This window comes from Pseudomonas guariconensis (assembly GCF_015680235.1).
Classification (GTDB): Bacteria; Pseudomonadota; Gammaproteobacteria; order Pseudomonadales; family Pseudomonadaceae; genus Aquipseudomonas; species Aquipseudomonas guariconensis_A.
Map to the genome: position 1 here is coordinate 1 of NZ_JADLJL010000001.1, position 57440 is coordinate 57440.

At 62.6% G+C, this 57440-nt stretch carries 51 protein-coding genes and 2 pseudogenes (1 of these 53 running past the window's edge); 34 read left to right on the forward strand and 19 right to left on the reverse strand.

The features are described 5' to 3' along the window. From IRZ56_RS00005 to IRZ56_RS00050, 13 genes and pseudogenes are all read left to right on the forward strand, one after another. Positions 1-1125: pseudogene (locus tag IRZ56_RS00005) on the forward strand (hypothetical protein); the annotation flags it as partial. A 344-nt stretch (positions 1126-1469) separates the two neighbouring features. Beyond that, positions 1470-1673 (forward strand): DUF6708 domain-containing protein, encoded by a 204-nt coding sequence (locus IRZ56_RS23270; protein ID WP_328310522.1) that lies wholly within the window; start codon positions 1470-1472, stop codon positions 1671-1673. Further along, positions 1585-1953, forward strand: coding sequence for a DUF6708 domain-containing protein (locus tag IRZ56_RS23035; protein ID WP_328310200.1), 369 nt, complete (start codon positions 1585-1587; stop codon positions 1951-1953). Before IRZ56_RS23270 ends, IRZ56_RS23035 begins: the two co-directional genes overlap by 89 nt. Before the next feature lie 38 nt (positions 1954-1991). Continuing rightward, entirely contained in the window at positions 1992-2207 is a 216-nt protein-coding gene (locus IRZ56_RS00010; RefSeq protein ID WP_230390291.1) for a PAAR domain-containing protein, read from the forward strand. A 228-nt stretch (positions 2208-2435) separates the two neighbouring features. After that, positions 2436-2615, forward strand: coding sequence for a hypothetical protein (locus IRZ56_RS00015; protein ID WP_196143019.1), 180 nt, complete (start codon positions 2436-2438; stop codon positions 2613-2615). Beyond that, entirely contained in the window at positions 2612-3382 is a 771-nt protein-coding gene (locus IRZ56_RS23040) for a DUF6708 domain-containing protein (RefSeq protein WP_230390292.1), read from the forward strand. The genes IRZ56_RS00015 and IRZ56_RS23040 overlap by 4 nt, the downstream gene beginning before the upstream one ends. A 125-nt stretch (positions 3383-3507) precedes the next feature. Next, complete coding sequence (locus tag IRZ56_RS00025; protein WP_196143352.1) at positions 3508-3765, forward strand: PAAR domain-containing protein; 258 nt, start codon at positions 3508-3510, stop codon at positions 3763-3765. Further along, on the forward strand, positions 3762-5018 hold the full coding sequence (locus IRZ56_RS00030) for an oxidoreductase (protein ID WP_196143020.1): 1257 nt from the start codon (positions 3762-3764) through the stop codon (positions 5016-5018). The genes IRZ56_RS00025 and IRZ56_RS00030 overlap by 4 nt, the downstream gene beginning before the upstream one ends. Beyond that, a complete protein-coding gene (locus tag IRZ56_RS23275) occupies positions 5015-5836 on the forward strand; it encodes a DUF6708 domain-containing protein (protein WP_328310221.1) in 822 nt (273 codons plus the stop codon). Before IRZ56_RS00030 ends, IRZ56_RS23275 begins: the two co-directional genes overlap by 4 nt. Positions 5837-6180: 344 nt before the next feature. Next, a pseudogene (locus IRZ56_RS23350) lies at positions 6181-6675 on the forward strand (DUF6708 domain-containing protein); the annotation flags it as partial. A 237-nt stretch (positions 6676-6912) separates the two neighbouring features. Next, positions 6913-7932, forward strand: a complete 1020-nt coding sequence (locus tag IRZ56_RS00040; RefSeq protein ID WP_196143021.1) for a branched-chain amino acid aminotransferase — start codon at positions 6913-6915, stop codon at positions 7930-7932. A gap of 335 nt (positions 7933-8267) precedes the next feature. After that, entirely contained in the window at positions 8268-8948 is a 681-nt protein-coding gene (locus IRZ56_RS00045) for a response regulator transcription factor (RefSeq protein ID WP_196143022.1), read from the forward strand. Then, positions 8926-10317: a sensor histidine kinase gene (locus IRZ56_RS00050; protein ID WP_196143023.1), complete on the forward strand. Its 1392-nt coding sequence runs from the start codon at positions 8926-8928 to the stop codon at positions 10315-10317. Before IRZ56_RS00045 ends, IRZ56_RS00050 begins: the two co-directional genes overlap by 23 nt. Before the next feature lie 132 nt (positions 10318-10449). On the opposite strand, the gene cysS is transcribed toward IRZ56_RS00050, so the two are convergent. Then, positions 10450-11832 (reverse strand): cysteine--tRNA ligase, encoded by a 1383-nt coding sequence (cysS, locus tag IRZ56_RS00055; protein ID WP_196143024.1) that lies wholly within the window; start codon positions 11830-11832, stop codon positions 10450-10452. Positions 11833-11841: 9 nt separating this feature from the next. Continuing rightward, positions 11842-13545 carry a glutamine--tRNA ligase/YqeY domain fusion protein gene (locus IRZ56_RS00060; RefSeq protein ID WP_196143025.1) on the reverse strand — a complete coding sequence of 568 codons (1704 nt, stop codon included), beginning with the start codon at positions 13543-13545 and terminating at the stop codon, positions 11842-11844. Between the two features lie 248 nt (positions 13546-13793). On the opposite strand from IRZ56_RS00060, the gene IRZ56_RS00065 reads away from it, so the two are divergent. Next, complete coding sequence (locus IRZ56_RS00065) at positions 13794-14294, forward strand: peptidylprolyl isomerase (RefSeq protein WP_196143026.1); 501 nt, start codon at positions 13794-13796, stop codon at positions 14292-14294. Continuing rightward, positions 14291-15013: a UDP-2,3-diacylglucosamine diphosphatase gene (locus IRZ56_RS00070; RefSeq protein WP_196143027.1), complete on the forward strand. Its 723-nt coding sequence runs from the start codon at positions 14291-14293 to the stop codon at positions 15011-15013. Before IRZ56_RS00065 ends, IRZ56_RS00070 begins: the two co-directional genes overlap by 4 nt. A 59-nt stretch (positions 15014-15072) precedes the next feature. Here IRZ56_RS00070 and IRZ56_RS00075 read toward each other — a convergent pair whose 3' ends face one another. Then, on the reverse strand, positions 15073-17367 hold the full coding sequence (locus IRZ56_RS00075; RefSeq protein WP_230390303.1) for an acylase: 2295 nt from the start codon (positions 17365-17367) through the stop codon (positions 15073-15075). Positions 17368-17585: 218 nt separating this feature from the next. Here IRZ56_RS00075 and IRZ56_RS00080 point away from each other — a divergent pair, with 218 nt between their 5' ends. Further along, complete coding sequence (locus IRZ56_RS00080) at positions 17586-17960, forward strand: fe2+ zn2+ uptake regulation protein (protein WP_196143029.1); 375 nt, start codon at positions 17586-17588, stop codon at positions 17958-17960. A 36-nt stretch (positions 17961-17996) separates the two neighbouring features. Here IRZ56_RS00080 and IRZ56_RS00085 read toward each other — a convergent pair whose 3' ends face one another. Beyond that, positions 17997-18191 (reverse strand): hypothetical protein, encoded by a 195-nt coding sequence (locus IRZ56_RS00085; RefSeq protein WP_196143030.1) that lies wholly within the window; start codon positions 18189-18191, stop codon positions 17997-17999. 147 nt (positions 18192-18338) lie between these two features. Here IRZ56_RS00085 and IRZ56_RS00090 point away from each other — a divergent pair, with 147 nt between their 5' ends. The 4 genes from IRZ56_RS00090 (at position 18339) to IRZ56_RS00105 (ending at position 20769) form a co-directional block, all read left to right on the forward strand. Further along, positions 18339-18800 (forward strand): hypothetical protein, encoded by a 462-nt coding sequence (locus tag IRZ56_RS00090; RefSeq protein WP_196143031.1) that lies wholly within the window; start codon positions 18339-18341, stop codon positions 18798-18800. Positions 18801-19082: 282 nt separating this feature from the next. After that, positions 19083-19463, forward strand: coding sequence for a Mor transcription activator family protein (locus tag IRZ56_RS00095; RefSeq protein WP_196143032.1), 381 nt, complete (start codon positions 19083-19085; stop codon positions 19461-19463). Positions 19464-19503: 40 nt separating this feature from the next. Further along, positions 19504-20124: a DUF2589 domain-containing protein gene (locus IRZ56_RS00100; protein WP_196143033.1), complete on the forward strand. Its 621-nt coding sequence runs from the start codon at positions 19504-19506 to the stop codon at positions 20122-20124. A gap of 105 nt (positions 20125-20229) precedes the next feature. Then, positions 20230-20769, forward strand: coding sequence for a DUF2589 domain-containing protein (locus IRZ56_RS00105; RefSeq protein ID WP_196143354.1), 540 nt, complete (start codon positions 20230-20232; stop codon positions 20767-20769). A gap of 7 nt (positions 20770-20776) precedes the next feature. Here IRZ56_RS00105 and IRZ56_RS00110 read toward each other — a convergent pair whose 3' ends face one another. From IRZ56_RS00110 to IRZ56_RS00120, 3 genes are read right to left on the reverse strand one after another with little or no spacing between them, the layout of a single operon-like run. Then, positions 20777-24445, reverse strand: coding sequence for a translocation/assembly module TamB domain-containing protein (locus IRZ56_RS00110; protein WP_419183241.1), 3669 nt, complete (start codon positions 24443-24445; stop codon positions 20777-20779). Then, positions 24442-26184 carry an autotransporter assembly complex protein TamA gene (locus IRZ56_RS00115; RefSeq protein WP_196143035.1) on the reverse strand — a complete coding sequence of 581 codons (1743 nt, stop codon included), beginning with the start codon at positions 26182-26184 and terminating at the stop codon, positions 24442-24444. Before IRZ56_RS00115 ends, IRZ56_RS00110 begins: the two co-directional genes overlap by 4 nt. 52 nt (positions 26185-26236) lie before the next feature. Continuing rightward, positions 26237-26887, reverse strand: a complete 651-nt coding sequence (locus tag IRZ56_RS00120) for a GNAT family N-acetyltransferase (RefSeq protein WP_196143036.1) — start codon at positions 26885-26887, stop codon at positions 26237-26239. A 156-nt stretch (positions 26888-27043) separates the two neighbouring features. Here IRZ56_RS00120 and xthA point away from each other — a divergent pair, with 156 nt between their 5' ends. Then, positions 27044-27856, forward strand: coding sequence for an exodeoxyribonuclease III (gene xthA / locus IRZ56_RS00125; protein ID WP_196143037.1), 813 nt, complete (start codon positions 27044-27046; stop codon positions 27854-27856). 103 nt (positions 27857-27959) lie between these two features. Here xthA and IRZ56_RS00130 read toward each other — a convergent pair whose 3' ends face one another. From IRZ56_RS00130 to IRZ56_RS00150, 5 genes are read right to left on the reverse strand one after another with little or no spacing between them, the layout of a single operon-like run. Next, on the reverse strand, positions 27960-28337 hold the full coding sequence (locus IRZ56_RS00130; RefSeq protein WP_196143038.1) for a response regulator: 378 nt from the start codon (positions 28335-28337) through the stop codon (positions 27960-27962). A gap of 44 nt (positions 28338-28381) precedes the next feature. After that, positions 28382-29608, reverse strand: coding sequence for a hybrid sensor histidine kinase/response regulator (locus IRZ56_RS00135; RefSeq protein ID WP_196143039.1), 1227 nt, complete (start codon positions 29606-29608; stop codon positions 28382-28384). Then, a complete protein-coding gene (locus tag IRZ56_RS00140; RefSeq protein ID WP_196143040.1) occupies positions 29602-30177 on the reverse strand; it encodes a chemotaxis protein CheB in 576 nt (191 codons plus the stop codon). The genes IRZ56_RS00135 and IRZ56_RS00140 overlap by 7 nt, the downstream gene beginning before the upstream one ends. Continuing rightward, a complete protein-coding gene (locus IRZ56_RS00145) occupies positions 30174-30995 on the reverse strand; it encodes a CheR family methyltransferase (RefSeq protein ID WP_196143041.1) in 822 nt (273 codons plus the stop codon). Before IRZ56_RS00145 ends, IRZ56_RS00140 begins: the two co-directional genes overlap by 4 nt. Beyond that, the gene (locus IRZ56_RS00150; protein WP_196143042.1) at positions 30992-34441 is read right to left on the reverse strand and encodes a response regulator; all 3450 of its coding nucleotides are present in this window, start codon (positions 34439-34441) and stop codon (positions 30992-30994) included. Before IRZ56_RS00150 ends, IRZ56_RS00145 begins: the two co-directional genes overlap by 4 nt. A gap of 227 nt (positions 34442-34668) precedes the next feature. Here IRZ56_RS00150 and IRZ56_RS00155 point away from each other — a divergent pair, with 227 nt between their 5' ends. The 9 genes from IRZ56_RS00155 to IRZ56_RS00195 all read left to right on the forward strand — a co-directional run bounded on the left by IRZ56_RS00155 (position 34669) and on the right by IRZ56_RS00195 (position 44584). Beyond that, the gene (locus tag IRZ56_RS00155) at positions 34669-35019 is read left to right on the forward strand and encodes a response regulator (RefSeq protein WP_196143355.1); all 351 of its coding nucleotides are present in this window, start codon (positions 34669-34671) and stop codon (positions 35017-35019) included. 180 nt (positions 35020-35199) lie between these two features. After that, positions 35200-36366, forward strand: coding sequence for a DUF1624 domain-containing protein (locus IRZ56_RS00160; protein ID WP_196143043.1), 1167 nt, complete (start codon positions 35200-35202; stop codon positions 36364-36366). A 20-nt stretch (positions 36367-36386) separates the two neighbouring features. Next, on the forward strand, positions 36387-37757 hold the full coding sequence (locus IRZ56_RS00165) for an OprD family porin (protein WP_196143044.1): 1371 nt from the start codon (positions 36387-36389) through the stop codon (positions 37755-37757). Between the two features lie 45 nt (positions 37758-37802). Beyond that, on the forward strand, positions 37803-38282 hold the full coding sequence (locus tag IRZ56_RS00170) for a hypothetical protein (protein ID WP_196143045.1): 480 nt from the start codon (positions 37803-37805) through the stop codon (positions 38280-38282). A gap of 87 nt (positions 38283-38369) precedes the next feature. Continuing rightward, entirely contained in the window at positions 38370-39950 is a 1581-nt protein-coding gene (locus tag IRZ56_RS00175; protein ID WP_196143046.1) for a sensor domain-containing diguanylate cyclase, read from the forward strand. A 90-nt stretch (positions 39951-40040) separates the two neighbouring features. Further along, entirely contained in the window at positions 40041-40385 is a 345-nt protein-coding gene (locus tag IRZ56_RS00180; RefSeq protein ID WP_196143047.1) for a hypothetical protein, read from the forward strand. Between the two features lie 96 nt (positions 40386-40481). Further along, a complete protein-coding gene (locus tag IRZ56_RS00185) occupies positions 40482-40889 on the forward strand; it encodes a DUF2946 family protein (protein WP_196143048.1) in 408 nt (135 codons plus the stop codon). A 56-nt stretch (positions 40890-40945) separates the two neighbouring features. Further along, positions 40946-43096 (forward strand): TonB-dependent receptor, encoded by a 2151-nt coding sequence (locus IRZ56_RS00190; protein ID WP_196143049.1) that lies wholly within the window; start codon positions 40946-40948, stop codon positions 43094-43096. Between the two features lie 165 nt (positions 43097-43261). Further along, a complete protein-coding gene (locus tag IRZ56_RS00195) occupies positions 43262-44584 on the forward strand; it encodes an MFS transporter (RefSeq protein ID WP_196143050.1) in 1323 nt (440 codons plus the stop codon). 219 nt (positions 44585-44803) lie between these two features. Here IRZ56_RS00195 and IRZ56_RS00200 read toward each other — a convergent pair whose 3' ends face one another. From IRZ56_RS00200 to IRZ56_RS00220, 5 genes are all read right to left on the reverse strand, one after another. Next, positions 44804-47950 (reverse strand): efflux RND transporter permease subunit, encoded by a 3147-nt coding sequence (locus IRZ56_RS00200; protein ID WP_196143051.1) that lies wholly within the window; start codon positions 47948-47950, stop codon positions 44804-44806. A 15-nt stretch (positions 47951-47965) separates the two neighbouring features. Next, on the reverse strand, positions 47966-49174 hold the full coding sequence (locus IRZ56_RS00205; protein WP_196143052.1) for an efflux RND transporter periplasmic adaptor subunit: 1209 nt from the start codon (positions 49172-49174) through the stop codon (positions 47966-47968). Positions 49175-49295: 121 nt separating this feature from the next. Continuing rightward, positions 49296-50471: a TolC family protein gene (locus IRZ56_RS00210; protein WP_196143053.1), complete on the reverse strand. Its 1176-nt coding sequence runs from the start codon at positions 50469-50471 to the stop codon at positions 49296-49298. Between the two features lie 297 nt (positions 50472-50768). After that, positions 50769-51299 (reverse strand): thioredoxin family protein, encoded by a 531-nt coding sequence (locus tag IRZ56_RS00215; protein WP_196143054.1) that lies wholly within the window; start codon positions 51297-51299, stop codon positions 50769-50771. Then, complete coding sequence (locus tag IRZ56_RS00220) at positions 51289-51561, reverse strand: DUF2790 domain-containing protein (protein ID WP_196143055.1); 273 nt, start codon at positions 51559-51561, stop codon at positions 51289-51291. Before IRZ56_RS00220 ends, IRZ56_RS00215 begins: the two co-directional genes overlap by 11 nt. 210 nt (positions 51562-51771) lie before the next feature. Here IRZ56_RS00220 and IRZ56_RS00225 point away from each other — a divergent pair, with 210 nt between their 5' ends. From IRZ56_RS00225 to IRZ56_RS00235, 3 genes are all read left to right on the forward strand, one after another. Beyond that, positions 51772-52512, forward strand: coding sequence for a response regulator (locus IRZ56_RS00225; protein ID WP_196143056.1), 741 nt, complete (start codon positions 51772-51774; stop codon positions 52510-52512). Next, positions 52509-53795: an ATP-binding protein gene (locus tag IRZ56_RS00230; protein WP_196143057.1), complete on the forward strand. Its 1287-nt coding sequence runs from the start codon at positions 52509-52511 to the stop codon at positions 53793-53795. The genes IRZ56_RS00225 and IRZ56_RS00230 overlap by 4 nt, the downstream gene beginning before the upstream one ends. Positions 53796-53952: 157 nt before the next feature. Further along, a complete protein-coding gene (locus IRZ56_RS00235; RefSeq protein ID WP_196143058.1) occupies positions 53953-54462 on the forward strand; it encodes a DoxX family protein in 510 nt (169 codons plus the stop codon). Here the strand turns inward: IRZ56_RS00235 and pssA are convergent. Then, complete coding sequence (gene pssA / locus IRZ56_RS00240) at positions 54446-55774, reverse strand: CDP-diacylglycerol--serine O-phosphatidyltransferase (protein WP_230390293.1); 1329 nt, start codon at positions 55772-55774, stop codon at positions 54446-54448. The genes IRZ56_RS00235 and pssA overlap by 17 nt on opposite strands. Positions 55775-55942: 168 nt before the next feature. Here pssA and IRZ56_RS00245 point away from each other — a divergent pair, with 168 nt between their 5' ends. After that, positions 55943-56941 (forward strand): GlxA family transcriptional regulator, encoded by a 999-nt coding sequence (locus IRZ56_RS00245; RefSeq protein WP_196143060.1) that lies wholly within the window; start codon positions 55943-55945, stop codon positions 56939-56941. A gap of 159 nt (positions 56942-57100) precedes the next feature. On the opposite strand, the gene IRZ56_RS00250 is transcribed toward IRZ56_RS00245, so the two are convergent. After that, positions 57101-57440: the 3' portion of an MFS transporter gene (locus tag IRZ56_RS00250; RefSeq protein ID WP_196143061.1), read on the reverse strand. 989 nt of this gene lie beyond the right edge of the window; 340 of the gene's 1329 nt are visible here — the last part of the coding sequence; its start codon lies beyond the right edge, outside the window; its stop codon occupies positions 57101-57103.

Sequence of the window (57440 nt, forward strand, 5' to 3'; positions counted from 1 at the left end):
CTCTATCTGCTCAGCGACAGCCTGGACAAGAACCTGGCGAAAGCGGAAACGGAGATTGGTGCCAAGTCGAAGGAAGCGTTGTTGGCATTGCACGGGACGCAATTGGCGTTGCTGGGCGGGGGCATGGAAGTGCTGGGGATCACCCTCCGGGAAGGTTTCAAGCATGCCTCGGCGCCTGGTTTTGCGAGCAGCGTATTGAAAAGCGGCGTATCGCTGGTGTCAGCTGGAGCGATAGTTAGTGTCGTTTCGGGCTTCTTTGATGCTGCTCAGGCAGGTCGTGCAAGCAAACGTACATTTGCAGATGGCGATTACAAATCTTCAACACAATACCTATTTACAACAGTATCTTCTGCGATTAGTAGCGTTGCCGCCTTTCGAGCCATATTCAGCCCCTTTATTTTAGGGCCCCTAGGGTTGGCTATCGCAATGAGCATAGCGGCTTACACCTTTATTAGGTGGGCGACAAAAAATGAGTCCACTCCTCTGGAGCGCTGGGTCAAACGTTGCTATTTCGGGACTGCCAACGAATCTCCAGTCATCCATTGGAACATGCCCGAGCAGGCCGACCTAGCATTCGCAGAGCTTAATGCCGCGATATTGGGACTGAAAGTCCGTCTTGAGTTTGAAACTCGTAGACCGGACACCGGCACCAGCTCAAAAATCGGAGGATTAACCAGCCTGGAATTTGAGCAAAGAATAAAATTTAGTATTGCTTTCCCCGAATTCAATAGGGAGCGATCCGGTTTCCTATGGAAATTGATTGTACATCGCCATGGAGATGGTGAGCCATACCATTACAAGGGCGGAGAAATAATTACCGGCGACGAATACAACTCCTTAACTAGCTCACCCGCTATCGCAGATAAGTTAATGCTAAAACCTTCCTACCCTCAGAAATTTCCAGATTATAAAAAAGACAGCATTAAATTCAAGTACCTTGATCAAAAAAAGAAAGCTGGCACTCAGCACGCGCATTCTTACAGACAAACGACTGGCGTGATCGATCTAGTTTTTGAATATGGCAAGCACAACATCACAGCGGCAACACTGATTGTCGCATACTGGCCCGACAAAAATATCCAAGAAGCGTCTGCTGAAATAATATTGCACGAGCTAAACAAATGAGTCGAGAAACAGAGCCTTTACCTTCCCGGCCTTTTGGCTGGAAGTACGACTTACCTCCTTATAACGCTCCCTTTGTAGAGCACACTGGAGTCACGTCATTAAGCCGCATCAGTCCGGCACCCAATCATATAGACTCCATATATCTAGAGCTAGGAAGGTCGACTACCAGAGCTAGAGAGTTTGGACTGCTCATAGGAAGCATTGTTGCCATCGCAAGTTTCGTAGCATTTGCGTTCGCCTTTTACCTAATTGCAACGCAATATGAAAGAATGGGATTCTGGATTGCGATTCAAGGTGCCAGCTGCTTTATTGCGGCTTGCTGGCTATTCGCCTTCTACATTCGAATGGACTTTCAACTACCTCGCGACGAACCCATGCGATTCAACAGAATTCGCCGAAAAGTTTATGTGTATCGGTTTACATTCAGTCGCACCTTTCCTTTTAGTCGTCACCGATGGGGTGTACGACCCATCGCCTATAACTGGGACGACTTATACGCGTCGGCCTGCAGCGTTTATATACCCATGGGGGGGCGGAGGTCTAATTGAGAACATCACTATTTCAGTCCGCAAACCCGGTACAGACGAGATAACCGACCGGTTCTTCTTTTCCCATAATTGGGTGGAGGGACAAGCATATTGGACCATTGCTCAACTTTTCATGGAGCATGGCCCTCAAGCACTTCCCGACTTTGTCCATCCACCTAGGGATTGGAACAACGAGCCCACAGCCTTCGACTTCATTCCCCATTTCGCACCGAAGGTTCAATGGCCAAAAGAAATGGATCTTGAATCTCGTTCCGCACCCTCTTCAGGAGAGACATCATGAAACCCGTTGCACTCGTTGGCCACTAACATGAATGCCCCTTGCATGGCTCAGGCATCGTGGTAAGTGGCAGCAAGACCTACCAATTCAACGATAAAGCAGTTGCCTGCATAGGAGATCGAACCAGCTGCGGCGCTATTATCATCGAGGGCTCCATGAATTATCAAATAAATGGAAAGCCTGTGGCACGACAGGGCGATCATACGGACCATGGTGGGGTACTGATTGAAGGTGATACTGGCTGGCTGCTCGAGTGAGAAGGGGTAGAGCATATATTAAATCAATGCAATGTATGGAAATCCCATAAGACATGACACATAAAAACCCACTGCTTGAACCACCTTGCCGCGACTGGATAGCGGACTTGAATAGCCCAGACCAACCACCCAATAAAAAAATCAACACAATAGCATCCCCCGCCAATTGGATGAACAATATCTACTTGCAATGCCCTCGACCAACACCTGTCCGGCGCCGCCAAGACCATGATTGGCCACGTGCACAGCGCGGCGCTGCTGCGCTATGCCGGGCAACACGTCATCCAGGTGATCGTCTCGCTCAGGCTGGGTGAGTACCTGAGCCTGCTCAACGAGGCGTTGCAGGAGCGCACCGACGCGTTTCTCGGCCAACTGGACACAGTTGGTGGTCAGGGAGGACAAAATTGATTAATAAGGAAAACGGTTTAGTGTCCCGTCCGCTACTAAATCCGCCATGTATTGGGTGGAAAGAAGATCTTCCTGGCCCCTACGAGACTTCAAATCTTGCAGTGGGCCTGGGCGATCAAACACCAAACCATCAAGATTCTATATATTTGGAAATCCCGAGAAACTTGCACTTTTTCAGAGGTCTAAAGCTGCTGATATCCCTAGTTATCTTGTTTCATGCCGTCAACATGCCTTTCTTGATGATTGATAGTTTTCATGCTGGCAATTTTGAATTGGTTCTGATAGCGATTCCGCTTCTATTAGGGCTGATATGGGGTGTTGCTTTCGGCTTTCGCATTAGTCTATGCCCACCTAGAGATGAACCCATTCGTTTCAATCGTGCCCGAGAAAAAATATACGCGTATAACTTTGTTTATACTTGGTGGAATCCTTTTGGAAAATGGGATGTCCAGACTGTCACCTATGATTGGTCCGACGTCCGTGGGGAGCGCTGGGCACAAGGCGGGCTCAAACGGGGCGTAATGCTTTCCATCGTAGAGCCAGGCACCCACAATGTAATTGATCGTTTCTCTCTGACCCTTATGGGTGCCGATCAATATGCGTGGGCCTATATATGCGCCTACATGCAAGGTGGTCCTGAAACGCTGCCGCCACCGAACCCGCCACGGGATCATAATGATGTGCTTTGGTGCGAGATTACAAAACGCCTGGCGCCGAAGGTCGAATGGCCAGCGGAGATCGATAGGGAGTCGCGAACAGCGCCCTAATTATGGACTACCGCCCCAACGCAATAAATCTTCTTGAGCAGACAGTCCTTTACGAGACCTCTATCAAGCCAACTTTTCATATTTCATTAGCAAAACACTCACCTGTCCGGATATTGATACCTGATATGAAACCCATTGCCCTTGTTGGTCACCTCCACATCTGCCCGCTTCATGGAAAGGGCACTATCACCACTGGCGCGAGCGCTACATTCGTCAATGGCAAACCCATCGCCCGCGCCGGTGACGAAGTTAGCTGCGGAGCCATCATCGAAACTGGATCGGTAAGCACGCTAATCGAAGGTCACCCTGCTGCGCGGCAAGGAGACACGACAGACCATGGCGGAACAATTGTCGAAGGTGACGCCGACTGGCTCGTGGAATGAATCGGTCAAAGCTTCTACGGGTCTACGGTTTTCCTGCGACAAGCAGCCCAGCCCAACTGGTGCGCACCAGCTTCACCGGCCTGCGCGGTGTGATCGGCAGCTGGCAACTGCTGCTGGGGCTGGGGCTAGGGCTGGGTGGGCTCTATCTGCTCAGCGACAGCCTGGACAAGAACCTGGCGAAAGCGGAAACGGAGATTGGTGCCAAGTCGAAGGAAGCGTTGTTGGCATTGCACGGGACGCAATTGGCGTTGCTGGGCGGGGGCATGGAAGTGCTGGGGATCACCCTCCGGGAAGGTTTCAAGCATGCCTCGGCGTCTGGTTTTGCGAGCAGCGTATTTAAAAGTGGCGTATCACTAGTAAAAGCTGGCTCGATAATTAGTGCTGCTGCAGGGCTGTACGATGCAACCCAAACAACCCTATCAATAAGACGTACATTCCTAGCAGGAGACGAAAATGCTTCCATAGGTTACTTCATAGCCGGAACGCTTCACATACTTGAAATATCCCTTGCCATAAGCGCTATCTCAACACCACTCGTACTAGGCCCCCTAGGATTAGCCATAACTTTTGGCATACTGGCATATCACGCCTCGAATCGGGCAGGCAAAAATGAGTCCACCCCTCTAGAACAATGGATAAAACGCTGTTATTTCGGGAAGGCCAACGAGACACCTGTCATTCATTGGAACACTCCGGAGCTTGCCGACATTGCACTCGCCGAACTCAACGCAGCAACCTTGGGATTGGAAGCGATTATTGGATTTGAAGCACATAAAACTAGCAACCCAACAACCGGAAAGATTGGCGGACTAGTTAGCTTAACAGTAGACCAAAGCCTAAAACTTCTTATTAAAATCCCCGACTTCGACGAAAATCGATCGGGTTACCGCTGGCATTTGGTGGTGCATCGACAAAGCGACAAACATGGATATGCACATGCTCAAGGAGAGGAAATTGCCAGTAACGAGTTCAACCCACCCCCTGGGACAGAAAGCAACACTTTTATATTACAACTGAGGCCATCTCACCTTCCCAAGTTCCCGGACCATAAAAAAGACACAATAATTACAAAAAAGACGGATCACGCCCTAGGACGCAACGCCAAATACAGAAAAATAACCGGCGCCGTTGAGCTGAACCCGGAAATCGCAGAACACAACATTAAAGCAGCGACATTGGTTATAACCTATTGGCCGAACCGAAGCATACCAAACGCATATTCTGAAATCATACGCCAAGAGATTAGATCGTGAGCAGTAAAGGAAAAACTCTATCGCCACGTCCGCCTGGCTGGAAATTTGACCTACCTACCCACAACGACACTGTTGAACTATCAAGCAGCTCAAAGCTATTACGGCCACCGCCCAACTATTGTGATGATATTTATTTGGAGTTACCTAGATCCTCAGCGAGGATCCGAGGATTTTCTGCTATTTTTGCTTGTTTAGCATTTCTCATGGCGACTGCGGGCCAACTGTATGCGATGTACTTTGCACTATTCAAATACGACTACGTAAGCCTCGACATTATCTTTATCACATTAGCCATTATGTCTTTTTTGCAGTGGATAACTATACCCACCATACGAATGGACCATGGGCTGCCCCGTGACGAGCCCATACGCTTCAATCGTCTCCGCCGAAAAGTTTATGTCTATCAGTACAAGCTGGATCGGCTTCGAGTGTTCAGTCGCCGGTATTGGGGGGTGCAGCCGGAGGTTTATGACTGGGATGATCTACACGCAGAAGCCTGCAGCATTTATTTACCCATGGGCGGTGGTGGGCTAATTGAGAACATCATCATTTCAGTTCGGAAGCCCGGCACAAAAGAAGTGACCGACCGATTCTTCTTTTCCTATGATTGGGAGCAAGGGCAGGCATATTGGGCCATTGCACAAGCCTTTATGGAAGTAGGTCCGCAAGCGCTTCCTGATTTTGTATACCCCCCTCGAGACTGGAACAAGGAATCCATAGCATTCGACTTCATCCCTCACTTTGCGCCCAAGGTTCAATGGCCAGAGGAACTTGATTTAGAGTCCCGCACCGCCCCCAACTCAGTAGAAACGTCATGAAACCTGTTGCACTCGTTGGTCACCAACGTAAAACAAAATAAACCCTAACCATTTGAGCACTGGGCTAGACGCTGCCACTCGGAAAAGCCAACGAAACACCAATTATCCATTGGAACACACCTATAAACGGCCACTGTGAGCTTTCCCAGCATCGACCCTCCAAACATACTGAGTGCCACATTGCCCGCTACCTATTGACCTGGCCTAAAGATAACGAGTGCTTACGCTGAGCCCTATGCACGTCTATTGAGGAGATCGCTCGACTTCGCGGCGATATTGTTTCATATTTACCGCTTTGATAGTGAATCAGTGGTGGTTCATAGCAAACATACGTATTCCCGCGAAACGAGCCCATACGTTTCAATCGCACCCGACAAAAAGTCTATTTCTATAATTTCAAATTTGGTCCGCTCTGGCCACTCAGTCGTCGCAAATGGGGTGTGCAACCTGCTGTTTACAATTGGGATGATCTACGCGCTGAAGCGTGCAGCGTCTATCTACCCCTCGGCGGAGGTGGCCTTCTTGAAAACATCGTAATTTCGGTCCATAAGCCTGACACGAACGAAGTGATTGATCGTTTCTTTTTTGCTCACAGTTGGGCAACCGGCGAGCCATACTGGGCTATCGCTCAGCTGTTCATGCAACAGGGTCCAGCAGCCCTGCCTGATTTCGTTTACCCATCGTCTGATCGAAACAATCGACCTACGATGTTCGATTTCATGCCTCATTTTGCCCCCAAGGTTCAATGGCCCAGGAAAATGGACCTCAAGTCTCGGTCTGCACCCGCTCCCCGTTCGTCGACTGTCAGACCCAGTCCATCATTGGCTCCACCTGATTGACCCATCAATGCGGCCCACTTGGCGGTGTCGTTACCCCTTTGGGCCTGTCTCGCACCCTCCACCGGAGGGTCGCAGCATGGATGACTCGGATGCACTGCACACCCCGGCGCCACGCCTGCGACCTTGGTCCAATTCGCGACTGGCCGTTCCCGATCCGCGGCGGATGTATTATCGTGGCGAGGTGCGCATATAAAAGCAGCCTGAGCGATCAGGCCCTAGGCAATACATGAGGGTGTCATGAGTAACGAGAGCATTAACTGGGACAAGCTGGGCTTCGACTATATCAAGACCGACAAGCGCTACCTGTCCGTATGGCGCAACGGCGAGTGGGACAAAGGCACCCTGACCGAAGACAATGTGCTGCACATCAGTGAAGGCTCCACCGCCCTGCACTATGGCCAGCAATGCTTCGAAGGCCTGAAGGCCTATCGCTGCAAGGACGGTTCGATCAACCTGTTCCGCCCCGACCAGAACGCCGCCCGCATGCAACGCAGCTGCGCGCGCCTGCTGATGCCGCAGGTGCCGACCGACGTATTCGTCGAGGCCTGCAAGCAAGTGGTCAAGGCCAACGAGCGCTTCGTCCCGCCCCATGGCAAGGGTGCCCTGTACCTGCGCCCCTTCGTGATTGGCACCGGTGACAACATCGGCGTGCGCACCGCCCCGGAGTTCATCTTCTCGGTCTTCGCCATCCCGGTCGGCTCGTACTTCAAGGGCGGCATGAAGCCGCACAACTTCCAAATCTCCAGCTTCGACCGCGCCGCCCCGCAAGGCACTGGTGCAGCCAAGGTCGGTGGCAACTATGCCGCGAGCCTGCAGCCAGGCGCCGAGGCGAAGAAAGCCAACTTCGCCGACGCCATCTACCTGGACCCGCTGACCCACACCAAGATCGAGGAAGTCGGTTCGGCCAACTTCTTCGGCATCACCGCCAACAATGAGTTCGTCACGCCGAAGTCCGCGTCCGTGCTGCCTGGTATCACCCGCCTGTCGTTGATGGAACTGGCGCAATCGCGCCTGGGCCTGACCGTGATCGAGGGCGATGTCGAGATCAACAAGCTCGACCGCTTCGTCGAAGCCGGCGCCTGCGGCACCGCCGCGGTGATCACCCCGATCGGCGGCATCGAGTACAACGGCAAGCTGCACGTGTTCCACGACTTGGAAAAAGTCGGCCCGGTTACCCAGAAGCTCTACAACGAGCTGACCGGCATCCAGAGCGGTGACGTCGAAGCGCCAGCAGGCTGGATCGTCAAGGTCGCCTGAGGTTTCGCCCTCCCCTGAAACGGGGCATGCCAGCAATGGCATGCCCCGTTTTTGTTTAGGCCTGTTCCCTCCCTGTAGGAGCGGCCTTGTGCCGCGATCGGGCGCGAAGCGGCCGTAAAGCAGACTTGCACGGTATACCTGGAATACTTGAGTTGCTTGGATTGCGGCCGCTTCGCGCCCGATCGCGGCACAAGGCCGCTCCTACAAGGGGGGGCGTAATAACAAAGGGAATGGGTGGCAATCGAGCATTGGGGCCGCCAGATGAATTTTTCTTAAATCCCCCGTTGTCTATTCTTTGGCACAATCGAGTCTCCAATCGCTGCCCAGGTACTAGCATGCCCCGCGTACTGACCATCGAAGACGACGCCGTCACCGCCCAGGAAATTGTCGCCGAACTGTCCAGCCATGGCCTGGAAGTAGACTGGGCCGACAATGGCCGTGAAGGCCTGTCCAAGGCCATCGGTGGTGGCTATGACCTGATCACCCTGGATCGCATGCTGCCCGAGGTCGATGGCCTGACCATCGTCACCACCCTGCGCAACCTGAAGATCGCCACACCCATCCTGATGATCAGTGCATTGTCCGATGTCGACGAGCGGGTACGGGGCCTGCGTGCGGGGGGCGACGACTACCTGACCAAACCCTTCGCCTCCGACGAGATGGCTGCCCGCGTCGAGGTGCTGCTGCGCCGCAACAGCGTGCCCGTGACCCAAACCCGCCTTCAGGTGGCGGACCTGGAGCTGGACCTGATCAGCCATGAGGCCCGCCGCGGCGAGCAGACCCTCAATCTGCTGCCCACCGAGTACAAGCTGCTGGAGTACCTGATGCGCCATGCTGGCCAGGTGATCACCCGGATGATGATCTTCGAGGAGGTCTGGGGCTATCACTTCGACCCAGGCACCAACCTGATCGATGTGCACATCGGCCGCCTGCGCAAGAAGATCGACCCGCCCGGCCAGAGCCCGCTCATCCGTACCGTGCGGGGTTCCGGCTATGCCATTGCCGAACCCGTCTAAGGGCTGGAGCTCCTCGACCAGCCGCCTTTTGGCGCTGTATAGCTTCCTGTTCGTGGCCTGGAGCAGCATCCTCATGGGCGTGCTGTACTTCGAGGTATCCAGCTACCTGAACAAGCTCACCCGCCATTCCATGCTGCAGCGCCAGCACCTGTTCGCCCACATGACCGGCAAGCAGCTGGACGACGCCCTGATCGCAAGCCAGGCCTTCGAAGAACGCAGCTTCGATGCCTACGGCCTGTTCGACGCCCAGCTCAACCCGATCAGCGGCCGGATCCGCGCCATTCCGCCAGAACTCGGCCTGGACGGCCAGGTCCACGAACTCAAGCGCTGCCTGGACGCCGACGACCCACACGTACCACGCGACAGCTGCGACGCGGTCGCGATCCGGGTCAAGGACGGCCGCTGGCTGGTGCTGGTACGTGACAACGGCTCCTTGTTCGTGGTCACGCGGATCATTCTCCACGCCTTGCTCTGGGGCATTTCCCTGACCCTGATCCCTGGCTTCGCCGGCTGGTACCTGCTGCGCCGCAGGCCACTCAAGCGCATCCGTGCGATCCAGGCTCAGGCCGAGCTGATCGTCGCCGGCGACCTCACCCACCGCCTGCCCCTGTCAGCCCGGCGCGACGAGCTGGACATGCTGGCGGCCATCGTCAATGCCATGCTCGATCGCATCGAGCGGCTGATGCACGAGGTCAAGGGCGTCTGCGACAACATCGCCCACGACCTGCGCACGCCACTGACACGCCTGCGCGCCCAGTTGTACCGGATCCGCCAGCAAAGTGGCGAGCGCCCCCCCGAGGCGCAGGCCCTGGACCAGGCCATCGGCGAGACCGACACGCTGATGGCACGCTTCCGTGGCCTGCTGCGCATCAGCGAGCTGGAGGACCGGCAGCGACGCGCGGGCTTCGTCGAACTAGGCCCGCACGCCTTGCTGGTGGAACTGCACGATTTCTACCTGCCCTTGGCCGAGGACGGCGGCATTCGCCTGGCGCTCGTACAACCGGAACGGCTGCCGCTCCTGCATGGCGACCGGGAGTTGTTGTTCGAGGCGCTGGCCAACCTGGTAGGCAATGCGATCAAGTTCACGCCCGAGGGTGGGCAGGTGCGCATCCAGGCCAGCCATGATGCCAGTAGCGTGCATATCGCCATCGAAGACAGCGGGCCGGGCATTCCCGAGGAGGAGCGTGCAGCGGTCTTGAAACGCTTCTATCGCAGCGAGGAAGGTCATCGACACCCGGGGTTCGGGCTGGGGTTGTCGATCGTCGCGGCGATCGTCGACCTGCATGGGTTCCGGTTGGAGGTGGGGAGCAGCGAACTGGGTGGGGCGAAGCTGGTGCTGCATTGCCCTACAGGTGGTCTACCCAAATAACGAATGGGGCCGTATTGCGGCCCAATCGCGGGACAAGCCCCACAGGCCTACCGCTGCCCGTAGGCCCGCGAAGCCCCTGATAGGAGCGGGCTTGCCCTGCGATTGGGCTGCAAAGCAGCCCCACTCGATGGATCAGTCAGCCAGGCGCCAAGTGGTCCCGCCCTTGCCGTCCTCCAGCACCACGCCCATGGCGGTCAGCTGGTCGCGGATACGGTCGGACTCGGCCCAGTTCTTGTCCGCACGCGCCTGCAGACGCGCCTGGATCAGCGCTTCTACTTCGGCGGCATCGACCTTGCCTTCGGCACCGGCACGCAGGAAGTCGTCGGCATCGAGCTGCAGCACACCCAGCACATCGCCCAGCTCACGCAGGCGGCCCGCCAGGCCGGCGGCGGCATCGGGGTCGCTTTCACGCAAGCGGTTGATCTCGCGCACCAGGTCGAACAACACCGCGCAGGCCTCCGGCGTGCCGAAGTCGTCATTCATCGCCACGCTGAAGCGCTCGACGAATTCCTCGCCGCCCTTGGCGGCAACCCGCGGCAGCCCACGCAACGCATGGTAGAAGCGCTCCAGGGCTCCCTTGGACTCGCGCAGGCTGTCTTCGGAGTAGTTGATGGCGCTGCGGTAGTGGCTGGCCACCAGCAGGTAGCGCACCACCTCCGGGTGGTATTTATCGAGTACGTCGCGGATGGTGAAGAAGTTGTTCAACGACTTGGACATCTTCTCGCCATTGATGCGGATCATGCCGCAGTGCATCCAGGCATTGGCGTACTGTTTGCCGGTGGCCGCCTCGCTCTGGGCGATCTCGTTCTCGTGGTGCGGGAATTCGAGGTCGCTGCCACCGCCATGGATGTCGAAGCTCTCACCCAGGCAGCAGGTGGACATCACCGAGCACTCGATGTGCCAGCCCGGACGCCCCGGGCCCCACGGCGACTCCCAGCTCGGCTCACCCGGTTTAGCGGCCTTCCACAGGACGAAGTCCAATGGGTCCTGCTTGGCCTCGCCGACTTCGATCCGCGCACCGATGCGCAGGTCTTCGATCTTGCGTCGCGACAGCTTGCCGTAACCGACAAACTTGCCGACCCGGTAGTACACGTCACCGTTGCCCGGCGCGTAGGCATAGCCCTTGTCGATCAAGGTCTGGATCATCGCATGCATGCCGGGGATGTGGTCGGTCGCACGCGGCTCCTGGTCCGGCGGCAGGATGTTCAGGCGCCGTTCGTCCTCGTGCATGGCATCGATCATGCGCGCGGTCAGCTCATCGAAACGCTCGCCGTTTTCGTTGGCGCGGTTGATGATCTTGTCGTCGATGTCGGTGATGTTGCGCACATAGGTCAGCTCGTAGCCGCTCTTGCGCAGCCAACGAGTGATCAGGTCGAAGGCCACCATGCTGCGGCCATGGCCCAGGTGGCAGTAGTCGTACACGGTCATGCCGCACACGTACATGCGCACCTTGTTGCCGTCCAGGGGCTTGAAGGCTTCCTTGGTCTTGCTCAGGGTGTTGTAGATGGTAAGCACGGCGATTCCTTAGCTGCCCCAGGAGTCACGCAGGGTGACGGTGCGGTTGAACACCGGACGGCCCGGCTGGCTGTCCTTGAGGTCGGCGCAGAAGTAGCCTTCGCGCTCGAACTGGAAGCGGTCCTCGGGCTGGGCCTGGGCCAGGGAAGGCTCGGCGCGGCAACCGGTGAGCACCTGCAGCGAGTCGGGGTTGATGTTGTCCAGGAAGCTGCCGCCCTCCTCGGTCTTCTCCGGGTTGGCGGAGCGGAACAGGCGGTCGTACAGGCGCACTTCGCACTCGACGCTGCCTTCGGCCGGCACCCAGTGGATCACGCCCTTGACCTTGCGGCCCTCGGGGTTCTTGCCCAGGGTGTCCGGGTCGTACGAGCAGCGCAGCTCGACGATGTTGCCGTCGGCATCCTTGATGGCTTCGTCGGCGCGGATCACGTAGCTGCCGCGCAGGCGCACTTCACCGGCCGGCTCCAGGCGCTTGTAGCCTTTTGGCGGCTCTTCCATGAAGTCGTCGCGGTCGATGTACAGCTCGCGGGAGAACGGCAGCACGCGCACGCCCATGTCTTCCTTGGGGTGGCGCGGCAGCTCGAGTTGCTCGACCTGACCCTCGGGGTAGTTGGTGATGACCACTTTCAGCGGGCGCAGCACGCACATGGCACGCGGCGCGGTGCGGTCGAGGTCGTCACGGATGCTGAACTCGAGCATCGACATGTCGACCACGCCGTCGGAACGGTTGGTGCCGATCATCTCGCAGAAGTTGCGGATCGAGGCCGGGGTGTAGCCGCGACGACGGAAGCCCGACAGGGTCGACATGCGCGGGTCGTCCCAGGCATCGACGTGCTTCTCGTCCACCAACTGCTTGAGCTTACGCTTGGAGGTGATGGTGTAGTTCAGGTTTAGACGGCTGAACTCGTACTGGCGCGGGTGCGCCGGCACCGGCAGCTTGTCGAGGAACCAGTCGTACAACGGACGGTGGCTTTCGAACTCCAGGGTGCAGATCGAATGGGTGATGCCTTCGATGGCGTCCGACTGGCCGTGGGTGAAGTCGTAGTTCGGATAGATGCACCACTTGTCACCGGTCTGGTGGTGATGGGCATGACGGATGCGGTACAGGATCGGGTCGCGCAGGTTCATGTTCGGCGAGGCCATGTCGATCTTGGCGCGCAGCACGCGCTCGCCGTCCTTGAATTCGCCGGCCTTCATGCGTGCGAACAGGTCCAGGTTCTCCTCGACGCTGCGCTCGCGGAACGGGCTGTTCTTGCCTGGCTCGGTCAGGCTGCCACGGTATTCCTTGGCCTGTTCGGGGGTCAGGTCGCAGACATAGGCATTGCCCGACTTGATCAGCTCGACGGCCCAGTCGTGCAGCTGGTCGAAGTAGTCCGAAGCGAAGCGCACCGGGCCGGCCCACTCGAAGCCCAGCCACTTGACGTCGCGCTGGATGGCATCGATGTACTCCTGGTCTTCCTTGGCCGGGTTGGTGTCATCGAAACGCAGGTGGCAGACACCGCCGAACTCCTTGGCCAGGCCGAAGTTGACGCAGATCGACTTGGCATGGCCGATGTGCAGGTAGCCGTTGGGCTCCGGCGGGAAGCGGGTGACGATGCTGCTGTGCTTGCCCGAGTCCAGGTCGGCCTGGACGATCGGCCGCAGGAAGTTCGCAGGGACGGCGGGAGCGCCTTTGGCAGCGGCGTTGGGCGCGTTGTCGGCAGTGGGCTTGCTCATAGGATCCTTGAATGCTGGTATTCGGCCTGGGTAGGCCGATTGAATCAAAGGGCCTATCATAGCCGAAGCAGTCAAGCTGCTGACAGCCGGGCTCGGACAAACAGGCGCGATTTATCGCAGCTATTTGTCGCAAGCTGGCAAAATGGCCGCCGCGCGCCTTGTGTCGTGGTCGCCCGATCCTGCGTCAGGTGACAAGTACGCGCCCTGCGCACCCTATTTCCGAATGCCTTGAAAGAGCGAATTCCAGCATGTCCAAAGTCAAACTGAGCACCAACCACGGCGACATCGTCCTGCAACTGGACGCCGAAAAGGCACCGAAAACCACCGAAAACTTCGTTCAGTACGTCAAGGACGGTCACTACAACGGCACCGTCTTCCATCGCGTGATCAACAACTTCATGATCCAGGGCGGCGGTTTCGAGGCCGGCATGAAGCAGAAGCCTACCCGCGCGCCGATCCAGAACGAAGCCGACAACGGCCTGAAGAACGCCAAGTACAGCATCGCCATGGCCCGTACCATGGAGCCGCACTCCGCTTCCGCGCAGTTCTTCATCAACGTTGCCGACAACGACTTCCTCAACCACAGCGGCAAGAACGTCCAGGGCTGGGGCTACGCGGTATTCGGCGAAGTGATCGAAGGTCGTGACGTGGTCGACGCGATTAAAGGCGTTTCCACCGGTTCCAAGGCTGGCCACCAGGACGTGCCGAAGGACGACGTGATCATCGAGAAAGCCGAGATCATTGAGTGATCCTGCTGATCTCCGATCTGCACCTGCAAGAAGAACGCCCGGACATCACCCGGGCGTTTCTTGATCTGCTCGATGGCCGCGCACGCCACGCCGAGGCCCTGTACATCCTCGGCGACTTTTTCGAGGCCTGGATCGGCGACGATGCCATGACGCCCTTCCAGCAGTCGATCTGCCAGGCCCTGCGCCGGCTGAGCGACAGCGGCACGGCGGTGTTCCTGATGCATGGCAACCGTGACTTCCTGATCGGCCAGGCGTTCTGTGAAGCCGCAGGCTGCACCCTGCTGGACGACCCCTGCGTGGTACAACTCGGTGGCGAGGCCGTGTTGCTGATGCATGGCGATACCCTGTGCACCCGCGACCTGTCCTACATGAAACTGCGTCGCTACCTGCGCAACCCGCTGAGCTTGTGGGTCCTGCGGCACCTACCGCTGGCTACCCGGCAGAAGCTGGCGCGCAAGTTGCGTAGCGAAAGCCGTTCGCAAACCCGCATGAAGTCGACCGAGATCGTCGATGTCACGCCCGAAGAGGTGCCCAAGGTGATGGCGGCCCATGGTGTTCGCACCCTGGTCCATGGCCATACACACCGGCCAGCGATCCACAAGCTCGTGGTCGATGGCCAGCCCGCCCGGCGCATCGTGCTGGGCGACTGGGACCGCCGCGGCTGGGCCTTGCAGGTGGATGAACAGGGTTTCCAGCTGGCGCCGTTCGACTTTTCCTGAGCGAGCGAGTGTTGGCGCGGCCTTGCACTGTGTAAAGGGGCGCACAGCGCCCCGCTCTGTCAATGGCCTGCGCCAGCCACTACCGCCTCGTCACCCTCGCGGATCACATACCGACGGTAGTGCGGATCGGCCTTGATCTGCGCCTCGGTGAACGGGATCGGCGCCAACTGCTTGGCTGCGAACACCCGGGTCTGATCGCCCGCATGGGGCGATGCCGATTCGCTGGACTGGGAGAACGCCAGCAACCCCAGCGCCTGCGGCCCCTGCCGGGTAAAGCTGACCACCTGCAAATAGCTGGTACCGCTGACCACCAAGCGTTTGCCGGGACCATGCGGCACGCTGTACATGGCGTTGTACACACCCAGTTCCTGGGGCCCGCCCGGCACCGGCGTGCCGTCGGCAGACTGCTGCACCTGCCCCCAGCGGCTATCGCCTGCAATCCCCGCCTTGCTCACTCGCTCAAGGGAAGCCAAGGCCGCCTCGTGCACGCGTTGGCGCACCGCGGCCTGCTCCACCGCAAGCCCTCGTGGGGTGTGCTGAGGGTCGGCCGGGTCGAAGGCTACCCGCCAGTTTTGCGGTTGGGCGGCCAACGCCTCGAAGAGCGCGGTGAAATGCAGCAGGCCGATGCCGCTGTCCAGGTCGGCCTTGCCATTCCAGGCGGCCAGGCTTGCACACAGCGCCTGGACATCGGTTGAGGCAGTCTTGCACCAGGCCAACAGGTCGGGCAGCACCAGGCTGGCTGCGTATACCTCATCGTCCAGCACCATGCGCTGCAGGTCTTCCACGGTCAGCTTGGCGTTGCCCTGCAGGCGCTGCAGCGCGAAGCGGCTGCGCAGGCCCAGAGGTTGGTTCTCCCGACTGACCAACGGGGAAAACCCGGTCAGCGGTTGGGCAGGGTTGGCCATCCAGGCCGGGTCGTTGGAATTCTGCACGAAGTCGTGGCGCACAAGGCTCGGCAATAACCGCGCCGGGAAAATGCCCGGCTGGGCGGCCTGGGCGTCGGTCTTCCATTGGCAGGCACTGCGCGAACCATCGAGCACCACCAGCGGCCCGGCGGCCGAGGGGTCGCTGCAGTGAGCGAGCAATTGCTGGTCCACATAAGGCACTACGGACTGGTTGAGGTAGGTCGCCTGGCCTTCGGCATCCACCGCCAGGGTGTTGACCCAAGGGATGCCCTGCAATTGCCCCACCGTGCGTTTCAGGCCGTCGAGGCTGTCGGCGTGGTTGATGGCGTACCACTGCTGCAGCACCCGGGTGTTGTCCAGGTTGGCATCGCGCAGGCTGTAGGCGAACTGGTTGTCCCAGTCCAGCCGGCCTGGCCAGCGCACCACCGGGCCGAACGCCGAAGCGTAGACCTGCCGCTCGACCTGCTGCACCCGACCGTCTTCGCCCTTGACCGCGACACTCAAGCTCTGACGGGCCAACGGCAGGGATTTCCCATCGAGCAGATAGCGTGTCGGGTCCTTCGGGTCGAGCTGCAACCTGTACAGCGTGAAATGCTTCGAGGTATCGACCGTATGGGTCCAGGCCAGGTGCCGGTTGAACCCGATATTGACCACCGGCAAGCCTGGCAATGCGGCGCCCATGACGTCCAGCTGGCCTGGGATGGTCAGTTGCATCTGATAGAAGCGCAGGCCGCCCACCCAGGGGAAGTGTGGATTGGCCAGCAACAGGCCACCGCCGTTGGCCGATCGCTGCGCCCCTACCGCCAATGCATTGCTGCCACGGGCCATGGCGAATTGCGCCTGGCGGACCAGGGCCAGATTGAAGTCCTCCTCGGCCCGGCGCGCGGCCAGCTCCGGCGGAGCCGCCGCCACCAGCGCCTCGGCGAACTGGCCAACGCCACCTTCAACCAGAAGTCGACGGGTCAGCTTGACCAGGTCGAGGCTGCTGATCGGCCGCAGCCAGTCTCCCTGGCCGCATTCAGCAGGCAAATCCTGCGCCCGACGCTCGACCAGCGCGCGGTTGTAGCCAAGGGCGTAGCCCTCCAGCAAGTCGCGCACGGGCGCTGGCTGTGCTTCGAGGAAAGCCGTGACGGCAGAGTCGCCGTTGAGCCAGGCGAAGAAGAAGTCACTGTCGAGGTTCTTGCGCTGCTCGATGGTCCTGCCCTGGGCGCCGAAGTAACGGGACCGCTCGCCATTGACGGTCACCACCTCGTTGGCCAGCAGGCACAGGTTGTCCTGGGCATAGGCATAGCCGATGCCATAGCCCAGGCCGCGTTCGTCCTCGGCCAGGATGTGCGGAACACCGAAGCTGGTACGCCGGATCTGCGCCGAGGCCTCGCCAGCAGCTTCCCGGGCCTGGGCAACCAGACCGGACGCAATCAATACGGCGGCCAGGCCAAGACGGGTCATGGGACGCGAAAATGTACGCACGGGTACTCCTGGGATTGGGGGTATCCCGTACAAACGAACGGCTCGCTGGAAATTTTACGCAAACCAGGGCCTTGCCTCGTCTTGAACAGGGCGTGCGCATTATTTTTTCGTCAAGGGTTGCAGTTTTGCCCGTCTCGTTCGTCATACCCAATGAAGCACCCTTGTTTTCGGGACAGTCCACGAAAAGGAGCATTCACATGTACAACCCACAACCTGCGTTGCAGAGTGTTCGCAGCGTGGCCGCCCACGATGCAGGGCAAATCGCCGACGCACCGGCGCGTGCCGGCAACGAACAGATTCGCGAGTTGCTGCGTGCCTTTGGGTTGCGCACCAGCCTGATCCGCCTGAAAGTCATCGATGCCTTGCATGCGGCCGACCGGGACGGTCGCAGCATTGGCGTGCGAGGCGTTCATGCGCAACTCGAGCAACTGGACATCCCGTTGTCGTTTCTCAGCGTGCGCGAGGTGCTCAAGCGCTTGTGCGCCGAGGGCGTGATCAGCCTGGGCAGCGATAAATGCTACAGCCTCAACCCCGAAGCCCGGGCCGTACTGGAACTGCCCGTTTCACGCTGAAACCAGGGCCGGCCGGAGCTGGCCGGCCGGTCGGGGTCAGGGCTTCGGCCCGACCTTGCGGCGCAGGATGCCGTTGATCACCACCACGACCACCGCGATGGCGATGGCGATGTACTGGAAGGTCTGCTCACTGATGGTCCCCTGTTTTTGCAGGTAGGACAGGCCCAGCATGATACCCAGCACCACCAGGATGATCAGGATGGAGTATTTCAGGCGTTGCACATGTGTCATCGAAGGTTCCTTGCGACATCAGGGACAGAGGGCTCGCATCGAGCCGGGGCCATGATACAACGTCATCGGTCGCATTTCCTGCTGCCTGCGCCTTTCCCCTGCTGAAAGCATCCGGTCTCCCTTACAGCCCCGATTGGAGGCCGCCCGATGCGTACCGCCCACTTGATCTACTGCCTGCTGCTGTTGGCGTCCCCTGCTGCGATGGCAGTGGACACCGCGACGCTTTCCAATGACCAATTGCACCAGCTTGCCCGAGAGCTGGAGCCCCACGCCGGCTCCAGCCAGTGGCAGCAGCTTTGGCAACGCATGCGCCGGGCCGGCTATTTCAATGCCCGCCCCGGTCAACTGCACCTGACCATACCGCAAGCTCAGCTGCCCGCCCTGGCGCGCCAGACCCTGGCCGAGGCCGACCAGGCCGAAGCCCTGGACTCGGCACGGGTTCGTTATCGCAAGGACTTCAGTCCGCGGCTCATCGGACGACGCGATACCGAGCGTTTCAATGCGCTTTGCCTGGAAGTCGACTGGCGTGCCGTTCCGCAATCCCAGGCCCACGCCCCGAAGGCCTACCTGGGCATGGTCGGCTTGCTACAGGGGTACCCCTGCCTATAAGGGTATGACCACCCTCTGAAGGTCTCGACTCGACAGAAAACGGTAGATCAGGGCTTGCAGGCTGTAACTGAAGGCATCTCCTACATACGCAACCCAAGCTGCCTGCAAACCCTGAGGTCCGGAGGCTACATCCTGCGATCCGCTTGGCGCCTAGCGGCCCACTGGGTACTGCCTGAGAATCGAGCCAGGTGAACGGACGAATCGCCCTAGCGGCAACCGCCGACAGCCTGCGCCACCAGGAACCTCACACCTGGCGCCAGCTCATTCTCGAGGGAACCCCATATGGAATTGCCAGACCTCAATCGCATCGACATCTCCCAGTTGCCCCATTCCTTGCAATCGCTGATCGACTGCATAGGCATCGAAAACGCCTACCGACTGACCTGCGCCTACGGCGGTCGGCCTAAATACATTCCCAAGCATCTCGAGCGCACCAAACTCGCCGACGTGCTCCCCGCCGACGCCCTGCAAGCGTTGATCAAGCGCTTTGCCGGGGTAGCGCTGGAAATTCCCAAGCCGGACCACTTCCTGCGCCAGTTGCGCAACCTGCAGATCCAGCAGGAAAGCGCCGACGGCCTGTCTCGTAGCCTGCTGGCGGACAAATACGGCTTGAGCTTGCGCCAGATAGGCAACATCCGCCGCCAGGACAACCACGTTCGTTGATCCCCCACGCGCCCAGCACCACTAAAAAGGAACAAGCACAATGTCCATCGATAACAACCTGATCGGCTCGGTCATCAATGCACTGCCCATGGACCGCATGATCGCAGCGCCCTTGCAGGCGATGATCGACGCCCAGGTCACTGCCAGCCAATCCTATGCCGACTTCCTCATGCAGGTCTGCATCAAGGATGGCAAGGCGGTCGCCATCGAATTCAACTACGACGAAACCCTCGTAGACGAGCAAGGCCTGCATCAAGGGACCGTCAGCCGAGTCATGCAGATTCCGTTGATGGCGGCGATCACCCATCCCAATATCTGTATCGAAGAGGGCCGGGTCGAGTTCGAGTTGACCATCAACCAAATGGCCGAAACCCGCTCGAACTCCGAGTTCAGCGGCGACGGGGAAGCCTCGTTGGGTTGGGGGCCGTTCAAGCTGAACGTCAAGGCCAGTGCCAGCCATAAATCGGAACAGACCCGCAAAAGCGACACACGGGCGCGCTATGCCTTCAATACCACGGTACGCCGACAAGACCCACCCGAGGCGCTGCAACGGGTCATGGACTACCTGACCGACGCCGCCACCAAGCCGACCGTGATCAAGGACACCCCACCCAACCTGCCACAGGAAACCACCCCGGAACTGCCCAACTCGGGTAACTGACTCCGCCGCCTTGGCCGCCCACCCCTGCCCCCGCCGCCGAGCGGGGGTCCGTGCACCTATCGAGGAATTCTTTGCGTGGATACCCGCCCCACCAGCCAAGCCCCCATGACATCGAGCGACCTGTCGGACATCACCCGCGGCCTACAGGAAGCAGCCGCCGCCACCAATACGTTGATCGCCCAGCAGTACATCAAGCTGTTCGATCAGTTCTTCGACTACGACCCCGAGAAACTGGGTAGCCCGATGAAAGCCAAGATGGTGGAGATCGCCATGGATGGCCAACACACCTTGCAGATTCCATTGATTGCCTTGGTGTCTCCACGAGGCCTGGCCCTGGAGCGCATGCAGGTCGACCTTTCGGTCAGGGTCAACGGGATAGAGGCATCTGGCGAGCCGCACAAGGACGCCCATTGCAATGGCACGGCCCGCTTCCAGGTTACCGTCGGGGCCAATGGACGTCGCGGGGACCAGCGTGACCCGGACGAAGTGCAGATCCGCATGCAGTTCCAGGCGTGCGAACCGCCGGAGGCGATCAACCGCCTGATCGAGGAATACACCAACCTCATCGTGCCCCAGCGCCAGAACGCCCCACCTGCTGGGGATGAGGCGTCCAACGAGTTCATTGAGGCAGCGACCGTTCGCTGAGCGGGTTTTAGAAGTCCCGCTTGTAGAAGATGTCCAGCGAGCTGGCCAGACCGCTTGCCGCCTCCAGGTACACCTTCTTGCTCAGCTTGTAACGCAGGGCGATGGTGTTGGCCGGCTCGAACACCCCGACACCATAGCGCAAGCTGAGGCGCTCGGTGATATTGCCGCTGGCAACCACGCTGGTGCTGTTGCCCGTACCTTCGGAACCCAACTGGAAATCTTCGATGCCAAGGCTCGAGGCCAGCCCGCCGGTCAGCGCCTCGCCGCCCAGCAACCCCAGCCCAAGGGCTGCCTGGGCCAGCATGTTGTTGTCTTCGCCGCTGGTCGCCAGGGGCCTGCCCAATACCAGGTAGGACAGCGCCTGCTCCTGGCTCATGGCAGGTTCGGAAAACACCTTGGTGGTCGGCTGCTCGGCGCTGCCGCTCAGGCGAATACCCGCGATCACATCATCGACCCGGCGGATCGCCTCGATATCCAGATACGGCTGGTCGATAGGGCCGGCGAACAGCAAGCGTGCCCGCCGGATGATCAGGTTCTGGCCATATTTACGATAACGCCCTTCGGCAAGGCTGAGCTCGCCACGGGTATCCATGTTGTTGCCGATATGCACGTGGCCGAGCAGGTTGGCGGTCAGGCCAAAGCCTTTGAACGACAGCTTGTCGCGCCCCACCTCGACATCGATGTCCATGGCCATCGGCGGCTTGCCCTCTTCGGTCTGCTCGCCGACGATCACCGTGTCATCGGAGACCTTGACGGTCGAGGGCGGCAGTTCGCGCACGGTGATCTTGCCCTTGGGCACCAGCACCTTGCCGGCGATCGCCAGTCGTTCATCGACCAGGCGGATGTTCAGGTCGGGGGCAACCTCCAGGTCTGCGTAAGGCTCGACGTGCACCGGCAACTGCTGGCCACGCAGGCGCAGGTCCATCGCCAATGCCTGCCCCCAGGTCAGGTTGCCATCGAGCTGACCGCGCCCGGCCGGCCCACTCTGCCAGTTGCCCTGCACCTGTACCTGCTCGCCGGCAATCAGGGCCTGCAGCGAGAGGCCTTCGAGGCTGATCGGTAGCTCCGGCCCTCTCACTTCGCCGCCGCTCAGGGCCAGGTTGCCCGTGACCTGAGGGTTCAACAGCGTACCCGACAACCGACCGCTGCCATTGAGCTGGCCGGCCAGGCGCTCGACCATCGGCACGAACGGCCGGGCGATCGACAGGTCCAGGCCGGCCAGGCGGAAGTCGCCGGTCAGTGGTTTGTCCTTGCCCAGCGGGTCGAGCCGGGTAACCAGGGAAAGCTCGCCCAGGCGCTGGCCACGAAAATCCAGGCGGGTGTCGACACGGCGCGGGGCAAGCGTGCTGTCCAGGCGCAGCGCCTGATAAGGAAAATCGACCCAGCGCCCATTGTCTCTAACGCGCAACGTTCCGTCGCTGGCGTCGACCCGCAAGGTGCCCTTGGGCCCGGCTGCCGGCATGTCCAGATTGATATCGGCGTTGAGCAGGCCCTGCCAGGCAAAGTCCTTGGGCAACCATTGGGCCAGGCTGTCCAGCGGGAACTGCTTGAGGTGATAACGCAGCCGCGGCTCCGGCGCCAGGCGCTGGTCTTCGCCGCACAGGCTCGCCTGGCCGGAGCGCCAGCAATGGGCGCCGAAGTCCAGTTGCCCGCTGGCCAGGCGCTGCAGCTTCGCTGGGGCTTGCAAGCGCCAGTCCTGGCCGCCTGCCTGGATACGCCCGGAGGCCAGGCGCCCACGCCAGTCGCCCTTGGCCAGCTGGCCGTCCAGGGCCAGGTCCAGCTTGAGCTGTGGCCCATCGAGAGCCAGGGTGGCGGCCTGCTGGTGGATATCGCCCTTGCCGTCGACGTCCAGGTTACCCAATGCGGTCTCGCCGACGCGGATATTGCCGGCCTTGAGCGTGACTTGCCCGCGCTGGGCGCTGTCCAGGCGCGCCTCCAGGTCCAGGCGCTGGATACGATTTTCGGCCTGGCCCAATTGTTGCCCTTGCAGGGTCAGCGTGCCCTGCGGGGCGGTCAGGGTACCGGCCAGGTCCAATCGCCCCTTGGCCTGCCCTTGCAGTCTGGGCCAGAGCTGGCCCAGGCGCGGCAGGTCAAGGTCGATCCGCCCGGCCAGGCGCTGCTCCAGGCTGGCACTGCCGTTGATACGGTTGTCGCCCAGTTGCACCGCCAGGCTGCCGAGCGTCCAGCGCTCCCCTGCCCCTTCGGTCTGTACCTTGAGCACAGCCGGTTGCCCGCGCAGACGCCCCTTGAGGTCGAGCTGCGCCTGTAGTTGCAGACGCTCGTTCTTCAGTTCGCCCTTGCTACGCAATGGGCCGGCCAGGGTGCCCGGCAGCTCCGCCAGCCAATAGGCCGGGTCGAGCGCAGACAGTTGAAGGTCGACATCCCAGGCCAGGGTATCGGCGAAGCGGACCGCGACACTGCCAGCTGCCTTGCCCTGCCCTGCGCTCAATGCCAGCGCGGGCAAGCGCACCTGGGCCAGGTCGCCGTCGAACGGGCTGGTTAGGTTGAAGGCACCGGCTGGCCCATCAAGATCGCCACTGAAGGTGCCCGTATAGCTGCCATCGCGGTAGTGCGCCTGGGCGTTGAAACGCTTGAGAGTGACTTGCGGCGCCTGCTCCAATGGGTAGAGGCGCAACCACGGAAAGTCCAGCCAATCGATCTGTGCATCGGCCTTCAGGCCCTGCTGCCAGTCGGCGTTGGCTCGCAGCTTGACCCGCTGGGTGTCGCTGGCATTGAGGTCCAGGGCATCGAGGCGAGCGCCCTTGGCGTCCACCTTGCCGCCGACTACCAGGCCAATGGGGCCCTGTTCGGCCGGCAGGCTGGCCGAACCTGCCAATTGATAGCCCTTGAGCAGGTCGCCCGTGGCGTTGAGCCGCAGTTGGTTCAGTTGTACGGTATCCGGCAACGATGCCGCCGGCTTGAAGGCGTCGGCACGAATGCTAAGGGTGGCCGGCAAATGTTCAGCCAGGGCCTGTAACTGGCCTTCGAGGCGCGCGTCCAGGTAACCACTGCTGGTCGCGTCGATGGCGAGCGACTTCTGCAGTTCACCCTTGATGGCCAACGCCAGTTGCCAGGGCTTGCCTTGCACCTCGGGCAACTGCAGCGTGCCGGTCACCTGCAGAGGCCAATCGGCTTCGGGCTTGAGATCACCTTGCAGGTCCAGGCGCAGGTCATCGCGCTGCACTCGCAACGTGTCGATGCGTAGGCCGTTGGCCGCCCAATGGGCCGCCAGTTGCATATCGCCCAGCACATCGTCGCCATCCAGGCGCAAACGCCCGAGCTTGACCTCGCCCAGCTCGATGGCGATGGGCAGCTTCAAGCTGGGCAGTTGCAGCGGCCCGCTGTCGGCAGGTGCCTCACTCTGGGCGAACACCATGTTGACCTGCTCGGCCTGCACCCGCTCCAGGCACAAGGTGGCGCGCAGCAGGCACAGCGGCGACCAGGCCAGCTGCGCTGACTGTACCTGGACCTGGTTCGCGCCATCGGCCCAGGCCAGTCGTTCAGCCTGCCAACTGCCCCCCAGGCGGCCCTGGAAATGGGTGACCTCGAGCCCCGGCACCCGCGCCAGGGCCCAGCGGCTGCCCGCCTCGGTCCCCAACAGCAGGCCCAGCATCAGGGCGACCAGCACGAGAAGGCCCAGCAGCGCCAGGAGAATGGGTTTGAACACGCGCATCACAGCTCAGGCCCCATGGAGAAATGCAAGCGGATACCACCGTCGTCATCCAGTGCATGGGCCAGGTCCAGGCGCAATGGCCCGACCGGTGACACCCAGCGCACGCCGATCCCGACGCCGGTCTTGAGGCTGGGCAATTCCAGCGAATTGAAGGAGTTGCCTTGGTCGATGAACGTCGCCACCCGCCACTTGTCCGCCACCGAATACTGGTACTCGACACTCCCGGCCACCAGGTAGCGGCCACCGATGCGGTCGCCGTCGCTGTTCTTAGGTGACAGGCTCTGGTAGTCATAGCCACGCACGCTCTGGTCACCACCGGCGAAGAAGCGCAGCGATGGCGGGACGTTCTGCTTGTAGCCATTGGTGGCACTGCCACCGAACTGTACGCGCCCGAGCAAACGATGGTTCTGGCCGAGGGTGGTCAGGCCTTTGAGCAGGACGTTGCCATGCAGCAGGTTGGTGTCCGAGACCAGCCCATCCTTGGCACCGCGCAGGTCGAATTGCAGGCGGTAGCCGTTGTGTGGGTCGATGCGATTGTCGCTGCGCAGATAGGAGAAGCTCACGCCTGGCATCAACAGGTTGCTGAGCCCAGAGTCATCGCCCAGCCGATACTCCTCGCGCTGATACTTGAGCGAGATCACCCGCTGCCAGCCACTGGGCAATTTGCTGTGCCACTCCGGGCCGACCGTCAGCAGCTTGCTCAAGGTATCGGTGCCGGCGATTTCTTCGTTCTGGTAGCCACCTGCAAAACGCAGCTTGTCGGTCAGCGGCGGGTCCAGGGGGATGTCGTACCACAGGCCGACGTTCTGCCGAGGGGCGGACAGTTCGGTCTCCCAGCCATAGCTGTGCCCCTGTGGGTTGACCCAGTGGCGGGTCCAGTTGGCCTTGCCGCGCGGGCCGACGTCCGTCGAGAAGCCCAGGCCCAAGCCCATGGTGCGCGGCTTGCGGGTTTGCAGGTGGACCTCCACCGGTATTTCTTCGTTGACTGCGCCAGTCGGCGCCGCGTCGACCCGCACGCCTTCGAAATAGCCGCTCGATTGCAGGTCATTGTTGAGTTCGGCGATCAGCTCGGAGTCGTAGGGCGTGCCTGGCTTGAAAGAGACCATGCGCTGCAGCAGGTCGTTGTCCAGCGGCGTATCGCCACCGAAGGTCACGGAGCCCATGCGATAGCGCGGGCCGCTCTGGTAGATGAGTTCGATATCGGCGATGCCGGCCTGAGGGTCGATCGCCAGGCGCTGGCGGGTGAAGTGGCCACTGAAGAATCCGTAGCGCGAGGCCTGGTTCTGGATCAGCCGCTTGGCATCCTCGTAGCTGCCGTGGTTGAGCTGCTCGCCAGGGCGCAAGGCCTTGCTGTCGGGTACTCGAAACGCCGCCAGCTCGCTGGCCGGCCCTTCGATGCGCACGGTCACGTTGCGCAGGTGAACAGGTTCACCCGGCTCGATCTGGATGATCAGTTGCGGTGGTTTGTCCTGCGCGCTCGGCGGCCTGACTTCGGTGTCGATCTGCGCCTGGTAGTAGCCTAGGGCCTGGGCAGCCTTGCGCGCCTGTTCCTGGGCACCACGGCTGAATCGCAACAAGGCCTCCTCGTCGCGGTTCCCGAGGCTGCCGATATAGCCTTCGACATTGCTCTTGAGCGCCTTGTTGGCCGGTTTCACCCGCACCAGCAGTTCGCTCTGCGCCCATACGGTGGTACTGGCGACCCAAAGGATCAGGCCCCAGCTTAGTCTTCCTGAATACGTCATGCGGCGCATGCTACCAGAGGCGGGCCCTCCAGGGTGCCGCTTGTCGCACGGTTCATGCAGCGACTGGTCCCGGCAAGACGGGTTGGGGCCGGAAAAACACCCGCTCGCGAATGGGGCCGACCGCGATTTCGCCGATTTGCTGGTACCCCTGGCGCTGATAGAACGCAAGGGAATGGGCATTGCCTGTATTGAGCAGCACGCCCTCGGCGCCTGGTGCCTGGGCGCACCAGCCATGCACAGCTTGTAACAATTGCTCGCCGAAACGCTGCCCCTGAAATTGCGGCTGTATCCCGAGCAAGGAGAGCAGGTACACCCTGCCCTGCGGCACGCAGGCCGCCAAGGCTGCTTGGAAGTCGAGATAGCGACGGGTACAGCCGATGCCCGTACCCAAGGCCATGCGCAGGCGCCACGCCCAACTGTCTGCCACCCCGAGGCGCCGCATTGGCGGTACGATCAGCGCCAGCCCGACCAGGCGGTCGTCGATCAGCAGGCCCATGGCCGGCAGTTGCAGATGAAAATGCTGCCCCACCCAGGCCCGCAGCATGGCCCGCAGGCGGCGCTCGTAACCCGGGCGGTGGGCTTCGAGCACGTAGGCGAAGGTGGGGTCGTGGCGGTAGGCGTGATAGAGCACCTGGCGGACCTCGCCACGGTATCCGTCATCCAGCTGGCAGATGCGAACCTGCTGGGCGTCGACGTCAGGCATTGCGAAATCCTTTCTGGAAAAACCATCATTCAGCGGAGCAAGCCCCGTGCCATGCCGTTGCATACGGCACATTAGCAGCGCGGACAGGAGGGTGCCATGCTGGCAGAGGGGGCGGATGTCGGATAGCATCCCAATTTTTGTCAGGATTGTCTTTTCATGAAGATCGTCTCGTTCAACATCAACGGCCTGCGTGCGCGCCCGCACCAACTGGCGGCGCTGATCGAAAAGCACCAGCCGGACGTGATTGGCCTGCAGGAAACCAAGGTCAGCGACGATCAGTTCCCGTTGGCTGATGTCCAGGCTCTGGGTTACCACGTGCACTACCATGGCCAGAAAGGCCACTACGGTGTAGCGCTGTTGTCACGGCGCGAGCCGCTGGCGTTGTACAAAGGTTTCGCCAGCGATGAGGAAGATGCCCAGCGGCGGTTCATCTGGGGTACCTTCGCCGATGCGCACGGCACCCCCATCACCGTCATGAACGGCTATTTCCCCCAGGGCGAAAGCCGTGACCACCCCACCAAGTTCCCCGCCAAACAGCGCTTCTACAGCGACCTGCAGGGGTTGCTGGAAGGCCAGTTCCGCAGCGACCAGCCCGTGCTGGTGATGGGCGACATGAACATCTCGCCCCAGGACTGCGACATCGGCATCGGCGCGGACAACGCCAAGCGCTGGCTGCGCACGGGTAAATGCAGTTTCCTGCCAGAAGAACGCGAATGGCTGGAGCGGCTCAAGGGCTGGGGGCTGGTCGACAGTTTCCGTCACCTGCACCCAGAAGTGGCCGACCGGTTCAGCTGGTTCGACTATCGCAGCCGCGGGTTCGAGGATGAGCCCAAGCGGGGGCTGCGGATCGACCTGATCATGGCTTCTCAAGGGCTGGTACCGCGGCTCAAGGCGGCGGGTGTCGATTATGAACTGCGCGGGATGGAAAAGCCTTCCGACCATGCACCGATCTGGCTCGAGCTCGCTTGAGCCTGTAGACACGATGTTCGCCGCAGCGGCTTCGGTGCCTGGGGGATCGCACACCCCGCGCAATCTCACAGGCACCGCAACGCTTTAAGCGAACAAGCAGGCTTTACTGCAAAAGCATCTGGATTTGCTCGCGCAGGCTGTCCAGGTCGAACGGTTTGGCCAAAATGGGCGCCTTGCGCGCAATCGGGCTTTGGCTTTCAAGGATTTCGGCCGGATACCCGCTGATGAATATCACCTTCAGGTCCGGCCGCAACTTGACGGCAGGCTCGGCGATGTCCACCCCCGAGATCCCACCCGGCAAGCGGAAGTCCGTGACCATCAGGTCCAGGTGCGGCTTGCTCGCCAGAATGGCGAACGCCTGCTCGCCGTCCTCGGCCACCAATACGTGGTAACCCTCCCCTGCGAGGTAGTCGCGCAGGATCATGCGAATCGCCGGCTCATCCTCGACGACCAGTACCACATCTTGTGCATCTTCACTCATGACTTCGCCTTGGGATTCAATAGGTTGGCCATCAGACCCCAGCCTCAGGCAGAGGTTGCCCGGGCTTGGTCGCTTTGTTGTCGCACAGCAGCCAACGGCAGGCACAGGCTGAAGGTTGCACCCTTGCCCTCCTCGCTGTCGACCCGGATATGGCCGCCATGGGCCTGGACGATCTGTTCGGAAATATACAGCCCCAACCCCAACCCACCACTGACCTGCTGCGCCGCGACTCGCTCGAACTGCTGGAAGATTCGCTGCTGGTTGGCTGCACTGATGCCAATCCCCTGATCCTGCACCTGTACCCACGCCTTGCCGCCTTGCTCGAATACACGAACCTGCACCGGTCGCCGCTCACCGTAACGCAGTGCGTTGGACAGCAGGTTGGCCACCACCTGCTCGATGCGAAATTCATCCCACTCCCCCGGCAACGCCTCGCAACGCTCTAGTTCGATGTGAGTATCCAGTGCAGCGGCCTGGGCCGTGAAGTTTTCCACCAGCCCCCGCACCAGCTGGCCCAGGTCGAACGCCTTGGGCCGTAGCGACAACTTGCCGGTGCGGATACGCGAAACATCGAGCATGTCCTCGATCAGGCGGATCAGGCTGTTGATCTGCCGCTCGTCGCGCTCGACCATGGCCTGCAGGCGCTCTTGGGTAAAGGCCTCGAGGTTGCCCTTGGCCAGGTGCATCTTGCGCAGCTGGGTCTCGAGGACCAGGCCATTGAGGGGCGTGCGCACCTCGTGCGAGACAATCGACATGAAGTCGTCACGCATGCGTACCGCGCGCTCCAGCTCGCCACGCGCCACCTCGAGTTCAGCCAGCAACTGCGCCTGTTGCTCACGGCTACGCTCCAGGGCTTCCAATTGACGCCCAAGGGCCTTGCGCTGGCGGAACAGGTCGACGAACACCGATACCTTGCTCTTGACCGCCAGGGTATCGAGCGGCTTGTGCAGGAAGTCCACCGCGCCGCTCTCGTACCCCTTGAAGGCATAGTTCATTTCGCGACCTGCAGCGCTCACGAAGACGATGGGGATGTTCTTGGTCTTCTCGGTGCCGCGCATCAGTTCGGCCAGTTCGAAACCGTTCATGCCCGGCATCTGTACATCGAGGATGGCCAGGGCGAACTCATGCTCGAGCAACAGCGACAGCGCCTGTTCGGCAGACTGGGCCTGGTGCACTTCACGGTCCTGGCCCTGGATCAGGGCATCGAGGGCCAGCAGGTTTTCCGGCAGGTCGTCGACGATCAGCAGTTTGGCGATGATATTGCTTAGCATGCGCTGGGTTCCAGGGTCGCGAGCAGTTGCCCGATACCACTCAGGGAAAGGATATGATCGGGCCGATGCAGGGCCAGTGCGGCCTCCGGCATCAGCGCGACCTGTGCGTCGCGAGGGTCCTGGACCACGGTCCGGCCTCCGCTGTTCTTGATATGAAGCAGCCCCTGGGCGCCATCTTCGTTGGCCCCGGTGAGCAGCACGCCGAGCAGGCCAGGGCCGTAGGCATCGGCCGCCGACTGGAACAGGAAGTCGATTGCCGGGCGAGAGAAATGCACCGGCTCCTCCTGGCTCAACGACAGGCTGCGGTCCCGCTCCACCGACAGGTGGTACCCAGGGCCGGCCACATAGATCAGCCCAGGCTCGATACGCGCCTTGTCACAGGCCTCGCGTACCGGTCGGCGCAGCCGGCGCTGCAGCACCCCGGCCAGTTGGCTATGGCGGTCGTCAGGCAGGTGCAGGACACACAACACCGGGATGTCAAAGCCCTCCGGCAACGCACCCAGCACCGTGAACAACGCCGCGACGCCACCCGCCGAGGCACCGATGACCACCGCTTGCACGCCATTCATGACTTGCGATAGATCCGTTCGGGCCGCATCAGCGCCTCGAATCGGCCGCTGTAGGCGGAAAAATCCACCGATTCCTTGCTGCCCAGGATCAGGAAGCCGCGGTGACACAACGACTCGTGGAACAGGCCCAGGGCGCGATCCTGCAACTGCTTGTTGAAATAGATCAGCACGTTGCGGCAGGACACCAACTGCGTCTCGGAGAACACGCTGTCGGTCGCCAGGCTATGGTCGGCGAAGGTCACGTTGTCGCGCAGGCTGTTGTCCATGATGGCGTTGCCGTAAGCCGAGGTGTAGTACTCGGCGAAGTCCCGGCGGCCACCGGCCTGGCGATAGTTCTCGGCGTAGGCCTGCATGTCGTGCATCGCATAGATGCCTTGCTTGGCCTTTTCCAACGAATAGGGGTTGATGTCGGTGGCATAGAGGATCGTGCGTTCCAGCAACCCTTCCTCGCGCAGCAGGATGGCCATGGAATAGACCTCCTCACCCGTGCTGCACCCGGCGATCCAGACCTTGAGCGACGGCCAGGTGCGTAGCAGCGGCACCACTTCATTACGCAAGGCGAGGAAGTGCCCTGGGTCGCGGAACATCTCGCTGACCGGGATCGTCAGGTATTGCAGCAGTTGCATGAACATGCTCGGGTCGTGCAACACCCGCTCCTGCAATGCCGAAATCGTGGGGCAATCGAATTGACGCACGGCATGCAGGATCCGGCGCTTGATCGAAGCGCCGGAATAATCGCGGAAATCGTAGCTGTACTTGAGGTAGATCGCCTCTATCAGCAGCCGGATCTCGATATCGGTACTACGTTCGCTAGTCAAATTCGCTCCAATTGCGGCAGCCAGACACGGATCAGGGAAAACAATCGGTCCAACTCGATCGGTTTGGCCAGGTAGTCGTTGGCGCCGGCCTGCAGGCAGCGGTGCTGGTCGTCCTTCATGGCCTTGGCGGTCACCGCGATGATCGGCAGCTTGCGCCAGCGGGGCTGCTGGCGGATCAACCGCGTGGCCTCGTAGCCATCCATCTCCGGCATCATCACGTCCATCAGTACCAGGTCGATGTCCCCATGCTGCTCCAGGCGCTCGATAGCTTCGCGCCCGTTACGGCCGATCTCGACGATGGCACCTTTTTGCTCGAGGGCGCAGGTCAAGGCAAAGATATTACGCACATCGTCATCGACCAGCAGGATCTTGCGCCCTTCGAACACCTTGTCGCGGCTGCGCGCGGTCTTGAGCATGCGCTGGCGCTCATGGGACAGCTGCGCTTCGACCTTGTGCAGGAACAGCGTGACTTCGTCGAGCAGGCGCTCCGGCGAGCGGGCGCCCTTGATGATGATCGAATGGGAATACTTGCGCAGCTCGGCCTCTTCCTCACGGGTGAGGTTACGGCCGGTGTAGACGATCACCGGCGGGAAGGCGCGGATCTGTTCGCAGGTCATGCGCTTGAGCAGCTCGTCGCCAAGCATGTCCGGCAGTTTCAGGTCGATGATCATGCAGTCGTAGACGTTCTCGCGCAACAGTGCCAGGGCGTCCTGGGCCAGGGCCACGGCGGTGATTTCGATGTCGTCGTCGCCGATCAACCGGGCGATGCTCTCGCGTTGCAGGTCGTCGTCCTCCACCAGCAGGATATGCTTGAGCTTCTGGGTGAGCTTGGCCTCCAGGCGGCCAAACACCGCCTTGAGCTCCTCGCGGCTGGTGGGTTTGACCGCATAGCCCACCGCCCCCAGGTGCATGGCGGCCTCTACGCGATCCTCCACAGAGATGACGTGCACCGGGATATGCCGGGTAGCGGCTTGCTCCTTGAGCCGCTGCAGCACCGTCAGGCCCGAATGATCCGGCAGGCGCATGTCCAGCAGGATGGCATCGGGCGTGTACTGAGCGGCCAGTTCGTAGCCCTCGTCGGCACTTTGGGCCACCAGGCAGTTGTAGCCTAGCTCGTGGGCCAGGTCGAAGAGAATGCGGGCGAAGTTCGGCTCGTCCTCCACGACCAGGATGCAGCGGTTGGCGAAGGGCGCGCGCTCGCGGTCATCGGCGAAGACAGCCCTGCGGGGCGCTGGCGGTGCCGGCGGCGCAGCCTGGACCGCCGGTTTGGCAACCTGCGGCGCCTGGATCTGGGCCGGTGCGCCTTCGTATTGCTCAGGCAGAATCAGGTTGAATGTACTGCCCTGCCCCGGCGTGCTTTGTACCGTGATTTGCCCGCCCAGCAGGCGTGCCAAGTCTCGGGAAATCGACAGCCCCAGACCGGTACCACCATAGCGTCGGTTGCTGGTGCCATCGACCTGGTGGAACGCCTCGAAGATCGCCTGTTGCTGGTCGGCTTCGATACCGATGCCGCTATCGCGCACACTGAAGCGCACGCCCTGGCCGACCTCGTGGCCGATGGTCAGGCTGACCTGGCCACGCTCGGTGAACTTGATCGCGTTGGACAACAGGTTCTTGAGGATCTGTTCGAGGCGTTGGCGGTCGGTGAACAGGGTCGCCGGCACCTGCGGCTGGACCTGCACCGTGAAATCCAGGCCCTTGTCCTGGGCCAAGGGCTCGAACAGGGCCTGCACGCCCTGCACCAGCCCCTCGACCGGGGTGACCTGGGCGCGCACGTCGAGCTTGCCGGCTTCGACCTTGGCGATATCGAGGATGTCATTGATCAGGTTAAGCAGGTCGTTGCCGGCCGAATAGATGGACTCGGCGAACTTCACCTGTTCATCGCTGAGGTTGCCCTCGCCGTTTTCTGCCAGCAGCTTGGCGAGGATCAGCGAGCTGTTGAGCGGCGTGCGCAGCTCATGGGACATGTTGGCCAGGAACTCGGACTTGTAGCGGTTGGTACGCTGCAGGTCTTCGGCGCGGGCCTGCAGCTCCAACTGCGCCAGGTTCAGCTCGCCGTTCTTGCGGTCCAGGGCATCGGTACGCTCGGCCAACTGCTCGTTGGTCTGCTCCAATTCCGCTTGTTGGGTTTCCAGGTGGGCCTGGGATTCCTTGAGGATGCGCGACTGCTCTTCGAGCTCTTCGTTGGCGGTCTTGAGTTCTTCCTGCTGCACCTGCAATTCTTCGTTGAGCTGCTGGGTCTCGGCCAGCACCTCCTGAAGGCGTTGACGGTTGCGTGCGCTTTCGATGGAAATCCCCAGGTTGCCGCCAACCTGTTGCAACAGCTGGGCATCGCGCTCCTGCAACGGCCTGAGGAAGCCCAGCTCGAGCACGCCATTGACCTGGCCGTCGTCGCTCGCTGGCATCAGCAATGCGCTGCGCGGCAGGCCTTCGCCCAGGCCCGAACTCAAGCGCAGGTAATCGGCGGGCAGGTCATCCAGGCGCAGCGGGCGGATCTGGCGCACCGCCTCGGCCAACAAACCTTCGTGGCTGGACACCTGCTGTCCGCGGGCTTGCTGTTCCACGCCCAAGCCGTAACTGGCCACGCGCACCAGCTGCCCTTGTTCGTCACGCACATAGAAAGCGCCGACCACGCTGCCCAAGTAACTGGCGAAGAACCGCAGGATATTGTCACCGAGCATGGGCAGGGTCAGTTGGCCGAGCACCTGTTCGGCCAGTTGCGTCTGACCGTTGCGCAGCCAGGCCTGGTGTTCCAGGTGTTCGGCTGCCCGTCGCTGGGCGTGCAGATTCTCCAGGTAGCTATCGGAAAGCATCAGCAGGTCGCGGCGTCCGAGATAGGCCAGCAAGGCCGTGAGCGCCACGATGAACAACACGAACGCGCTGGCAAGCAGGATCGTCACGCGGCTCACCGCCTCGTTGCGTGCCATGCGCAACTGTTGCTCGGCAGCGATCAGGTCGTCGTACTCCTTGCGGATGCCATCGCTCAAGCGTTTGCCACGGCCATCGCCGATGGCTGCCTGGTAATCGCCCTGGTTGCGCCGCAAGGCGATCATTTGGGCACCGAAGTCGTTCCAGGCACCCTGCAAGGCGACCAACCGGTCGATGCGCTCGACCTGCTGTGGGTTGTCCGCCACCAGCGAGCGAAGCGCCTGGAGGCTGTTGAAAATACGCGGCTTGGCCACCTCGTACGGGTCAAGGAAACGTTCGTCTCCGGAAATCAGGAAACCGCGCATGCCGGTTTCCATGTCGACCGCCAGCTTGGCTGTTTCATTGGCATTGCCGATCACCCGATCGGTGTGCTCGACCCATTGCATGGCCGACAACAAATAGTTGATCACCGCGACAAACGCCACGGCCCCCAGCAGGCCTACACCTAGCGGCAAGCTGACGTTGCGGCGCAACAGCTTGCGAAAGCTCTGCTGGTCCATCGAGGCTGCTTGAATCATCTGAAAACGCCCGAGCGAAAAAAGTCCATTGGATTGGGTGGCCACTGCGCCACCGGCTTCATAGCGAGTCTAACCAGCTTTGCCGGCTCTGGCAGGGCACTTAGCCAGTATTTGAAGGCGACCCGCAGCAATCGTTCCATCGTCATGCATCGCCCGCTATGCTGGGGAACTTCTACCGCCCTCCCGGGCACCCAATAAAGATCACCTCTATGAACAGGACCCTCATGATGCAGCTTCTGGTAGTCGAAGACGACGACATCGTACGTATGCTGATCGTCGAAGTGCTCGGCGACTTGGGCTATATCGCGATCGAAGCCGATAGCGCCGCTGCTGCGCTGGAGGTACTCGAAGATCCGGGTCAGCCCCTGGCGCTGCTGATGACCGACGTGGGCCTGCCAGACATGCGCGGCGAGGAGCTGGCCGCCAGGGCCCGCGCGCTGCGCCCGACGCTGCCGGTGCTGTTCGCCAGCGGTTACGCTGAAACGCTGGACGTGCCCCAGGGGATGCACATGATCGGCAAGCCGTTCGGGATCGACCAGCTTCGGGACAAGGTCATGGGGATACTCGGGGCGCCCTGAGGTTCGACGCGACAGCTTCGCCGCCTGCGAGATCGAGCGCCGCCCGCGCGGCGCTGGATCTCACGGGCACCACCTACCTTCCGACCTATCCCCTGCACAACACAAAAAGCGCTGTCTTGCCACCCCAAAAAAGTTATAAGATAACATTTCAATTCAACGACAAGACCTCCCCGCCCCATCATGACAAGCGCCTCAGCCACCCCCACCCTGCTCACCCAGCGCCTGCAAAGCATCGACGCCCTGCGCGGCCTGGTGATCCTGTTCATGCTCCTGGACCATGTCCGCGAGACCTTCTTCCTGCATCGCCAGGTCAGCGATCCGATGGCCATCGACACCACCGAGCCAAGCCTGTTCGTCAGCAGGACCCTGGCGCACCTGTGCGCGCCGGTGTTCGTCCTGCTGACCGGCCTGTCGGCGTGGCTCTATGGCGAGAAGCATCAGGGCCGCGGCGACGTATGCGCCTTCCTGTTCAAGCGCGGCCTGTTCCTGGTAGCCCTGGAATTCACCCTGGTGAACTTCGCCTGGACCTTCCAGCTGCCACCGAGCGTGATCTACATGCAAGTGATCTGGGCCATCGGCGTGAGCATGATCGCCCTGTCGCTGCTGGTCTGGCTGCCACGCCCGGCCCTGCTGGCCATCGGCATCGCCATCGTCGCCGGGCACAACCTGCTCGATGGGCTGCACTTCGAACCTGGCTCCCCCCTGCATGCACCTTGGGCGATCCTGCATGATCGGGGTTGGCTTCAGTTCAGCGAGCATCTGCGCTTGCGCACTTCCTACCCGGTGCTGCCGTGGATCGGCGTGATCGCGCTGGGCTATGGTCTGGGTCCCTGGTTCGCCCGCGGCAGCGATGCTGGCACACGCCAGCAGCGCTTGCTGCTGCTCGGCATCGCCGCACTGCTGGGCTTCTTCGCCCTGCGCCTGCTCAACGGTTATGGCGAAGCGCCATGGAGCGGTTACCCGACCGCGCCCCAGACGCTGATGAGCTTCTTCAATATCACCAAATACCCACCGTCGCTGTTGTTCCTGGCCCTGACCCTGGGCCTCGGCCTGCTGTTGCTGCGAGCCTTCGAGCGCGCTGGGCAGGCACGCTGGATCGGAGTACTGGCAGTGTTCGGCGCAGCTCCGATGTTCTTCTACCTGTTGCACCTTTACGTGCTGAAGCTGTTGTACCTGGCCAGCGTCGCGCTGTGGGGCCTGAACCAGGGTGACTATTTCGGTTTCGATGGCATCGGGGCGGTCTGGCTCGGCGCGATCCTGCTCGCCATCGCCCTGTTCCTGCCGGTGCGCGCGTTCGCCCGGCTCAAGGCCCGCCGCCGCGATATCGCCTGGCTCAAGTACTTCTAAGGCGACAGGAGCCCAGCCCCATGCATGCCCGCATCACGTCCAGGCCAAGGCAGTCGCTGCGCGCTGCCCTGCTGCTGCCGCTGCTCGGTGCCTCGCCGGTGGCCCTGGCGGAGTCGGCCCAGGCGCGGTCCAACGGTTTTATCCAAGACAGTACCTGGAGCCTGCTCAACCGCACCGTGTTCGACCAGCGCGACTATCGCCATGGCGGGCGCAACGGTGCTGCCCGCAATGCCTACAAGCCACGCAGCGGACGCAGTGGCAAGGCTGAGGAGTGGGCCTACGGCCTGATGGGTACCGTCCAGTCCGGGTTCACCCAAGGGTTGCTGGGCATCGGTGTCGACGCCCATGCCTACCTCGGTGTGCAATTGGACAGCGGCGGCGGGCGTGCCGGCAAGGCTCGCCTGCTGGCCCTAGACAACGACGGCCATCCCAAAGGCAGCTACAGCCGTGGCGGCGCAGCGCTCAAGCTGCGTCTGGCCGACACCGTGCTGGCCTACGGCGAACAACGGGTGAAGACACCAGTGTTCAGTGCCTCCGACAGCCGCCTGCTGCCCGAAACGGCCACGGGCCTGTTTCTCACCAGCAACGAGATCGACACCCTCAAGCTGGTGGCCGGCCATTTCACCGAAAACACCGACCGCAATGCCTCGAGCCATGATCAGGGTTTCGTCGTGAATTATTCGAACGCACGCCAGGGCGACAGCTTCGACCTAGCAGGCATCGTGTGGAACCCGAGCAGCGCCATGAACGCCAGCCTTTATACCTCGCGCTACGCCGATACCTGGCGCCAGCATTACCTGGGCGGCACCCTCAGCCATGCCCTGGATGAACACCGCAGCTTGAGCCTGGAACTGAACCTGTACCGCACCACCGACACCGGCAAGGCGTTGTCCGGGCATATCGACAACACCACCTGGAACCTGCTCTCGCGCTATACCCAGGGCCCGCATACGTTCAGCCTGGGCTGGCAGCAGGTCGATGGCGATACACCGTTCGACTACGTCACCCGCGGCGCGATCTACCTGGGCAACGCCGTGCAGCTGTCCGATTTCAACGCACCCAACGAGAAATCCTGGCAAGCACGCTACGACGTGAACATGGGCGCTTTCGGTATTCCCGGCCTGAACCTGACAGCCTTGTATGTGCGCGGGTTCGATATCGATGGCAGCCACGTCGACCCGGCCGGCGGCTACGCCTACCTGGGCTACGGCAAGGGTGGCAGGCATTGGGAACGAGACCTGGAAGCGCGGTACGTAGTGCAGGATGGCGCAGCCAAGGGCATGGCCTTCTCGCTACGGCACAACGTCCACCGTGGCAATACTGCCCAGGCGGAGCTGGATGCCGACCAGATACGCCTGGCCGTGGAATATCCGTTGGGTGGCGGGCGCTGAGATCTACAGTAAACTGCTCGCCAGACCCAGCCCAAGGCCCGATCGATGCCCCGCCTTCCCAGATGCCTGATCCCGTTGCTCCTGCTCGCAGCCATGGCCGCTTGCGACCAGGAGCCCAGCCGCGAAGAAAAGATCCTGGCCAACCTGCCACTGCAGGAAGCCTACGAGCACAACATCGACAAGATCGCCGCGCTGCTCGCACCCAAGCATCCGGGGCTGTCCCAAGAGCAGATCCAGGCCGTGGTGCGCAAGCACCTGACCGTCGAAGACCAACGTCAGGACCTGTTCAGGCTCTACAGCGAGGCGCATTTCAGCGATGCCGAGTTCGACCTGATCGTCATCGCCACCCAGGACCCTGCCAAGGCCAGGGCGCTGGAGGAAACCGAACAGGGCAGGCAGTTGAGCGAAAAACTCACCGCCCTGATGCGCGAGAGCGCAAACGATGGGAAAGCCCAGGCGCTGGCCGAGCAGCGCATGCAGCAGGTCGAGCAGGACCTGAGCGAACTGGAGCAGGCCACGCCATGAAATACCGGCGCGGCCCCCTGATGCCCCATGGCTACTACTCTGTATAACAGGTAAGGTTGTCACTCTTTCCCGCTGTTGAGGTCTGGATTGCCACACGCCAAGAAAGGCCTGCGCCTGGATCTGCGCACGTTGATCCTCATGCTGTCGGCGCTCACCGCCACGGTAATGCTGTTGACCAGCTATTTCGCCAGCTATCGCGTGCAGCGCCAGTTGTTGATCGATCACGCGCTGGAGGCCAACCGGGTGTATGCCGCGAAGCTTGCAGCCATCACCGAGACGTTCGTGGGCACTGCCCTGCAGCAGCTGGCTTTCAGCGCTACGGTACAGGGCGGGCAACTGGGCGATGCACAGCTCACGCAAGCCGAGACCGAACGCGTGTTGCGCCAGAGCCATGCCTTCAACTCGGTGTACCTGGTCGATGCCCAGGGCGTGCTCCGAGCCATTTCGCCAGCCCCTCTGCGCAAGGTATTGGGCACCCGCCTGCACACCCCGGGCGCGACCCAGGCACTGCAAGCACGCAAGACGCTGATCTCGACGCCATTCCTTTCAACCGCCAACAACCTGGTGGTGATGCTGTCGCAGCCGATCTTCAGCCCCGACGGCCAGTACCTGGGCTACGTGGGTGGCAGCTTGTACCTGCGCGAGCACAACATCCTCAACAGCCTGCTCGACAAGCACTTCTACAAGAACGGCGCCTATCTCTATGTGGTCGACCGTAACCGTCGCCTGCTCTATCACCCTGACACCCAGCGGGTGGGCACGGTCGTCAGCGGCAACGCCCTGGTCGATCGGATCGCCACCCTGGGTGACGGCACGCAGCAGGTGACCAACACCCACGGCGTGGAGATGCTCGCAGGCTTCGCCACGGTGCCCAGCACCGGCTGGGGCATCGTCGCCCAGCAGCCGTTGGCCCAGACCGTGATGCCGCTGCGGCGCCTGATCCTCGATGTGGTCGGTATCTCCGCCCCCTTGGCCCTGGTCGGCTCCCTGGTGCTTTGGTGGCTGGCCCTGGCCATCACCCGCCCACTGCGCCAGCTGGCAGCCGCCACACGCACCTTGGACAGGGCCGGCACGGCGGAACGCCTGCACAAAGTGCGCGCCTGGTACTTCGAGGCCGCCGAGCTCAAGCGTGCGCTGCTGTTCGGCCTGAACCTGCTGCAGGAACGCATCGGCCGGCTCAACCGCGACGCCCAGACCGACCCGCTCACGGGGCTGGGTAACCGTCGGCGCCTGGAATTCAGCCTGGCGCTGCTGGAGGCCGAGGCGCACGGCTTTTGCGTGGTGGCCCTGGATATCGACCACTTCAAGCGGATCAACGACGGCCACGGCCATGACGTCGGCGACCAGGTGCTCAAGTGCCTGGCCGAACTGATGCGCCGTTGCTGCCGCGAGGGCGACGTGCTGTGTCGAACCGGCGGCGAAGAGTTCCTCATCCTGCTGCCCAAGGCCAGCCTGGAGGTCGCGACGACCGTGGCCGAACGCCTGCGCAAAGGCGTGCAGGACACACCGATCGAGCCGGTGGGCGCCATCACCATCTCACTCGGGGTCGCTTGCTGGGATGCACAGGGGGATGAAACCCCGACCGATGTGCTCAACCGTGCCGACCGGGTGCTGTATGCCGCCAAGCAGAACGGGCGCAACCGGGTGGTTGCCGAGCACGCCCGCTGAAGGGCCAGCCTGTTCCGTCCGTCAGGACGTCGGCACTGCGCGAGCCTGGTCACGCTCGAACGCAGTAGACACCTGGATGGGAGATTCCCGATGAAGCATGCGCGCGTCCTTTCCCTGGGCCTGGCCCTCTGCCTGGGCGCTGGCGCCTCCGTGGCGCTGGCAGCGAACGAACCGAACACCCAGCGCACCCCGAGCGAGCAGGTACCCGGCACCGGCACCATCGACCGTGACAGGGGCCCGATGGGCTCCGGCACACCGGGCGATGGCCTGGGCAGCGGAACTGGCACTGACGGCAACGACACCGACAACACCGGCGGCGACGGCACCGCCCATGGCAAGCCTGGGGAGGCAGGGCCCGGCACCGGCAACAGTGGCGACCTGGATGATTCCGGCAGCCCAGGCGGTGGCGCACCGCGCAATGACGACGCGCTCTAGGCTTGTCCCGCGATCAGGCCCACCGGCATTGCCGCGACATTCCACCACACCGCCGCGCTATACCGTTCATCCGCCCGGATGGTAGATTCGCCAACCATGAAAACCTCCCGCCAGACACGCGCGCTGACTGCCTGGGCGCTCTATGCCAGCGTCCTGTTCAGCCTATTGCTGTGCGGCTTGCACCATGGCCAGATGAGTGGCCTGCGCCTGGCCGGGCTGGAGGGGGGGTTCTGCTCGCTCTCCAACGACCACGGCCCGGCCATCGACCTGGGCGACAGCGGCAGCGATCAGCACATGGCCCAGCTCGATTGCCCGGTGTGCTCGTCCTTTGCCCTGGCCGTACCGCTGGCCAGCCCCGCCTGGGCCTTCGCCCGGGCCCAGGGCAATACACCCTCGCCCATCGTAGCGCGCAGTTGGGCACAACCGCCGCCGCGCTACCTGCGCCCTGCGCTCAACCCCCGCGCCTCTCCCATCGCCTTCCCCGCTGCAGCGACCTTCGCCTGACGCCAGCCGCGCACGCTGGTGGTCAGCCATGACCTTTGCGTGGAAGCCATGACAACATGATTCGCAAGACCTCCCTGGTGCTCCTGATGGGCACCTGCAGCTACACCTGGGCGAGTTCCGCCCCTATCGAACTGAGCGCCACCACCATCGATGGCGAACGCCAGGCGCCCACCGGTGTTCAGCTGGACGAGCCGATTCGCACCGGTTCCCGGCTCGGCCTCAGTGCCCGAGAAACCCCGGCCTCGGTGAGCGTCTCGGACCGCCGCGTGATCGAGGAGCGCGGCGCCCAGGACACCCAGGATGTGATCAACGCCATGACCGGTGTGAACGCCTCGGCCAACCCCGGCTATGGCGGCTACGTGTCGTACCGCGGCTTCACCCAGAACCAGATCACCCAGCTCTACAACGGCATCAATCTGGGCTACAGCAGCGCCACCCGCCCTGTGGACGCCTGGGTCATCGATCGGGTCGAGCTGCTCGGCGGGCCTTCGTCGTTCCTGCATGGCGCCGGTGCCGTGGGTGGGTCGATCAACTACATCACCAAGCTGGCCAGCCGCGACGAGCAGACCGTCGATGCGCGGGTGCGCTATGGCAGCTACGACACCTCAGAAGTCGCCTTCGGCATCAACCAGGCCTTGGCCAGCAATCCGGCCGACGCCCGGCATTTCGCCCGCCTGGACTTCAGCCGTGGCCACGGCAATGGCTATGTCGATCGCAACGAACGCTGGACCGACAGCCTGGCATTCTCGCTGCTCAGCGACCTGTCGCCCAACCTGACCCATACCCTGGCCTTGGAATACCAGGAGGACAAAGAAGACAGCCCCTACTGGGGCGCGCCGATCCTGCCGGGGCGCAGCACCATGAAGATCGACCGGCATCGGCGCTTAGAAAACTACAACGTCGCCGATGGCCGCTACGAGCAGCGCGTACGCTGGCTGCGCTCGATCCTGGACTACCAGCTCAGCGACAGCACCAGCGTGCAGAACACCCTGTACCACTACAGCGCCCAGCGCGACTACCGCAACCTGGAGCGCTACGCCTACAACGACGCCGGCAACGTGGTGCGCTCCGGCCCCTACCTGCAGCGCCACGAACAGCGGGTGCTGGGCGACCGTATCGAACTGCGCCACGACCACTCGCTGTTTGGCCTGGCCAGCCAGTGGTCGCTGGGCCTTGACTACTCGCGCATGCGCCAGACGCTCTACCCCACTTCCGGTAGCTGGAGCGACGTGGTCGACCCGGACCACTTCGATCCCGGCAGCTTCGAGAACATCCCAGGCGTGAACAACGGTCTGACCAAGCAACGCCATCACGAAGTGACCAATCGCGCGCTGTTCGCCGAAAACCGACTGCAGCTCACCGAACGCCTGGCTCTGCTGACCGGCCTGCGCTACGACTACCTGGACATGCAAGTGAACAACTATGGCCCTGTCTCGGCTACCAGCCCGGCCTACTTCGAACGTCGCTGGGAGCCACTGAGCGGGCGTGTCGGCCTGACCTACGCATTGACGCCATCGGCCAGCCTGTACCTGCAGTACAGCACCGCCGCCGACCTACCGGCCGGCTCTCTGGCATCGGCCACCTATTCCAATGTGGGCTTGTTCGACTTGTCCAAGGGCGAGCAGTGGGAAGCGGGCAGCAAGTTCGATTTCCTCGACGGACGCGGCGCGGCGACGGTCGCGGTGTACCAGATCGTGCGCAAGGACTTCGCGGTGCGCGATTCCAACGACCCCAACGTGACCGTCCAGGCCGGCCAGCAGACCTCGCGCGGCATCGAACTGTCCGGTCGGCTGCAGGTCACACCGAGGCTGCTGGCCGAGGCCAACTATGCTTATGTCGATGCCAAGTACGATGAATTCAACGAAGCGGTCGGCGGCGAGTCGGTATCGCGCAAGGGCAATACCCCGGTCAACGTACCGGCCAATGTCGCCAACCTGTGGCTCACCTACGCCTTCACCCCGGCCTGGTCGGCGGGAATGGACGTGCGCTATGTCGACTCGGTGTATGCCGACAATGCCAACACCTTGGAAGCGCCCGCCTATACCTTGTTCGGCGCCTTCGCCCGTTATCGCCTGGATGAACACACCGCGATCACCGCACGGGTGCGCAACCTGACCGATGAGCTGTACGCCAAGCAGGCGTATGGCACGCAGTACTACATGGGCGCGCCGCGCACGTTCGAAGTGGCGATGGACCTGCGGTTCTAGATCGTCGGGCTTGACCCACGATAGGGCCATATCAGGTAACCCGATGTCGTCCATGAAAAAGCGCACCGCTCTACCTGCCGCTCTACTGGGCTCCATAACAACGATGCCGCGGCCCGACCGCGGCACTTTCGTCCAGGCTGCCCATGAAGACCGGAGAACACCCCCATGTCCATACCCCATGAGGTATCCCCCGCCACCCTGCGCCGGGTGATCGCCGCCTCGGCCATTGGCAACTTCGTCGAATGGTTCGACTTCGCCGTCTATGGTTTCCTCGCTACGCTGATCGCCAGCCTGTTCTTCACCGGGGAGGACTCGAGCATCGCTCTGCTCAAGACCTTCGCCGTGTTCGCCGTGGCGTTCGCCCTGCGCCCGCTGGGCGGCATTGTGTTCGGTGCCTTGGGCGATCGCCTGGGACGCAAGCGCATCCTGTCGCTGACCATCCTGCTGATGGCCGGCTCCACGACCCTGATCGGCCTGCTGCCGACCTACGCCAGCATCGGCCTGGCAGCCCCGTTGCTGCTGACCCTGGCCCGGTGCCTGCAAGGCTTTTCGGCCGGTGGCGAATATGCCGGCGCCTGCGCCTACCTGATGGAGCACGCACCCCAGGACAAACGCGCCTTCTACGGCAGCTTCGTGCCGGTGTCGACCTTCTCGGCCTTCGCCTGCGCGGCGGTGATCGCCTATGCCCTGGAGGCCAGCCTGACCCCCGAAGCGATGAGCAGCTGGGGCTGGCGGATTCCCTTCCTGATCGCGGCGCCGCTAGGGCTGGTGGGCCTGTACCTGCGCTGGCGCATGGAAGAAACCCCGGCCTTCCGCGAGGCCATGGCAGAGGGCAAGGAACACAGCCATTCGCCACTCAAGGACACCCTGCGCCATCATGGCCGGGCGATCCGCAACCTGGGGGCATTCATCTCCCTGACCGCGTTGTCGTTCTACATGTTCACCACCTACTTCTCCACCTACCTGCAGATGGTCGGCAACCTGACCCGTGCCCAGTCGCTGCTGGTGTCCACCGTGGCGCTGCTGGTGGCAGCCGTCGGGTGCCCCCTGGCCGGTGCCTTCTCCGACCGCGTCGGGCGGCGCAAGACCATTGGCTTTACCTGCCTGTGGGTGATGGTGGCGGTGTTTCCGGCCTACTGGCTGGCCAGCTCGGGATCGATGACGGGTGCCTTGCTGGGGGTGATTCTGCTGGCGATCGGCGCCTTGCTCAGCGGCGTGGTCACTGCAGCCCTGCTCTCGGAAAGCTTCCCGACCCGCACCCGCTATACCGCCTCGGCAATCACCTACAACGTGGCCTATACCCTGTTCGGTGGCACCGCACCGCTGGTGGCGACCTGGTTGATCAGCCAGACCGGCAGCAGCCTGGCGCCGGCGTTCTACCTGGTGGCGATTGCCCTAGTGGCACTGGTGGGTGGCCTGGCACTGCCGGAGACGTCGCGGATATCGCTGCATGAAGAAATCGGTGAGCGTCAAGCTGAAGCGATGTAGGTCCAAAGACGCAATCGCCGGTAAACCGGCTCTCATAGAACAACGCATAACTATTTGAGTTTGCAGGTCCTTTGTGGGAGCGGGCTTGTCCCGCGATTGGGCCGGACCCGATATCACCGTCGCCTGGCAAGGGCTTCGCCCTTGATCGCGGGACAAGCCCGCTCCCACAGAGGGAGGCTGCGCTTGCCGGCGATGGGCTGCGTAGCAGCCCCAAGGCGTTTAGTCTAACGCCCCCTCCTCACGCCGATGCGCCCACTGGTACAACGCGGGCAGTACCAGCAACGTCAGCGCCGTCGACGACAGGATCCCGCCAATCACCACCGTCGCCAGTGGCCGCTGCACCTCGGCACCGGTGCCGGTGGCCAGGGCCATCGGAATGAACCCAAGCGACGCCACCAGCGCGGTCATCAGCACCGGCCGCAGGCGCGTCAGCGCACCTTCTTCGATAGCCCCACGCAGCGACCGGCCTTCTTCGCGCAGGTTGCGGATGAAGGCGATCATCACCAGACCATTGAGCACCGCTACCCCGGACAACGCGATGAAACCGACTCCGGCGGAGATCGACAGCGGGATATCCCGCAACCACAGCGCCAGCACCCCGCCGGTCAGGGCGAAGGGGATGCCGGTAAACACCAGCAGGCCATCCTTGAGGTTGTTGAACATCATCAGCAGCAAAGCCATCACCAGCAGCAGCGCCACCGGTACCACCACCTGCAAGCGCTCGGCGGCCGACTGCAATTGCTCGAACTGGCCGCCCCAACGCGTCCAATAACCCGGCGGCACTTGCACCTGGTCGATCAAGGTCTGCTCGGCCTCTTCGACGAACGAGCCCAGGTCACGCCCTCGCACGTTGGCACTGACCACCACCACCCGCTTGCCATCCTCGCGGCTGACCTGGTTCGGGCCCAGTTGCAGGTTGAGCGTGGCGACCTGGGACAGCGGAATGAAACCGATCTGCGTCGCACCTGCCGCCGCGCTGGCCGGCACCGGGATGAGCAGGTTGGACAGCCCGTCGACATCGGTACGCAAGGCCTCGGACAGGCGCACCACCATGTCGAAACGTCGGTCGCCTTCATACAGGGTACCGGCCGTTCGGCCGCCGACGGCAATGGCGATGGCGTCCTGCACATCACCGATGTTCAGGCCGTGGCGGGCGGCCTTGTCGCGGTCGATATCGATGGTCAGCACCGGCAGCCCGGTGGTCTGTTCGACCTTTACCTCCGAAGCCCCCGGCACCTGTTGCAAGGTGGCGGCGATCTGCGCGGCGGTGCGGTTGAGCACCGCCATGTCGTCGCCGAACACCTTCACCGCCACGTCGCTGCGCACGCCGGAAATCAGCTCGTTGAAACGCAGCTGGATCGGCTGGGAGAGCTCGTAGTTGCTGCCCGGTACGCCGGCGGCGGCGCGCTGCACCTGGGCGATCAGTGCGTCGCGCGGCTTACCCGGGTCGGCCCATTGCTCGCGTGGCTTGAGCATGACGTAGGCGTCGGAGATGTTCGGCGGCATCGGGTCGGAGGCGATCTCGGCGGTGCCCGTGCGAGCGAATACTCGCTCCACCTCAGGCACCTGGGCGATGATGGCCTTTTCCAGCTGCTGCTGCATCTGCACTGACTGGCTGAGGCTGGTACCCGGCACGCGCAAGGCCTGCAGGGCAAAGTCGCCTTCGCTGAGGCTGGGAATGAATTCGCTGCCCATGCGGCTGGCCAGCACGCCAGACAACAGTACCAGGGTAGCGGCCCCGGCGAACGCCAGGTTGCGATGGCCCAGCACCCAGCCCAGCACCGGCGCGTAGCGCTGGCGGGCGGTACGCATCACCACGCCCTCTTCTTCCTTCACTTTGCCGGTGACGAACAGCGCGATGGCCGCCGGGACGAAGGTGACCGACAGGATCATCGCGCCCAGCAAGGCGATCACCACGGTGAACGCCATGGGGTGGAACATCTTGCCTTCGACCCCGGTCAGGGCAAAGATCGGCAGGTACACGACCATGATGATCAATTGGCCGTAGATCAAGGGCCTGCGCGCCTCGCGGGCGGCGGCGAACACTTCGTGGAAGCGCTCGGCGCGGGTCAGCATGCGCCCATGGCGCTGCTGCGCATGGGCAAGCCGGCGAATGGCGTTCTCGACGATCACCACCGCGCCATCGACGATGATGCCGAAATCCAGGGCCCCCAGGCTCATCAGGTTGGCGCTGACCTTGTTGCTGAACATACCGGTGAAAGTGAACAGCATCGACAACGGGATGACCATGGCCGTGATCAATGCCGCACGGATATTGCCGAGAAACAGGAACAGCACGGCAATCACCAGGATCGCGCCTTCCACCAGGTTCTTCTTCACCGTGGCGATGGCTTTTTCCACCAGGTTGGTGCGGTCGTACACCGTCACCGCTACCACCCCCTTCGGCAGGCCGCGGTTGACCTCGGCCAGCTTGGTTGCCACAGCCTGGGACACTGCGCGGCTATTTTCGCCGATGAGCATGAACACCGTGCCCAACACCACCTCGCGGCCATTCTCGGTGGCCGCGCCGGAGCGCAGTTCCTCGCCCAGCCCGACCTGGGCGACATGGCTGACCCGGATCGGCGCACCATCGGCACTGGAGATGACGATCTTGGCGATGTCCTCGGCCGACGCCACCTGGCCCGGAGCACGGATCAGCAGCTGCTCGCCGTTGCGCTCGATGTAGCCGGCACCTACGTTGGCGTTGTTGCGTTCCAGGGCCCCGATCAGGTCATTGAGCGTGAGCTTGTAGGCCGCCAGGCGCTTGGGGTCCGGGGCAATCAGGTACTGCTTGGCATGCCCACCGATGGTGTTGACCTCGGCCACGCCGGGCACGTTGCGCAGTTGCGGCTTGATGATCCAGTCTTGGATCACCCGCAGGTCGGTGGCGGTGTAGGGCGTACCATCGTCCTTCAGCGCACCCGGCTCGGCCTCCACCGTCCACAGGAAGATTTCGCCCAGGCCCGTGGAAATCGGCCCCATGGCCGCCTCGATGCCTTCCGGCAACTGCTCGCGGGCCACTTGCAGACGCTCGTTCACCAGTTGCCGGGCGAAGAAGATATCGGTGCCGTCATCGAAGATCACCGTCACCTGGGACAAGCCCGAGCGCGACAGCGAGCGGGTCTGCTTCAGCCCGGGCAGGCCGGCCATGGCCGTCTCGATGGCGAAGGTGATGCGCTGCTCGGTTTCCAGCGGCGAATAGCCGGGTGCGGCGGTGTTGATCTGCACCTGGACGTTGGTGATGTCCGGAACCGCGTCGATGGGCAGTTTCTGGTAGCTGTTGATGCCCACGGCGGCCATCAGCACCACTGCGAGCATGACCACCAGGCGCTGCTCGATGGCGAATTGGATCAGGCGTTCGAACATGGATACGTCCCCGGGTCAGTGGCTATGCTCGGCCGAGCCCTTGCCGAGCTCGGACTTGAGGACGAAGCTGCCGGCGGCCGCCACCTGGGTGCCGGCGGCAAGGCCGTCGATGATTTCCACCTGGCCGGCGTCGCGCCGGCCGGTCTTGACCGGGCGGGCCTCGAAACCCTCCTCGGTGCGGGCGAAGACCACGGTCTGCGCATCCCAGGTCTGCAAGGCCGCTTCCGGCACCACCACGGCTGCGTCGAAGCGCTCTACGTTCACCGCGATCGTCACGAATAACCCTGGACGCCAGGCGCCGTTGGGGTTGGCCAGGGTGGCGCGGGCGGTGGCGGCGCGGTTCTGCTCGCCGAGCAGGTTGCCGACATAGTTGACCTTGCCTTGCACTTCGGCGCCCAGATCCGGTGCACTGACCGTCACGTTTCGCCCAGTGGTCACCCGACCCAGGTCGCGAGGCGTGACGGCGAAGGTCGCCCATACCCGGCTGAGGTCCGAGAGGATGAAGGCATTGCTGGTTTCATCGACCACCTCGCCCACGGTCAGGTGCTTTTCCACCACCACCGCATCGAACGGTGCGCGCAGCTCATAGCGATTGCCGGCCCCCGCCGGCGCCACGGCAGCGACTTTCTGCCGGGCGTTGGCCAAGGCGATCTCGGCCTCCTGCAACGCCTGGCGGGCTTGCAGGTAGTCCTGCTCGGCGCTGATGCGCGCCTGCCACAATTGCTGTTCGCGCTTGCAGGTCAAGCGCGCCAATTCCAAGCGCCGCTGGGCGGCCTGTTGTTCGCTGCGCAACTCGGAGATCTGCTGGCTGGCGATCACCGCCAGCACCTGACCGCGCTTGACCGCCTGGCCCAGCTCGGCATGCACCGCTTCCACCACGCCCGGAACCCTTGGCACCACATGGGCGGTGCGGTCTTCGTCAAAGCGGATTTCGCCAGGGAAGCTGATGGCGGTGCCCAACGTCATTGGCCCGGCAGCGGCCAACTGCACGCCAGCGGCTTCAATCTGAGCGGCACTGAGGTGCAGGCTACCCTCCTGCTCGGCGTGTGCCTCGCCGCCCTCCTCGTCATGGCCGTGGCCATCATCCTGCTTGCCATCGTGGGCGTGGGTTTGTTCGCCATGGTCATCCCGGGCCTTGCCGGCGGTGTTGGTCCAGGCCAGGCCGCCCAGGCCGAACACGGCGATGGCGGCGGCCAGGAGGGCTATTCTGCGGGTGTTGTTCATCGTTACTCCTGAAAAAATTCTGGTATCTGGGGCCGCCGTGCGGCCCTTTCGCGGCACGCGGCCGCTCGATCGTGTAGGAGCGGCCTCGCGCCGCGAAAGGGCTGCAACGCAGCCCCCCCAATCAGAACCCCTCACCCAGGTCGCCATAGATGCGCTCCACCTGCGCCCTGGCATCGGTGGCCAAAGCCAGGGCATCCAGGTACAGCCCGCGCGCCTCGATCAGCGTGCGCTGGGCATCGAGCACGTCGAGGAAGGCGAACTTGCCCATTTCGAACCCTCGCGTGGCGGTGTCCACCGCCTGCTGGGCCGACGGCAGGATGGTGCGGTCGTACGCCTGCACCTCCTCCATGGCGGTGGTCCACTGGCTGACGGCGCTACGGGTGTCGCTGCGCAGGCGGAGTGCGACGGCGTTGCGCAGGTCACGGGCCTGGTCGGCGCGACGGGCAGCAGCCAGCACGTTGCCCTGGTTGCGATCGAACAAGGGCAGCGGCATCGACACCCCGATCACATTCACCCGTTCGCGGTCTTCACGGCTGTACTGGCTGCCCAGGCTCACGGTGAGGTCGGGAATACGCTGGGCCTTCTCCGAGCCCAAGGCTGCCTCGCCCCGCTGGGTCTGCGCCTCGGCCAAGCGCCATTCGGCGGTTTGCGCGACCCTGTCGAGCAAGGCCTCGGCGCGGGGCGCGGGCCCTGGCGACAGGTGGCTGGCATCGAGGCGGTCGAAGGTGGCCAACGGGCTGCCGGTCAGGCGCGCCAAGGCCTGGTAGGCGACCGTGCGCTGGGACTCGGCACGACGCACCTGAGCCTGGGACTGGGCCAGTTGCACCTGGGCCCGGGTCGCCTCGACCGGCGAAGACTGGCCGGCCTGAACCCGCCCCTCTACCACTCGCAGGCCGCGCTCGGTCAAAGCCTGGGACTGTTGGGCCAGCTCCAGTGCGGTCTGGGCCCGCAGGGCGGCATGGAAGGCCTGCACCACGTCAGCGCGCAGGCCATTGCGCTGGCGCTCCAACTCGAGTCGAGCCACCGCCTGGCCGGCAGTGGCCACTTCGATCCGCGCACCACGCTTGCCACCGAGCTCCAAGGCCTGGCTGAGCGTCACGGTGGTGGTGCTGGTGTCGCGGCGAGTGTCCTCGACCTCCCAGGACAGCTCAGGGTTGGGTACCAGACCGGCCTGGCGCCGCTCGCCCTCGGCGATGCCGATTTCACGGCCTGCCGCGGCCAGTTCAGGGTTCTGGGCAAAGGCGGCGTCGAGCGCCTGGGGCAGGCTCAAGCCTTGTGCCGCCTGCAGCTGCGGCATGACAAACACAGCCAGTAGCAGGCCAAACAAGGCAGCATTGCGGGGTGTGGCACGGTTGCACGGCACGGTGAGGTCCTCGTCGACAAGCGTCGGAAAGCTTGGCGAGGGACTCTAGGGCGGGCCGCTTATCATCGCGGTGGCATGAACATTACAATTTTGAAAGCAAGCGCCAGGCTGATCGGTTGGCTGCTCCGGCCCAATCGCGGGACAAGCCCGTTCCCACAAAGGGCCGGCAAAATCAAACGGTTATGTGTTGTTCCGCGATTGCGACCGAAAGGCACCGCCTACCCGGCCGGGTCACTCCGCCAGCAGTGCCTGGATCACCTTTTCCTGTCCGGCATAGTCACCCTCACCGAAATGCACATGGCGCACCTGCCCCTGGCGATCGACGAAGTAGTGCGCAGGCCAGAACTGGTTGCCCCAGGCGTTCCAGACCTGGTAGTCGTTGTCCACGGCAATGGGGTAACCGATGCCGAGCCTGGCCACCTTCTCGCGCAGGGTGCCGAGGTCATGCTCATAGTCGTACTCAGGCGTATGCACCCCCACCACCACTAGCCCCTGGTCGGCGTAGCGCCGGGCCCAGTCATTGACGTGAGGCAGGCTGCGCTGGCAGTTCACGCAATCCCAGGTCCAGAAATCCACCAGCACCACCTTGCCCTTGAGGGCGGCATGGTCCAACGGCGGCGAATTGAGCCATTGGCTGGCACCGGCCAGCGAGGGCATGGGTTTCTCCCTGCCCTGGGCTGCCAGGTAGCCCGCCAGGCCAAGCCCCAGCAGGCCCAACACCCACCCAGCAACCTTCAGCCGCCGGCGTCGGTCAGTTGTCATGGCAGCCTCCGGTGGCGTAAGTACGATACTCCAGGCTTTGTCTACGGCCATTGGAATCGAGGTAGTCCATGCGGGTATTCACCACGCCGCAGGCATTGCTCTGGTCATCCTTGATCGACAGCACTTTCTGCACGTCCAGCCGGTCGCCATAGCGATACTGCATCACGCTGTCGCTCATCGGTTCGCTGCTGGCCTGGGCGGAAATGGCGGCAATGCCGAACAACGCGAACAGGGCTGCATTGGCAAAAGTCTTGAAGGTCATGGCATCTCTCCTGTGCAAATGGGGAGTTGGTTCCCCGGTCGAGAGCCATTACAGGCCTGCTGGGTATCGCGGATGTGTCTGCACGGGGCCAGGTGTGCATTTTCCTGTATCCCTGTCATAGGCAGATACACTGCAATACAAACCCCAGCAGGCAAGCACTGCGACGCTCGGTACACTTGCCTGCATCTTTATTCGTACAGGAACCCTGCGATGGAACACGTCGATCACATCCTGATCGTCGACGACGACCGCGAGATTCGCGAACTGGTCGGCAACTACCTGAAGAAGAACGGCCTGCGTACCAGCATCGTTGCCGATGGCCGGCAGATGCGTGCCTTCCTGGAGAACAATACCGTCGACCTGGTGGTGCTCGACATCATGATGCCGGGCGACGACGGCCTGCTGCTTTGCCGCGAACTGCGCGCCGGCAAGCACCGCAACACCCCGGTGCTGATGTTGACCGCCCGCAACGACGAGACCGATCGCATCATCGGCCTCGAGATGGGCGCCGACGACTATCTGACCAAACCCTTCTCGGCCCGTGAGCTGCTGGCCCGGATCAACGCCGTGCTGCGCCGTACCCGCATGCTGCCGCCGAACCTGACTATCAGCGAAAGCAGCCGGCTGATCGGCTTCGGCCAATGGCGGCTGGACACCACAGCCCGCCACCTGCTCGACAGCGACGGCACGCTGGTGGCCCTGAGCGGCGCCGAATACCGCCTGCTGCGGGTGTTCCTCGACCACCCGCAGCGGGTGCTCAGCCGCGAGCAATTGCTCAACCTCACCCAGGGCCGTGAAGCGGACATCTTCGACCGCTCCATCGACCTGCTGGTCAGCCGCCTGCGCCAGCGCCTGGGCGACGACGCCCGTGAGCCCAACTGCATCAAGACCGTGCGCAGCGAAGGCTATGTGTTCTCCCTGCCCGTGCAATTGCTCGAGTCACCCGCATGAGGTGGCCGCGTACCCTGGCGTCGCGCCTGGCCCTCATCTTCCTCACCGGCTTGGTGCTGGCCTATGGCCTGTCGTTCAGCCTGCAGTTCTACGAGCGCTATGTCAGCAGCCGCTCGATGATGCTGAGCAACCTGGAGCAGGACGTCGCCACGTCGGTGGCCATCCTCGATCGCCTGCCGGCCGAGGAGCGTGCCGCCTGGCTGCCCCGTCTGCAGCGCCACAGCTACCGCTACCAGTTGGGTCAGGGTCTCGGCGGCCAGGCCATGCCCAGCGAAGACCCGCCCATGGCCGCCGAGTCCATCGTCAAGGCGATCGGCCGGGACTACCGCCTGACTTTCCTCGAGATCCCAGGCCCTACTCCGCATTTCCAGGTACACCTGCGCCTGGCCGACGGCGCCCCCCTGACCCTCGACGTCACGCCTTCCGGCGTGCCGGTGGCCAAGTGGCTACCCGTGGTGCTGTTGATCCAGCTGGCGGTGTTGTTGGTCTGCACCTGGCTCGCGGTGCGCCTGGCCATCCGCCCCCTGACCCGCCTGGCCCAGGCAGTGGACGACCTGGACCCGGACAAGCCAGGCCCGCAACTGGACGAAAGCGGCCCCCGAGAGGTGCGCTACGCGGCAGTCGCCTTCAACGCCCTGCAGGCGCGCATCGCGGCCTACCTCAAAGAGCGCATGCAACTGCTGGCGGCCATCTCCCATGACCTGCAAACCCCCATCACGCGCATGAAATTGCGGGTGGAGGTGATGGACGACGGCCTGGAGAAGGACAAACTCTGGAGCGACCTGAGCGCCATGGAACACTTGGTGCGCGAAGGCGTGGCGTACGCGCGCAGCATGGACAGCAGCACCGAGGCGCCCTGCCGCATCAAGCTCGATGCCTTCCTCGACAGCCTGGTCTTCGATTACCAGGACAGCGGCGCCAAGGTCGAGCGCCTGGGTGCCACCGATGTCACCCTCCACACCCGCCCCCACGCCCTGCGCCGGGTGCTGGTGAACCTGGTGGACAACGCGCTGAAGTTCGCAGGTGCCGCGCAGCTTGAGGTGGAACACACCGGGAACGGCACCTTGATCCGTGTGCTCGACGAAGGGCCTGGCATTCCCGCCGATGAGCTGGCCGAAGTGCTCAAACCGTTCTACAGGGTGGAAGGTTCCCGCAACCGCAGCACCGGAGGTACCGGCCTGGGGCTGGCGATCGCTCAGCAACTGACCCAGGCCATGGGAGGGCAACTGACCTTGACCAACCGCGCCGGCGGCGGGCTGTGCGCGCAGATCGAGCTCAAATGACGTGGGGGCCGCGTCCCGGCCCCGGCTTCGACTACACGCCGATACATAACGCCACTGCCCTGGACACACTGCAGATACCCTCGCCGCACACACTCCTTGTCACACCTCGAGCCCCCAGGGCTCGAGTTCTCCAACCTGCTGACAAGAGAGCCTGACCATGAACGCATTGCCCCGCGCCTTTAACGCCCTGGATCGCCTCGGCACCTGGAGCGCCGACCTGCCCCTGCGCCTGTTCCTGGCCTGGGAGTTCTTCGAATCGGGTATCGAGAAATTCAACGGCGCCAACTGGTTCACTGATCTGCAAGCGAGTTTTCCCTTCCCCTTCAACCTATTGCCAGCCAATGTGAACTGGCAGCTCTCGCTGTGGGCTGAATTGATCTGCCCGCTGTTGCTGCTGCTCGGCCTGGGCACGCGCCTGGCCTCGGCCGTGCTGATGGTGGTGACGGTGGTGGCCATTGCCGCGGTGCACTGGCCGGCACAGTGGTCGAGCCTGGCCGAGCTTGCCCAGGGCTATGCGATTACCAACCAGGGCTATGGCAACTTCAAGCTGCCGGTCATCTATCTGGTGGCCTTGCTGCCACTGTTGCTCAAAGGGGCCGGCCGCCTGAGCCTGGATCACTGGCTGCGCGGCCGGTTCCAGCCATTGAGCGTCAGAGCATCCGCCTGATCAATGGCTCGAGGCGGCTGTAGCGCAGCCGCCGCAGCAGCTTGAGCACTTCGCGCGGGTGTTCGCCAGCCTCGCCCAGCTCCTCGGCCGACGACAGCCGGGGGGCGTGCCGACGGATCCTTTCGAGTTCGGCCTCACGGGGGGCGAGCCACTGTCCCTGGGGGTCATCGATCAACAGGCCGTTCTCAAGGTCCAGATTGAACCCACGGGGATTGAGGTTGTTGCCGGTGAGCAAGCTGTAGCGTTCGTCGATCCACACGCCCTTGGCATGGAAGGTGTGCCCCGGATCGTTCCAGATCCGCACCTGCAGCTGGCCGCTGGCAATGACGGCCTGGCGCCGATGGGCGAAGGCGCGCAGGTTGTCCTCGTACAGATAGGGCAAGGCGGCGCTGGCGGTGAAGGGTTGCCCGGGGGCGACGTAGAAATCGTTGGCGGCTCGGTGACCGATAATCATCTCCACCGTCACCCCACGGGCCAGCGCCCGGTCGATCTCGGCGATCAGTACACGGGGCGGGTTGAAGTACGGTGTGCTGAGCACGATCTGCGAACGCGCAGCCGCAAGCAGCGCGCCCACGCTGCGGTTGAGCGGATTGCCTCGACCGATGCCCAACAGAGGAATCACCCGCAGCCCTTCCCGGGCCGGAGCCACGGGCAGGTCGTAGGCCATGTGCCTCAAACGCGCACGCAGCCGGCGAATCGCACCACGCAGGCGTTTGGTCGTCGGCGGTGCAGGCAAGTCCAGGCGCGGTGTCGCGGTACTTGCCAGTATCTGCCGCACCAGGCCGGCCATGGCGTCAGCCAAGCCGGCATTGTGGAACAGGTGGTATCGATCCAGCCGGTAGCGGTCGAAGCGGTGTAGGTAGACGTTGTTCAGGCTCGCCCCGGTGTACAGCACTTGGTCATCGATGATGCTGCCTTTGAGGTGCAGCACGCCGAACAGCTCGCGGGTCTGTACCGGCACACCATGGATGACCACATCAAGGCCTCGGCATTGACGCTGGGCCTGGTACCACGCCGCGTTGCCCGGTTGCCGGCCCGCCCCCAGCAAGCCGCGCCGGGCCCGGAACCAGTCGACGACGACGAGAACCTCCAGCGCTGGTCGCGCCGCCTTGGCCTGGTACAAGGCGTCGAGCACTTCTTGGCCGGCCTCGTCCTCTTGCAAGTACAGGGCGACGATGACAATACGTTGGGTGGCGCTGGCAATCAGCTCAAGCAAGCGAGTGCGGTAGCTCGCCGCATCGGGCAACACCTCGATGGCACCGGGGGCCAGGGCGAAGCCCTCCTGGGGTACCGGCACGGATTTACGGTTCAAGCGGTCGTCTCCTGTGCAAAAGGGGCTCCGGGTCGTGGGCATTCCGGCCCCTGTCATCCGGGTGTACTATCGGGCCGGCCACGGCATAAACAACAAGAGTTCCTCAAGGCTGGTTTTTTCTTATAGCCCGGAAACAACGACGCCTCAGCTTGCACAGGTAAATCGCACATGGTCCAACCCTGCTCTGCGCAGCCTGCCTCCCCGCTCCCCCCACCCAGGACATTCGGCTTTCTGGTACAACCCAACTTCACCACCATCGGCCTGGCCTCGGCGGTCGAGACCCTGCGCATGGCCAACCTGGCCGCCTGCCGCCCGTTGTTTCGCACCGTAGTCGTCGCCGCCACGCCGGAACCTGTGACCGCCAGCAACGGCATGCGCGTGCTGCCTGACCATGGCATCGCTGACGCACCCGCACTGGATGCCCTGTTCGTGGTAGGTGCCAACCCCATTGCCAACGACCGTGACAGCCGCCTGCTGATCGACTGGTTGCGACAACTTGCCCGCCAGCGGGTGCCCCTGGGTGGCATATGCACGGGCAGCTACCTGCTGGCGCGGGCGCAGTTGCTCAAAGGCTATCGCTGCACCATCCACTGGGAAGACATCGAAGCGCTCAAGGAGCGTTTCCCCGGCATCGTCATCTCCAATCAACTGTACGAGCTGGACCGCGACCGCTACACCTGCTCCGGCGGCGTGGCCGCCATGGACATGATGTTGCAATTGGTCGCCCGCCTGCCCGATGGCCAAGCCATCGCCGCCAAGGCGGCCGAGCTGTTGCTGTGCGACCGGGTGCGTGGCGAGCGTGACCGCCAGCGGGTGCCACTGCGCACCCGGCTCGGCAATGCCCAACCCAAGCTGAGCCAGGTGGTGGCGATCATGGAAGCCAACCTGGAAGAACCCCTGGGGCTGGAAGAGCTGGCAACCCTCAACGAGGTGACGGTGCGCCAACTGGAGCGGCTGTTTCACAAGTACCTGCAGCGCACCCCCAGCCAGTACTACCTGGAGCTACGTCTGTCACGGGCGCGGGAGATGCTGCTGCGCAGCGACGCCCAGGTGCGGGAAATCGCCCTGGCCTGTGGCTTTACCTCGCCTGCGCATTTTTCCAAGAGCTACAGCCGGTTCTTTGGCCTGTCACCGCTCGGAGAGCGGCGACAGGCGTCGTTGCACTGACGGGTTGCTAACGAAGGTAGGGCTCACATCGAACAAGGTTTCCCGGCGGCACCTGGCACCGGCTCCGCCGATGTTCGCAGGTGAACCCGCTCCCACAGGTTCTGGATTGCTCGCAAACACGCCATCCTACCGGTTGGGAGCGGTGGGCGCTCTGCGCGGTCAGTCCTGCAGCGCCCGATGCGCCGTTTCCCGGCAGGCCAGCATGGCCACTAGTGCCACCACCGCAGCGACCAGCAGGTAGCCCGCCGGGGCCAGCTTGTTGCCAGTGACCTGGATCAGCCAGGTGGCAATGAACGGCGCGGTGCCACCGAACAGCGCGTTGGCGATGTTGAAGCTCAAGGCAAACCCGCTGAAACGCACACGTGTGGGAAAAATCTCCGCCAGCAAGCAGGGCAAGGTGCCGTCGTTCATCGCCAGCATCGCACCGAACAGGATCTGGATCGCCAGGATCACCAACAGCGGCTGATGGTCGAGCAAACTGAACAGCGGCACCGTCAGC

What these genes read in the sequence shown, in the direction of transcription:
- IRZ56_RS23270 (WP_328310522.1), top strand. Translation starts at nt 1,470, where the DNA reads ATGGACTTTCAACTACCTCGCGACGAACCCATGCGATTCAACAGAATT.
- IRZ56_RS00015 (WP_196143019.1), top strand. Translation starts at nt 2,436, where the DNA reads ATGATTGGCCACGTGCACAGCGCGGCGCTGCTGCGCTATGCCGGGCAA.
- IRZ56_RS00025 (WP_196143352.1), top strand. Translation starts at nt 3,508, where the DNA reads ATGAAACCCATTGCCCTTGTTGGTCACCTCCACATCTGCCCGCTTCAT.
- IRZ56_RS00030 (WP_196143020.1), top strand. Translation starts at nt 3,762, where the DNA reads ATGAATCGGTCAAAGCTTCTACGGGTCTACGGTTTTCCTGCGACAAGC.
- IRZ56_RS00040 (WP_196143021.1), top strand. Translation starts at nt 6,913, where the DNA reads ATGAGTAACGAGAGCATTAACTGGGACAAGCTGGGCTTCGACTATATC.
- IRZ56_RS00045 (WP_196143022.1), top strand. Translation starts at nt 8,268, where the DNA reads ATGCCCCGCGTACTGACCATCGAAGACGACGCCGTCACCGCCCAGGAA.
- IRZ56_RS00050 (WP_196143023.1), top strand. Translation starts at nt 8,926, where the DNA reads ATGCCATTGCCGAACCCGTCTAAGGGCTGGAGCTCCTCGACCAGCCGC.
- IRZ56_RS00060 (WP_196143025.1), bottom strand. Translation starts at nt 13,545, where the DNA reads ATGAGCAAGCCCACTGCCGACAACGCGCCCAACGCCGCTGCCAAAGGC.
- IRZ56_RS00065 (WP_196143026.1), top strand. Translation starts at nt 13,794, where the DNA reads ATGTCCAAAGTCAAACTGAGCACCAACCACGGCGACATCGTCCTGCAA.
- IRZ56_RS00075 (WP_230390303.1), bottom strand. Translation starts at nt 17,367, where the DNA reads ATGACCCGTCTTGGCCTGGCCGCCGTATTGATTGCGTCCGGTCTGGTT.
- IRZ56_RS00080 (WP_196143029.1), top strand. Translation starts at nt 17,586, where the DNA reads ATGTACAACCCACAACCTGCGTTGCAGAGTGTTCGCAGCGTGGCCGCC.
- IRZ56_RS00085 (WP_196143030.1), bottom strand. Translation starts at nt 18,191, where the DNA reads ATGACACATGTGCAACGCCTGAAATACTCCATCCTGATCATCCTGGTG.
- IRZ56_RS00090 (WP_196143031.1), top strand. Translation starts at nt 18,339, where the DNA reads ATGCGTACCGCCCACTTGATCTACTGCCTGCTGCTGTTGGCGTCCCCT.
- IRZ56_RS00095 (WP_196143032.1), top strand. Translation starts at nt 19,083, where the DNA reads ATGGAATTGCCAGACCTCAATCGCATCGACATCTCCCAGTTGCCCCAT.
- IRZ56_RS00100 (WP_196143033.1), top strand. Translation starts at nt 19,504, where the DNA reads ATGTCCATCGATAACAACCTGATCGGCTCGGTCATCAATGCACTGCCC.
- IRZ56_RS00105 (WP_196143354.1), top strand. Translation starts at nt 20,230, where the DNA reads ATGACATCGAGCGACCTGTCGGACATCACCCGCGGCCTACAGGAAGCA.
- IRZ56_RS00115 (WP_196143035.1), bottom strand. Translation starts at nt 26,184, where the DNA reads ATGACGTATTCAGGAAGACTAAGCTGGGGCCTGATCCTTTGGGTCGCC.
- IRZ56_RS00120 (WP_196143036.1), bottom strand. Translation starts at nt 26,887, where the DNA reads ATGCCTGACGTCGACGCCCAGCAGGTTCGCATCTGCCAGCTGGATGAC.
- xthA (WP_196143037.1), top strand. Translation starts at nt 27,044, where the DNA reads ATGAAGATCGTCTCGTTCAACATCAACGGCCTGCGTGCGCGCCCGCAC.
- IRZ56_RS00130 (WP_196143038.1), bottom strand. Translation starts at nt 28,337, where the DNA reads ATGAGTGAAGATGCACAAGATGTGGTACTGGTCGTCGAGGATGAGCCG.
- IRZ56_RS00135 (WP_196143039.1), bottom strand. Translation starts at nt 29,608, where the DNA reads ATGCTAAGCAATATCATCGCCAAACTGCTGATCGTCGACGACCTGCCG.
- IRZ56_RS00140 (WP_196143040.1), bottom strand. Translation starts at nt 30,177, where the DNA reads ATGAATGGCGTGCAAGCGGTGGTCATCGGTGCCTCGGCGGGTGGCGTC.
- IRZ56_RS00150 (WP_196143042.1), bottom strand. Translation starts at nt 34,441, where the DNA reads ATGATTCAAGCAGCCTCGATGGACCAGCAGAGCTTTCGCAAGCTGTTG.
- IRZ56_RS00155 (WP_196143355.1), top strand. Translation starts at nt 34,669, where the DNA reads ATGCAGCTTCTGGTAGTCGAAGACGACGACATCGTACGTATGCTGATC.
- IRZ56_RS00160 (WP_196143043.1), top strand. Translation starts at nt 35,200, where the DNA reads ATGACAAGCGCCTCAGCCACCCCCACCCTGCTCACCCAGCGCCTGCAA.
- IRZ56_RS00165 (WP_196143044.1), top strand. Translation starts at nt 36,387, where the DNA reads ATGCATGCCCGCATCACGTCCAGGCCAAGGCAGTCGCTGCGCGCTGCC.
- IRZ56_RS00170 (WP_196143045.1), top strand. Translation starts at nt 37,803, where the DNA reads ATGCCCCGCCTTCCCAGATGCCTGATCCCGTTGCTCCTGCTCGCAGCC.
- IRZ56_RS00180 (WP_196143047.1), top strand. Translation starts at nt 40,041, where the DNA reads ATGAAGCATGCGCGCGTCCTTTCCCTGGGCCTGGCCCTCTGCCTGGGC.
- IRZ56_RS00185 (WP_196143048.1), top strand. Translation starts at nt 40,482, where the DNA reads ATGAAAACCTCCCGCCAGACACGCGCGCTGACTGCCTGGGCGCTCTAT.
- IRZ56_RS00190 (WP_196143049.1), top strand. Translation starts at nt 40,946, where the DNA reads ATGATTCGCAAGACCTCCCTGGTGCTCCTGATGGGCACCTGCAGCTAC.
- IRZ56_RS00195 (WP_196143050.1), top strand. Translation starts at nt 43,262, where the DNA reads ATGTCCATACCCCATGAGGTATCCCCCGCCACCCTGCGCCGGGTGATC.
- IRZ56_RS00200 (WP_196143051.1), bottom strand. Translation starts at nt 47,950, where the DNA reads ATGTTCGAACGCCTGATCCAATTCGCCATCGAGCAGCGCCTGGTGGTC.
- IRZ56_RS00205 (WP_196143052.1), bottom strand. Translation starts at nt 49,174, where the DNA reads ATGAACAACACCCGCAGAATAGCCCTCCTGGCCGCCGCCATCGCCGTG.
- IRZ56_RS00210 (WP_196143053.1), bottom strand. Translation starts at nt 50,471, where the DNA reads ATGCCGCAGCTGCAGGCGGCACAAGGCTTGAGCCTGCCCCAGGCGCTC.
- IRZ56_RS00215 (WP_196143054.1), bottom strand. Translation starts at nt 51,299, where the DNA reads ATGACAACTGACCGACGCCGGCGGCTGAAGGTTGCTGGGTGGGTGTTG.
- IRZ56_RS00220 (WP_196143055.1), bottom strand. Translation starts at nt 51,561, where the DNA reads ATGACCTTCAAGACTTTTGCCAATGCAGCCCTGTTCGCGTTGTTCGGC.
- IRZ56_RS00225 (WP_196143056.1), top strand. Translation starts at nt 51,772, where the DNA reads ATGGAACACGTCGATCACATCCTGATCGTCGACGACGACCGCGAGATT.
- IRZ56_RS00230 (WP_196143057.1), top strand. Translation starts at nt 52,509, where the DNA reads ATGAGGTGGCCGCGTACCCTGGCGTCGCGCCTGGCCCTCATCTTCCTC.
- IRZ56_RS00235 (WP_196143058.1), top strand. Translation starts at nt 53,953, where the DNA reads ATGAACGCATTGCCCCGCGCCTTTAACGCCCTGGATCGCCTCGGCACC.
- IRZ56_RS00245 (WP_196143060.1), top strand. Translation starts at nt 55,943, where the DNA reads ATGGTCCAACCCTGCTCTGCGCAGCCTGCCTCCCCGCTCCCCCCACCC.